This window comes from Listeria sp. LM90SB2 (genome assembly GCF_028867355.1).
Classification (GTDB): Bacteria; Bacillota; Bacilli; order Lactobacillales; family Listeriaceae; genus Listeria; species Listeria monocytogenes_B.
This window is the reverse complement of the sequence record NZ_CP046449.1, coordinates 1-57,671: the sequence shown is the minus strand read 5'-3', so window position 1 is coordinate 57,671 and position 57,671 is coordinate 1. Positions and strand designations below refer to the sequence as shown.

The window sequence follows — 57,671 nt, the reverse complement described above, 5'->3', positions numbered from 1 at the left end:
ACAAAGGGACTTTTGCAGTAAAATTACTCAACTAATTCACCTCCACTAATATTTTACAACGAATTTACCCATAATAACCAAAAATGTAATGAAATGTCCGATTCTTGTCATGAACGACCAAAAAAGAGCAAAATTGCCGATTTTTTGGATACATTTCAGAATATTCAATCGTGTAAAAAGGACTGTATGATAGGTTTAAAAACCCATATTAATATTTTATTTAAGTAAGTTTATTCATTAAAAAAGCCAACTGTAAAAGAATGTTCACAGTTGGCTTTTCCATTTTATTAATCGTCTTGTTCCGTTTGAAGAATTTCTAAAGTTTTTGCATTTAGTTTGATTTCGTATTTGTTATTATCTTGTTTTACTGTCACTTCATAATAAGTTGTATCTAATTCTCTTTCTATTTTCCAACTTGTTACGTCACCAGCTTGTTCAGAAACAGCCTTATCCATGGCTTCTTTTGGTGATTTAATTCCATCTAAGCTAAGTTTTTCGTTTTCTTTTTCAACTCCACCTGCATCTTCTCGGTCAAGTCGATCTGTTTCATCACTTAGTTGTTCTTTTGTTTCAGCATTGAATTTCATTTCGTATTCATTATCATTTGAAATCCCATCAACTTTATAGACATATTTTCCCAAGCTTTTCTCTAATTCAACGCTAGATATTTCTGCATCACTATGTTTGTCTTTGAATGCGTTAATCGCGTCTTCATAACTCATATCGAAGCTTTTGTTTTGCAAGCTATCTGATGAACTTTCATTATTACTGCTTTTGCTACTAGTAGTTTCATTGCTGCTATTATTTGATGATGTATCCTTATCATCATTAAAACTACATGCTGATAATGCTCCTACTAATAATACCGTCATCCCTACTGTTGCTAATTTTCTATACATAATTGTTTCCCCCTGTGCATTTTTTTACTTCTATATAAGAATAACATGAATAAATAGCATTAACTTCCTTCTTAGGTCCTAGGTTCACATGATCCAAGGTCTAATTTATGAAAAAACAGTCTAGAAATGAATTCTAGACTGTTAAAATTAATTTATTTTTCTTCAGCAACAAATGGTAGTAATGCCATTTGGCGTGAGCGTTTGATAGCAACAGTAAGTTTACGTTGATATTTAGCGCTTGTTCCAGTTACACGACGAGGTAAAATTTTACCACGTTCGGAAACGAATTTTTTAAGAAGTTCTACATCTTTATAGTCGATATGCGTAATACCATTGGAAGTAAAGTAACATACTTTTTTCCGACGGCGTCCGCCTCTGCGTCCTCCAGCCATTGAAAGTTCCTCCTATCTTAAAGTTCAAACCGCTAAAATGAATTTAGAATGGCAAATCGTCATCAGAAATGTCGATTGGCTTACCATCACTTGCAAAAGGATCATTATTAGTGGATTGATAATTTTGATTTTGAGATTGTTGCTGGTCCTGTCCGAATCCACCGTTATTTGTAGGTGCTTGTCCGAAGTTATTTCCACCGCTATTATAATTATTGTTGTTATTGCCACTTTGATAGTTATTTCCGCCACCGCCATTAGAATTACGCGGTTCAAGGAATTGAACACTCTCTGCTACAATTTCAGTCACATAAACACGTTTACCGTCGTTCCCCTCGTAATTACGAGTTTGAACACGGCCATCAACGCCCGCCATGCTTCCTTTCTTCAGGAAATTAGCAACGTTTTCTGCCGGTTTACGCCAAACAACACAATTAATAAAGTCAGCTTCTCGTTCTCCTTGTTGGTTAGTGAAAGTGCGATTTACAGCTAATGTAAAAGTCGCAACAGCCACACCAGCTGGAGTGTAACGTAATTCAGGATCTTTTGTTAAGCGTCCTACAAGTACTACACGATTCATCATGCAAAACCAACCTCCTCTCGTTTAGTAAATCAAGGTCCTAGCCTTGAATGAATTCTTATGCTTCTTCTTTAATTACCATATGACGAATGATATCATCAGAAATTTTAGCTAAACGGTCAAATTCGTTGATAGAATCTGCTTTATCAGCGTTTAATTTCACGATGTGGTAAAAACCATCACGATAGTCATTGATTTCGTATGCTAAGCGACGTTTACCCCATTCTTTTGATTCGATGATCTCCGCACCATTTTCAGTTAAGATTCCGTCAAAGCGTTCTACAACAGCTTTTTTCTCATCTTCTTCAATGTTTGGGCGAATGATGTACATAATTTCGTACTTTCTAGCCATCTACTCTACACCTCCTTGTGGTCTTAAGCGGCTCTGATATAGCATGAAACCATACCATATCCCTGAAATTCAGACTGCCTTTAGCAAGCCTTAAAATCAAGAGCGAGCAAGGAATAATTTATAATTACTCACAATAAAATATTATATCATAGCGCTAACTAACCAGCAAGATATTTCTCGAAAATTCTGGTTTGAAAACACTATAGCACATCTCAAAATAGCCGGCAATACTTTTTACGAAAGTCTTGTTTTGCAGGGGAATTCTCGTTTTTAAAGACTTATTTTAGATTTTCTCTAACAAGCGGCATCGTCATACATCTTGGCCCCCCGCGGCCTCTAGAAAGCTCCGAACTAATCACTTCATGAACCTTAATACCCGCACTTCTTAACAGATCGTTTGATACTTGATTTCGATCATATGTAATTACTTCTCCAGGAGCAATTGCTAACGTGTTTGCCCCATCATTCCACTGCTCTCGCGCCGAAACAATTACATCTTCTCCGCCACAAGGAATAAAATCAATTTCTGGCTCATCCAAAACCTCCGCAATCACGCGCTGAAAATCTCTTCGCGGAGTAATTTCTAATCCATTCTCACTTTTTTCTAAAATGTATATATTAAGTTCTCCTTGTTGATTTTGAATTGCTGGATGAATCGTGAACTGTGCAAAATTAACCATGGTGAAAACCGTGTCCAAATGCATAAATGACCTTGTTTCAGGAATTTCAACAGCTAAAACTCGTTTAATTTTTGGAGAACGACTAAATAAACTTTCTGCAAGCCGTTCGACTGCTCGTGCATCCGTTCGCTCAGATACACCGACAAGAACAGTCTCTTCATTAAGAACTAACTCATCTCCACCTTCTAAAGAAAACGGCTCTCCGCGCCCTGACCATACCGGAATTTCTTGATTACTAAAACGAGGATGATGTTTCAAAATCAGCTCGATAAACATCGACTCTCGCCTTCTAGCTGGCTGGAACATTCTATTAATCGTCACACCGTTACCAATAACAGCTGCTGGATCTCGAGTGAAATACAAATTTGGTAATGGATCTAGGAAAAATGGATATTGTTCGTCCATCATTTCATTTAAGTGTTTCTTTTTGCGTTCGGGGATTTCTGATTTTTTTAAACCGGACATAAGTTTTCTAATCATTTCTTCCTCGTCAAAAGACATCAAATAATCTCGTACATATAGCGCACTTTCGTCCATTTGATTGGATTCTTTAATCATTTTCGTTAAAAAAGACTCTTTATTATTAGCTTCTCGTAATGCTTCAGCAGCTAGTTTTTCTAAGTAGAGTACTTCGATGTTTGAATCTTTCATTGTTTTAGCAAAAAAATCATGTTCCTTCTGCATCATTTTTAAATACGGTATATCATCAAATAATAAAGATTCTAGGTATTCTGGTGTGATATTTTCGAGTTCAGAACCCGGCCTCTTTACAAGAACTGTTTGGAGTTTGCCAATTTCAGATGTAATATTCAATGCTTGTTCCATTTTCATCACCTCTTCCTAACTAATTACCCCAAAAGTTTGTCATGTATGCGAGAGATTTCCCGGGAAATAAAAAAAGCACAGAGATTATTCTGCGCTTTTTTTGTCCATTTTACTTTTAATGAACGAAACTACCATTGGGATAACGGAAACTACGATAATTCCGATTACTACTAACGAGAAGTTGTCTTTAACGATTGGGAAGTTCCCGAAGAAGTAACCCGCGAGCGTACAAAGTAATACCCAAACAGTTGCCCCTAAAATATTATAATTTAAGAAATAACGATAATTCATACGGCTTGCTCCAGCTACAAATGGCGCGAACGTGCGAATAAAAGGCATGAACCTAGCAATAAAAATTGTTTTTCCACCATGTTTATTGAAGAACGCCTCCGCTTTTTCCATTTTTTCTTTATTTATTAGTTTCCCAAACCAGCTATCTTCTGGTATGGATGTTCCAATCTTTTTACCGATATGATAGTTCACTGTATCGCCTAGAACTGCTGCTAACCATAAAGTAATAATTAGCGGAACAATATGTAAAATCGAACCATCTAATACAGATAATGCACCGGCTGCGAATAGTAATGAATCTCCTGGTAAAAATGGAAATACTACCAATCCAGTCTCTATAAAAACAATCAGGAACAAAATAATGTAAGTCCAAATTCCAAAATTATTTATAATCTCCACTAAATGTTGGTCAATGTGCAAAATAAAATCAATGATATAGGTAATAAAATCCACCAGGCACTCACTTCCTTTTCTTTTTTTAAAAGTCAAAGTTCATTTTACCACAAGTCAAGTCTCCTTGTATCAGACTTGTGACTTATTTATCAATTCTTAACAATTAAAAACTACTAGTTTCATCTTCCATAAACTGGTATAAGATTAGCTCCATAATTGCAATTGTAGAGATGCGAGAAGTAATATCTAAATTATTCATTTCAATTTCATCTGTAAAAATATATAAATTAATATCACTCATATTTTGAATAATATTATTATCAGCCCCAGTAATCGAAATCAACATGGGCGTTTCATTTCTGCTTTTTAGTTTTTGGGCAGTTTGGATTAATTCAATGTCATGTCCACCGTACGTAAGGATAAAAACTAAATCATCTTTACCAATATGCGGCAATACAGCTTGGCGATACTGATAATCTTCAGGAAACTCTACCAAAAATCCGCTCATTGTATAGAGATATTTGATGTATTTCGCAGCATGTTTACTCAGCCCTTTAGCAAAAAAATAAATTCGCGGTTTGCTTACTAGTTTTTTGGTGATTTTCTTGATTTTACTTGGTTCTAAAACTCGGACAGATTCAATAATGTTTTTCAAATATTCTTCACGATAATCCGACTGTTCTACGACAAATGGGGACGGTTTTAGCTCTGTATGCCCAAGTAAAGTGAACTTTAAGACTGTTGTAAACTCGCTATAACCAGTAAATCCAAGCTTTCTTACAAAACGCAAAAAAGTTGTTGTTGAAACAAAGCATTCTGCAGAAACTTCTCGAATACTTTGATTTTTAATTAAATTCATATTCTTAACGACATAGTCAAATAAAATCCGCTCATTCCGAGTTAGGGAAGCTACAGTCTTACTGGAAATTTCGAAAAAGTCCATACTTCAAGTCTCCTTTTTATTCACGTATCGTACTTTTATCAGGGAGATGTTGCGTGATACAGTGAATATTTCCGCCGCCTAGCAAAATCTCACGTGCTTTAATCCCCACAATTTTTCTATCAGGATATAACTGTTCAAGTAATTCCTGCGCATCTTTATCTTTTGGATCATCAAACAATGGGAAAATAATAGCACCATTCGCTGTATAGTAATTTACATAACTAGCAGCTAATCGATCTCCAGCCTGTCTAGGGAAAGTTCCATTAATCGCCTCCACACCTTCGCTCTCTGTTTGCGTAATAAGTACTGGATCCGGACAATGTAGTTTATGTATTATAAAAGTTCTTCCCTTAGCATCTGTTTGGTTAGCTAAAATATCATAGCATTCTCTTGAAATTTCATACTGCGGATCACTTTTGTTATCCGTCCACGATAAAACAACTTCGCCAGGTGCCACAAAGTTAAAAATGTTATCTACATGTCCGTTTGTTTCGTCAAGATAGAAGCCATGCTTAAGCCAAATTACCTTTTGTACATGGAAATATTTTTTTAAAGTTTGTTCGATTTCTATTTTGGTTAAATTCGGATTCCTTCCTTCTGATAACAGACACTCTTCTGTCGTAACCAGCGTCCCTTCACCGTCTACATGAATGGAACAACCTTCTAAAATAAAATCTTTCTGTGAGTAGTAATCAAGTCGCTCTAAATCACAAACTTTTTTTGCAATTTGATTATCTTTATCCCACGGAAAATATAGACCATCAAGAAGACCACCCCAAGCATTAAATCCCCAGTCAACACCACGCATTTCTCCCTTATCATTCACCAAAAAACTTGGTCCATAATCGCGTATCCACGCATCATCATTACTCATTTCGATAACACGAATGGTATCCGGAAGTTCTTTACGAGCATTTTTATATTGATTTGGTGATACAAACATAGTGACTGGCTCAAAATTTGAAATAGCGACTGCAACTTCTTTATAGTTTTGTTGCGCTGGCTTTCCACCAAGCCGCCAGTTATCAGGTCTTTCTGGCCAAATCATGAAACAGCCAATATGAGGTTCGTATTCTCCTGGCATTCTGAATCCGTCCTCTACCGGCAACCCTTTCAGTTGTCCCATCCTCATTCTCCTCCTATTACTTCATAACCACATTATACATGAAATACTGTTTTACAAGACAAAAACCGAGTAACAAGTACCCGGATTTCGCCCTATTCTACTAGCCCGCAATAATCACTGTCCCTGCCCCATGTTCTAGCATGGCGCCAATATTTTCAAGCGAGGTGATTATTGCTTTGGCATTTGGTCTTTCTTTGACAAAAGCTGTTGCTGCTTCGATTTTGGGCAACATACTTCCTGCTGCAAATTGTTTCTCATCAATATATTTTTCTAATTCTGAAACGGTAACTCTTTCAAGTTTCTTTTGATTTGGCTGATTATAATTGATATAAACATTTTCCACCCCTGTTAAAATAACCAACAAATCCGCACTAATTAGTTCTGCAAGTTTTTCAGAAGCAAAATCTTTATCGATTACGGTCTCTACCCCAGATAAATCAAGGCCATTTTCAACGACCGAAACTCCGCCTCCACCAGCAGAAATAGTCACAACACCACTATCAACCAATTGTTTAATAATTTGATGTTCTTTGATACTAAGCGGGCGAGGAGATGGTACAACTTTACGGTAACCTCGACCAGCGTCCTCAAGAAATATTGCACCAGTTTCTGCCATTTCCTTTTCAGCCTCTTCTTTAGTAAGAAAAGGCCCAATTGGTTTGGTTGGTTTTTTAAAAGCAGGATCATCTTTATCCACAACAACTTGTGTAATTAATGAAACCGCTACTTTATCTAGCCCGTGTTTTAAAAATGCTTTATCTAACGCATTTTGCATCCAGTAGCCAATACTCCCTTGCGTCATTGCGACACACGTATCAAGCGGCATTGCTGGATTCTTTTCAGAAGCTCCCGCATGTTGTTGCAGCATCAGGTTGCCTACTTGCGGTCCATTTCCATGCGAAATAATTAAATCATCCCCGTTTTCGATAAATTGCACCAAATATTCGGCTGTTTTTTCAAGTGCACTTTGTTGCGCTTCAGCACTGGCATCACTCGATAAAATTGCATTTCCACCTAGTGCCACGACTATTTTTTGATTCATGCTGTTCACTCCTTATCCTCTTGGCACCTGTTGAGTAATACAGTGAATATTTCCGCCACCAAGTAAAATTTCTCTTGCTTTCACACCAACCACTTCACAGTTTGGATAAAGTTGACGTAATTTTTCGCGGGCAAGTTCATCATTTGGATCCCCAAATAGCGGGAAAACCACTCCACCATTCGCTGTGTAGTAATTAATATAGCTTGCTGCCAGTCGGTCGCCTTCTTCCCGTGGTAGCGTTCCTTCCACAGCATCTACACCTTTACTTTCTTCATCGGTAATTAAAATTGGTTTTGGTACATTTATTTTATGCACTTCTAATTTGCGCCCTTTTGCATCGGTTTCATTCGATAAAATATCAAAGCATTCTTTAGAAATTTCATACTGCGGATCAGTTTCATCATCTGTCCACGCGAGCGCTACTACACCTGGGCGTACATAATTGAAAATATTATCTACATGACCATTCGTTTCATCTAAATAAATTCCTCGTTTTAACCAAATAATTTTTTCTAAATTTAAATACTCTTTTAAAACCATTTCGATTTGCTGTTTTGAAAGTTGTGGATTGCGACCTTCTGATAATAAGCATTCTTCTGTCGTTACAAGCGTGCCTTCACCGTCGACATGAATGGAACCTCCTTCTAACACAAAATCAGCTAAGCGATAACGATCTTTTCGCTCTAATTCGCATATTTTTTGAGCGACTTGATCATCTTTATCCCACGGGAAGTACAAACCATCGACCAATCCACCCCAAGAGTTAAATGACCAATCCACACCACGTACGTCACCAGAATCATTGACCACAAAAGTTGGTCCAGAATCGCGCACCCAAGCATCGTCGTTATCCATTTCCACTACGCGAATTTCATCAGGCAACATATATCTCGCATTTACATATTGACTTGAACTTGCAACAACTGTAACTGGTTCAAAACGGGAAATCGCTGTCGCCACATCAACAAAAGCTTTTTGCGCAGGTTTGGCTCCTAAGCGCCAATTATCTGGTCGTTCTGGCCAAATAATATAGCAACCAGCGTGTTTTTCAAATTCCCCAGGCATTCTAAATCCATCTTTTTTAGAAGAACTATCAATCGTTCTCATTTCCTATCTCTCCTTTGTCTTTTCTTTTCCCAGCAAGCCAAATACATATTTCACCAACAATCACCGCTACAACGGTTCCAATTAAGATTGGGATTTTTTCATTTAATTCTGCACTTGAACCATTTAATGGTACTGCAGAGAAAATCAAAGTAATAATGAGTAAAATCATTGGTACGAAAGTCATTAAGTAAAGCAAGATTTTGCCACCTGGCACTTTAAATGGACGTTCTCGGTCCGGATCCACCTTACGTAATTTCAAAAATGCTGGAAACATTAGGATATATGAACCTAGTAAAGCAACTACATTTAATGCAAAGAATGCCCAGAAAATATTTTCATTTGGAATAAGTGGTGCCGCAACGATTAATACAGAAGCTACAATCCCATTTAAAATACTAGTACCCGTTGGCATATCATTTTTCGGATTTGTTTTTCCAAAAACAGCTGGTAAATCTTTGTTTTTCGCTGCATACATTGCTACATAATTCACGCCTAGTGCCCAAGAGACTAAATTTGCTACTAATGTATACATAAACATAATCCCAATAATAATAACAAATGGGTTAACTCCGCCAATCAGCATAATAAAGCTATCAATAAGACCACCGGATGTTGAAAGTTCAGAAGTCGGAATTGCTGCCCCCATTCCGAAAGCTGCTAGTAAATAGAAGAATGCAATCAAAACCCCACCATAAATGATTGCTTGAGGAATTTGTTTTTTAGGATTTTCCATGTCACTCGCAAGCGTTGTTACCACTTCAAAACCTAAGAAATTAAATAAAATGACTGAAATAAATGACAAACTCTCTAAATCAAAAGTTGGAAGTAATGCTTTTCCAGAGAAATCATTCGCCAATCCCTTCGTCAACGCAAAATAAATTCCAAGTACACCAAGGCAAAGCATAATTGCCACTTTACAGAAAGCTGCGATATTAAGAATCCATTTGCTATCACTCACTGGATAACAACTAATAATAACAACAATCCACACAAAAATGAGCTGAATCAAAATCGAAACCGGCGTCCCAAATGAAACCGGGAAAATTTGCGTAATAACTTCTACAAACAATACCGCTAAACTCGCCATCCAAATCGGATAATTAATCCAGTATAACCAAGCGACACGCGCACCCCATTTTCGGCCAAATGCCCGTTTTACCCAATCATAGATTCCGCCTTCATCATCATAGGTTGTCCCAAGTTCTGCCGAAACAAGTCCATATGGTAAGAAAAATAAAATAAGTAACGCAATCCACCAGAAAAATTGAGATGATCCTATCGCCGCTGCTGGCGCGGCAGATTCCACAACTAAAACGACACATACAGCCATAAGAACCGCATCAAATAATCTGAATTTCTTCTTTTTTTCCAAAATGCCCACTCCTCTTTTTAAGTGGGGGGAAGAAAACGGCCAGCGCTCTCTTCTCCTCCTTATTTTGGTATCTTATAAGCCAGCGCCATTTCTAAGTAATAACTCTAGTTCTGCATCATATTTTTCCGCAACTGCAAAACCCGCTTCTCTCACATACGGATTCATAAAGTATACAAGCAGTGCTCTCATCGCTGTTAAACGATTTTCAGCTTCGTCAATAACAACTGAGTATGGAGCATCAAGCACTTCGTCCGTAACCTCTTCCCCACGAGTTGCGGGTAAACAGTGCATAAACTTCACATGTGGAGCCGCTTTACTGATCAATTCTTTATTCACTTGATATTTAGGATAAAAAGTTTTCATTCGCTCTTCTTCGGAAAGTTCCGCTTCGTATAGGCCATACCAAACATCTGTATAAATGAAATCTGCGTCTTTTAACGCAATGTCCACATCTTCTGTAATTAAATAGCTCCCGCCAGATACTTTGCAATTTTCTTCAGCGATTTTCAAATGTTCTTCACGTAATTGAAATCCTTTTGGTCCAAATTGAACGAAATCCATTCCAAGTTTTGTTGCCATAAACATTGTAGATGCACATACTTGAGTAGCATCTCCTACAAAGACAATTTTGCAGTCTTCAATCTTTTTTCCTTTTGGAAGGTGTTCGAACATAGTAATTGCATCACCTAATTCTTGTGTAGGATGGTTGTAATCACTCATCCCATTAATAACCGGAATAGCAGCTGTGTTTGCAAGTTCTACTACCGTTTGATGACGTTCAACACGCGCCATCAAAATATCTACAAGCCTAGAAAGAACTTTGGCTGTATCGCCTACTGATTCATGTCCGCCGAGCTGAATTTGTCCAGGAGCTAAATATTGCGCATGACCACCAAGCTGTGTCATTGCTGTTTCAAAAGATACACGAGTTCTTGTTGATGATTGTTCAAAAATCATCCCAAGCGTCTTATGTTTTAAAAGTTGTGGGTAATGACCGTTTTTAATAGATTCTTTCATTTTGCGACCGATTTCTATCATAAATAGTATTTCTTCTTTAGAAAAATCTTTAGTGTCGATAAAATCTCTTTTTTTGTTCATTTCTATCACCTCAACCATTTATTTTCTAAACCTTTTCTGAGGCATACTCGAGTATTTCCTTGCCACATGCTCATCATAGTACAAAAGAGATTGTTTTTGAATACGTTTTCTTTTTTTAAGAACAGACGGAATCACCCTGTAACTCGTTACATTCTGCGTAACATGTGACCCAAATACAAAAAGAAGACTGGAAAAACCCTCCTTATAAGGATTTTTCCAGTCTATTAGCCTCTCTTATGCATAGTCACCTGGTTTTGTTTTACTCTTCATCGCTACGCCAAAGTCTGTGTAGATACGTTCTGTTAATTTATTGCCTTTCAACTCCGCAATATGATGCGCTAAAATTTGGAAAGGAAGAATCATTAGGAAAGGCGCTTGGTGTTCATCTAAATCTGTTGGTATAACTAGCGTTCGGTCATCTTCACCTTTACCAAATTTAACTGTATACGTAAACGGGGTGTATTTAGATTCATAATCCCGTAACAATACTAATCGCTCGGTAACTGCACTCGCCGTCTCCAAGAAGAAGATTCTATGTTGTGGATTTACTTCTAAATACGGCCCATGCATAAACGCTTCTAAATCAAGACCTTGTGATGGCACGCGGACAGTTTCTGAGAATTTTGTTTCAAATTCTTTGCATGTTCCAACAGTAGGACCATATCCAATTGCTGTGAATTTCGGTGCAGTAGCGAATTCCTCTTGCCATCTTTCATAAAATGCTTCTGTTTCGGCAATTGTTGCTGGAATTGCATCGATTGCTCGGCTAAATGCACTGATTTCATTATTGAACCTAGTTTCATCAATTTGTACTGTTTTGTATGCAAAATGAAGTCCTGTCAGCATTAATGTTAGAACTGTTGCTGTAAAACCTTTTGTTACGTAGCCAACTCGTTCTTTTCCGGAGCCGATATCAAGCGTAATATCCGCAAATTCAGCAATTTCACTCGTTACATCACTAGTTAGAGCGACTACTGGAACGGAAGCTTCTTTTTTCACTCGTTCTAGCGCAGAAATGGTCGACGTGCTTTGACCGCTTTGCGAAATCCCGATAACCAAATCTAGATGGCTTGATAATTTTTCATAATATAAATGGTTGAAGGGTTCTTCAATCGTAATGCGGACATCGGCTAGATTTTCAATGTAATATTTGGCGCTTTGAGCTGCATTTAAGCTTGATCCAGTTGCTAAAATTAACCATTCTTTTGCGCCATTTTTTACGAGTGATTCTAGTTTTTCTGCATTTGTTTGGAAATCTGCTAAAATTACTCGACACATTTCCTCTTCTTCATTAATATACGTCATCATTGTTGGTTTCATTTTAAACTTCTCCATTCGTTACTGTTTCTGCTTCTACTTTCCCAGCAGCTTTTTGTTCTAAAACATACGCGCGGTTTGCTACGAGTACAAATGGTAGGTAAATCAGCGTTCCAACGATAATAATTGCGATTTGAAGGATGGACGCGCGAATGTCTCCGCCTGTCGCAAGGTAACCCGAAAGCACTGGTGGCGTCACCCACGGAATCAAAATATAAGTTTGGCTAATCCAGCCCCATGAAGTTGCGAAGTATGCCATTGCAGTCGAAGCTAGAGGTGCAATAACTAATGGAATACCATAAATCGGGTTGAATACAACTGGCAGTCCGAACATTAGTGGTTCGCTGACGTTGAAAATACTCGGAATTAAGCCGAATTTTGTGACCATGCGATGATCCGGTCGTTTAGAAGCAATGAAAATCGCGATAACTAAACAGATGATGGTTCCGCCGCCACCCATGTATACAAAAGCATCTAAAAACGGTTGTGTAACGATGTTCGGTAAAGCTGTCCCTGCATTCACTGCATCAATATTTTGTTGTAAAGAAGTTAAAAGAACTGGTCCAGAAATCGCGCCTAATACGAATGCGCCGTGAATACCAAAGACCCATAAGAATCCCGCTAAAAATACATAAAGTAGAATACCTGGTAACGTTTGGAACCCGCCAACTAATGGAATTTGTAGTACTTTTACGATAATTTCTGGAATACTCATTGATACAAAACTAACTACAAGCACTTCAATAATTGCTAAAATACTTAGAACTAAGAATGATGGAATTAAAATGTTAAATGATTTTGCAATTGCCGGTGGAACACTTTCAGGCATAGAGATTTTTAATTTTTTACTTTTCGAGAATTTCGCAAGCATGGTAACACTGACTAAAGCAGCGATGATTGCAAGGAACATTCCTGTCGAACTTGTCATTTCTTGGGTTAAAACGCCGCCAGCCTCAAAAGCTTTACCGTCAACCGACATTAAATGTGAAGATGCCGGTATTAAAACAACATAAGCAGCTACAGCGATAACCCCTTCCGTACGCCCTTCCATTCCGTATGATTTAGCTAAAAAGTTACCAATTAAGAATGCTGCTAAAATCGCCATAATACCGAGTGTCGCGTTATAGACTTGAATACCTACACCCAAATAATTTTCTACATTTGGAATGAATTTAAGCAGACCATTTTCTGGTTGAAGTAACACGTTATTTACAAGCAAGAAAAATGCGGCAATAATCGTAATCGGAATCATCGCTGCAAAGCCATCACGAATTGCCATGATATGCTTTTGCGATGAAATTTTTTGGGCAAAAATTGATAATCCTTCAATAAATCGGCTAGATAAACTTCTCTCTGAACTCATTTTTTTGTCCTCCTATGACTTTCCTGTTATTTTGTTTAAATCTGCTACAATTGACATCCATTTGCCGGCATTACCGACCCAAACTTCCTTATAAGTTGCATTATTAAACTCCGGCCAGTATGGTTCATCTTCATTTCTAAAAGTTTCCATTCCGACTGGTATTTCTCCTGTGATTTCGCCATTTAGTACACTGTATTGCTGTGCGTAGCGATAACCTTCGCCATGCATCATTGATTGTCCAAACGGGTTCATTCCAATTACCCACTGTAACTGACCTTCCGCAATATCTAAAAGCGACTTATCTTTCAAAATTTTTCCAGCAATCGATGCGGCTTTTCCTGCCGAAAGTAAAATAGCGTTATTTCCTCTAAACGAGAACCAAATTGGGAATTTTCGCAACGCTATCTCGTCGTTTATTTGGATACCTTGCTCGAATTGTAATTGGTATTCTTCTATCGCCCGTTCATCTATGAGTAAATGTTGTAAGTGGAAACTTGCTTCGTCTAAATACTCATCTTTTTTATAAAGTCCTGCTGGAATAAGCGGATATGGTTTAGTGAAACGTGTTACTTTTTTCAAATAGTCGCCGTACATTTCGACCGCTTGTAGCCAAGTTTGTTTTTCAGCGTTACTCGGTTGCGTTTCAAGCGCCGCCTCAAGTGCCAGTAAATAAAGATGTTCGCGTGCTTGATGATTAAAATGCTGAATGACCTTGTGCGTTTTATCGCGGTAGAAAAATCCTTTGTAAAGTTCGCTAGTTTCGCTGTCTCTAATTCCAGCTTTTTCTTGCGCTTCTAGCATCAAATATAACCATTCGGCCGCTTTTTCTGCATATATTTCTTTGTTTGTTAGTTGATAAACCATCGAAGCTGCCCAAGAAGCAGTCGCATAATATAGACTTTCTGAGGTTTGATACGTATGCTCCCAGAAAATCGGCTTTTGGCTCGTTCCGTGTTTTTCCAGTTCCTTTATCGCAAAAAGCAAATCCTCTTCCGCGATTCTCAGCAAATGATTCTGCATAGTAGCATTATCCGCAATTTGGCTGCCAATATACGCTTCAATCCCAGCACAATAAAAGTTCTCATAAGCTTGGTTATGAACGCGCGCAATTGCATCATCCATCCCACCAACAAGCCCATCCGTCCATCTCGTCATACCTGCGCTAGTCGCTCTAAAACCGTCTCCGAAGCGCGTTTTCAAAATAAAATCTAGTCCCCACTCGCCTTCTTCTAAAAGGCGCATCCGCAACATTTCCTCTTTTTCAGGTAAACTCGAAGCCATTTCATATAAAGCCATCGTTACTTCCGCCGTTTGAATGAGCTGCTGCGAAACATCGCCCGCATCGTGCCATCCACCATTAAATGACAACTGTTTCCCATCGTGTTCAGCGATAATATCTGCGTGACAAGTCGTATGTTTCCCAAAAACCGGGCAACCGCATCGTTCGCAGAAAATAAAGTTAAGCGATTTCCAGATAGAAGATTCCCAGATCACTTCGGAAGTCCCAATTTGAAAAATTTCCGTTTGCATATCCGCAAATTTTAAATAGTATTCACCCACAGTTTGTAAATCAGAAAAATCAAGAATAATGAAATCGCCAGTTTCTGTTGCGTTTTGGTAACTTTTTCCAGTAAAAACAACTTTGTCTGTTTCTTTGTCGTGAATTGTAAAGGAAGTCGCTGCAAACTTGTTGGCGCAAAACGCTACTTTGGGCATGCCCTTAGAGTAACCGTTATGCGAATAAACTAGCGTATTATCTTGCGGAATCCAACCCTTGGAGATTTCCGGCTCACTGATTTGTTCTAATTTAATTTCATTAATGAATAATTCCATCGTTCCAGCAGTCAATCGCTCTGGGCCATTCAAGTAATAACTAAAACTCATTTCGGTCATTCGGTCACGCGGCAAACCTTCAATTTCAAAAATGACATCATTCCATTCATGGTTGATTAAATTCACACCGTGAACACCTTCTCGCCCATATATATCAGGCACTTTCACGCTCCCGTCGTTTTTAAAACTAATCATTAAATAGGGATTTGTTACTCCAGGAAAATCAGGGAAAACTTGGATTCGCACACGATTAAAGCCGCTCCAGTCCTCATTTTCAATCGGGGCCGATATGGTAACGTTACCAAAATTAGTATAATCACCGTCATCCGGAGCACCAGCGGGCCAATGCGGCATAACCACAGGCGAAGAAAGCTTGATTTCATCTTGGTCAGAAATAGTAAAATCTCCTGCTCCTTGATGTGCAAACTCTAAAGAAACATGTTGTTTAGAGCTAAATAAAGTCCTACTTGATAAAACTTGTTTCTTTTTCGCTAAAGTTTCTAACGCATGCTTGGTTTCAATAGGGAGTGGTCGATGAATAATACCAGTTTGCGCAATTTGTCGTTTCATACTTGGCTTCATTCTTTTCCTCCTTCATTTCCTAGTCTCATTCCAATAACGGCTGCACCAATTAAGCCAACCTTATCCTTCTCAAGCTTAGAGCGGACAACACCTTTTGTAACAAAACGAATTGTATTGCTTTGAAGATTATCTAGTATCTTTTGGAAAAAATGCTCATTTTGCGTCACGCCTCCGCCAAGAATTACGCATTCAGGGTCGGTTGTACGGACTAAATTCATAATCAAATTAGCTAGCTGAAACGTTGCATTATCAATAATTTCCTCTGCAAGCTCATCTTTTTGCTCCGCTGCATGAAGAACCATTTTTCCAGTTAGTTCTGTTTCGGCTTCAGCAAGTATGGATGTCGGGTAGTTATTTAAACGTCTCAGTGCCTCTTCTTTAATCCCAAGACCGGAAGCAAGTCGTTCCACACAACCACGTCTACCGCAACCACAGAGTACATCACTATGAATATCTACTACAGCATGACCGATTTCACCCGCGTTAAAGTGCCCGCCTTGTGTAATTCGTCCATCCACCACAAACCCAGCAGCAAGACCAGTACCAACATTTAAATAAATAAAATCGTTTGTTTCTTGTCCCCAACCAAATTGCTTTTCGGCCATTGTGGCACAAACAACATCATTGCCCAGACTTACAGGTAATCCTGTTTTTGCTTCTAAAATGTCTGCGAGCGGGGTTGGATTGCTTTTTCCAGGTTCAATCTCTAACCAAACACCTGACTTGTGATTCACACGACCAACTAATCCTACACCAATACCCGTTTGTTTTGGTGCTATAAAACCAATATTTTGCGTGTAATCATCTAAAACCTTTAACAATGTTTCGGTAGCTTTGGTCTGATTCTCCGTATTACTTGGGTAACTCTTGGAATTTAGCACCTCACCATCTTTTGTTACTTCGCCAATTAAAATTTTAGTGCCACCTAGATCAATTCCGATGACAGATTCTTGTATGTCCAACTATTCCACCTCATTTTTGGTAACGTTACCAAATTAAAACGTTTGTTGATAGCGCTTTCTACCATAGAATAACCGGATATTTTTAATATGTCAACCCTTTTTATTATATTTTTGATAACGTTACCAAATTTCACTTGTTATTTCCCCCTAAGTACGCTACACTTAAAATAGTTAAAAATGCTTACGAGGTGAACATTTCGAATGAAAAAAATAACCATACAAGAAATAGCTAAACTTAGCGGTGTCTCCGTTTCAACTGTTTCGCGGGTTCTTAATAACAGTCCTTCTGTGTCAGCTGCGAAACGCAAAAAAATCCAAGCAATCATTGATGAACATAATTACACACCTAGCGTGTTTGCTCGTGGGATGGTCAATAAGCAGACGAAGAATATAGGCGTTATTTTACCAGATATTTCCAATCCCTATTTCATTTCACTTATAACGCAAATTCAAAAATTCGCGCTAGATTATATGTTTTCGACGATTTTGTTCAATACAATGCTTGCGGAGCCAAATAATAAGAATAATCAACATCCCCTAACGGAAGAAGATTACTTGAAAATCATTTTAGAAAAGCAAGTGGATGGTTTACTTATTTTAGGTGGAGAAATCGATAAAGAAATCGTTCCAAAAGAGTATATAACTGCTCTAAATCAGTTAAATAATGAAATTCCAGTTGTTGTTATCGGGTCGAAAATTCCTGAGCTCAACTGTTTATTTATTGAACGTAATTTAAAAAAAGGGGTAACAACCTTAGTTAGTCATCTAACTGCACTTGGACACAAAAATATTGGTTTTATTGGCGGAGAAGCTGGTGTAAAAATCACCACCTACCGTCTAGAATCTTTTAAAGAAGCAATGACTAGCTATCAACATCCGGTAAATGACGACTGGGTGGTTCTGTCTGATTATTATACGGCTGATGGCTACGCAGCAATGACTCAACTTTTAGAAAATAGCGCTACTTTGCCGACAGCACTTGTAGCTATCAATGACAATGTGGCTATCGGGGCAATTCGAGCGATTAATGATGCCAAACTTTCTTGCCCTGAAGACATCGCTATTGTCAGCTGCGATCAATTTATGAATGGCGATTACCAAACTCCGCGTTTAACCTCCATGGATCAACACAATGAATATCTTGGTAAAATGGCTATTTTACAACTAATTAGCGCAATTAACGGTCAAGTCGAGCCAATGATTATCAACCATAATCCAGAACTAATTATCCGCGAATCTTGCGGCTCTAAGCTATAACGAAAGGAAGGTCCACTTGGAAAAATACTTAATTTGTTCTGATTTAGACGGGACATTACTACTTAAAAACCAAACTATCTCACCAAAAACACTAAATTTATTGCAACAACTAATAGAAGAAGGTCATCATTTTGCCGTTTCTACCGGTCGAATGTATAATTCCGCAACAGACTTCGCCAACCTCGTTCATCCAAAAGCAGATGTCATTGCTTCAAACGGCGGTGTAGTTGCAGTATCAGGCGAAATTATCCTACAAGAAAAAATGAAACAATCTGCGTTACTCGAGACATTTTTATTGTGCCAAAATCATGATTTACCTGTGTTTTTCTTTTCAACAGATACTGTTTACTACACTAAAAATCCCCCATATTATTTTACGGATGAAGAAGATAAAGGCCGCGTAAATGCTACAAAACTCGTTCCTATCAAAACAAAAGAAAGCTTCCTTGAGCATGCGGACCAGTTCATTAATGGGATTGTAATCGAGGAAGAAGATTTCGACAAACTCGCAGCCCTTCGAAGTGAGCTAGAAAAACTATCCGATGTTTCTATCCTTTCTTCCCATGCCAATAATATCGAGATCTTACCAAAAGATATGGATAAAAAATACGCCGTGAAAAATCTCGCTGCACATTTAAATATCAAGCCAGAAAATGTAATTACTTTTGGTGATGGTGAAAATGATATTGGGATGCTTGAAGTTGCTGGCGCAGGGGTTGCGATGGAAAATGCAAGTGAACTAGTGAAAAAAAGTGCTGATTTTGTTACTACTGCAAATGATGCCGATGGAATTTACTACTTTTTGAAAAAATATCTTAATCGTTAATAAAAAAAGCTGCCCACGCGGACAGCTTTTTTTCATTTATTCTTCTACGGAAGCAGCTTCTTCATAGTTAATTAATGCAATTAATCCGCCAACAGCAAGTAGTACGATTGGCAGTAAGAACATAATCGAAATTGACATTGTACAGCCAATTGCAGCTGCCACCATCATTGCCCCACCAAGACGCGGCTTATGCGAAACAATAAACGATCCCGCAAGTCCCACTCCAGAAAGCACAAGTGAACCAATCGTTAACATATAGAAGAAAAATGACTCCTCTTCTAATGCCTGTGAAATATCAGGAATAACTAGAACCATCAAACTAAATCCAATACCCAGTGCCGCCCCTAAAAAGCCAAGTAATCCTTCAACTTTCATGATAAAAACTCCTTTTTTATACGCATTTTCTTTTATGTTATCATTTTAACAAAAAATTGAATAGTTATCAGCTTGGACAAATGATTTTTCGTAAATTACTTCTAAATAAGCAGACGATTATGCAAACAATTTACCGTTTTCTGTAAATTCAAAAAACAAATTGACCAGCTCTTTATATTGTGATACGCTTAACAAGTGGCGTTATTCTAATAGAATAGGAGATGATTATCATAAAAAATTTCGCATCAAAAAACATTAGACTAATTATGGCACTGGTTATTGGAGTATTGGTTTTTGCACCTGTTTTTCATTCAAAAGCCGCTGATAATAACATTGGTTTCGATTTTAAACTCAAACCAAATTGCGCTAACTCAGGGTCAAGCTCAAGGTATAGAGAGACTTCTTCTGTAAATAACCCTTGGAAAGTTCGCCTCGATAACTCAACAGAAGGAAAGGGTACAATTGCTTCTTTTTGGCTAGGTACATATAATAAAAACAAGAATGCTGTACAAGGCTCAACAATAATGAATGTTAAACAAGGTGCAAAAACACGTTATTGCGGCGCTTATAAAGTAGCTAATAAAAATACAACCTATTTAGCTGCTGAAAATAATAATTATAATTCCAAAACATACTATGTCGATGGTATTTGGGATGAGGAAACTTGGTAATTATTCTAACCAGGAAAGGGATGTATTTAACTCCCTTTCCTTTTTAAAATAACGAAACGGAGTACATAAAATGAAAAATCAGTTTACCTACTTAATTAACAATAAAACTACTCAAGGGATGTTCATTTTAATCTTATTTATACCTTGTATTGAAATCGTTCAATTATACATAATGTTAAAGCCAGATGCAGTTAATATTCATCCTGCTTTTGCATTTTTTCTTGCAGGTTCAAGCCGAGGTCATATCACTCAAATATTATTACTTTGGTTCTTACCTGTTTTAAGTCTGTTACTCGGAGCAGACTCGCCCATTCAGGAATATCAGACAGGAGTTCGTAATATTATTATTAATAAAATAGGGAAAAAAGCTTATATTCTTCAAAAATTAGCTGTAAGTTTTATTCTTTGTTTTATCACCATGCTTACAACTTTATTATTAAATTTTATTTTAGTTTCTATTGTATTCTTAGGTGGCACTTATAAAATGGGGTTAAATGGATTAGGATCGCTTAATACTCTATTTGATTTTAGCATTCAAAACCCCTACTTAGCAGATTTTGGTTTTGGATTTATGGCTTGCTTAATGGCCGGAATGGCTGGACTTATCGCTACTAGCTCCAGTCTGTTCTTTTTGAATAAAAAATTTGCGTATCCAGCTGCATTTTTTATTTGGTTTCTGATGATACTTCCAAACAATTCAATTATGTTTATTTTCCAACCTTTTACAGAATATGGCTTTGAAATAATTTTGCCTATTTTTCTAGTTTTCAGTTTAATAGTTTTGATAATTGTTGGTGTCCTTTACTTATATGAGGTGAAATATGTTAAAGAGTAGATATTTTCTTCTAATTTTTTCCATGTTCCTCTTTTTTTCTGTTTTTTGGTTCACACAAAACATGGAGTACCTAAGTTTCCCTAAAAACAGAGAACTTGTTCTCATTATGAATGGTAGTTTGTATGGGTATATCTCAATCAAATCCCTTTGCTTGATGCTTGTTTTCCCGTATCTTATCTTTTTACTACTATTTTCAAAAAAAGAACAAATTGTTGCTTTAGCTAGAGAAAAAAACCGTTTACGATTCTATCATAAAATATTGAAAGATACAGTTATTGCAACAGTACTATTTGTAGGTTTATATCTTAGCGTAAATTTGCTATATTCTTTCATTTTTCTAAGTAATAAATTGCTCACTGCTACTCATTTTTATAGTGGAATTTTTTTTTACTTCTTGCTACTTGTTCTCTTTTATTTAGCTATTGGTTTTCTTTTCAGAATTATATATGACTTAACTACTTCAACTGGCCAAGCGCTTATCTTTGGAGCTTTCGTGATATGCATTGTTTATCTTATTGATTGGATAATTTTAGAAGGTATATACTGGACACCTCTTCACAATTTAAATTTCTTTGATCTTTGGTTACAAAATGGTTCTATTAGTTCTGATATACCGTTCATTCTAATTCCAAACGCCGCGGTAGCATTTATCCTATACTTGATTAGTTCTAATACCTTTATAAAAAAGGATTTTTACTAGTATGAAGAATAATAAACTTATCATTTTAGTAGTTATTTGTTTGTTTCTACAAGCAATATTATTCATGGCCTTTGACTTCCCGTTCAAAACATTACCAATACTAGATGGATTTCCAGTAGGATTAGCCACACCGGTAGTAACCAGATTATTGCTTTACTGGTATCTCCCGATTATTGCTTTTAGTTTCTATATTTCAGGTAATTTAAAAGATTTATTATCTAGTTATGGTTTTTTACAAATTTCTCGAAACTATAAAAAAGAATATTGGCTAATGAAGCAATTTTTAAAACTGTTAATAAAAGTTATTCTTTTTACCAGTTTACAACTCGCTTTAATTTTTATATTCACGCCCTATTCTATATATTCTACTGCTCCTTTTTTATACTTAATACTTGGATATTCCATTATGCTATTTACTATTTTTAGTTTGCAATACCTTTTAGAGCTATTTATAGATGCGCAAAAAGCTTTATTACTTATAAATGGATATGTAATTATTTCTATTCTTATGGCAGATTTAATCTATCAAAACACAACAGTTACTTGGCCTTATTATTTATTACTTCCTAATTATGGTATGGGCTTTAGAACTGGATTAATTCCGTTTACTAATACATCTACTTTACTAATCTCAGTACCTACCAGTTTAATTATTTTGCTAGTAGTTTTACTTTGCGTGTTTATAGTCGCTATTAAAAAATTTAAAACAACAGACATTTTATGATAACGGAGGATTTTTATGATTAAAATTGTTAATTTGCAAAAAAAATCAAGAGGACGGAAGTGCTTACTAATATTAATTATTCTTTTGAGCCTGGGAAAATCTACGGAGTTTTCGGAAAAAATGGATCTGGAAAAACAATGTTACTTAGATCGCTTGCTGGCTTAATCATACCAACAAGTGGCAAGATATTCATTGATAATAAAGAACTTCATCATGATATTTCTTTTCCGCCAAGTATGGGCATTATTATCGAAAATATGGAATTACTTCCCCAATTTGATGCGCGGACAAATTTAAAAATATTATCTAAAATTAAAAATATTGCAAGCGATGAAGATATTGATAATGCCATTGATAGAGTAGGATTATCTCCACATATTGATAAAAAAGTTAAAAAATATTCGCTTGGAATGAAGCAAAGACTTAATATTGCACAGGCCGTTTTTGAAAAACCCGCTGTCATCTTGCTTGATGAACCCACAAATGCGATAGATGATCAAGGTATTGAACTAATTAACCAATTACTTTTAGAAGAAAAGAAACGCGGAGCCACTATTATTATTGCAAGTCATCATAAAGAAGACATAGAACCACTTTGTGATATGAGTATCCGAATGGACCAAGGGAAAATTATCCATGACTAAGACCAAATTCGTTATTTTCATAGCACTGACAGTCATTACACTGCTTCTATTCCTCGTTCCTAAAGGTATTCAATATCTCAAAAGCCAAAATCCTGAGCTATTGAATACAGCTGAAAGCATTAAACTTCAAGCTGGTGAATACACTGTTGGAAAAGATATAAAAGTTGGAATATATGATATGCAAGTAACAAAGGGTTCGCTATCTTACTATAGTACAAGGCTTTCTAAAGGCGATGAAATAATTGGTATTAATTTACTAGATGCTAATAAACTGTATTTTGAAGGAAGCGGTGAAGTCGAGCTTACACCGGCAGAATTTAATCCCATTAAACCTTCTGCCAATATTTTTACAATCCAACACTCAGGGTCTTACGAAGTTGGTAAACAAATTCCAGCTGGGAAGTACAGCCTGACTTATACCATTGACAAAAGTAGTAAGAAAAAACCTTTTATTCAAATATTACCATCTTATACTGATGACGCTCGTATTGAAATACAATTTGAAACCAAACCGGCATATAATATTAATTTAAAAACAGGAGAAATCTTGACTGTTAGTAAAACAATATCAGAAGAACTTGATACTATGACCGTCTTACTTAAAAAGAACTAAAAAAAGACCGACAATCAAGTCGGTCCAAAAAGGGAGTTTAGGATTTTAAGGAATTCTACAATTAGCAAAAAGGGAGTAAAACTAATTGTATTCCTTGCTTACAAGTTCTATATTAAAGGTTAATTATGAATATTTCGCAATAAAATTATTAAAAATTTGTTAATGTTTCACGTGAAACATTAACTTTTGTGCCAATTAAACATGGTTTTGCTTCGCTGCTATGACCGATTTCCTTAGTTCGAAAAACAGGCAACTTATATTTTAATCCAATCTGTTGATATAAGATTCCTATTCTGTCGTATTCCCCGTTCTTCTCAGCCTCAGTGTGTTCCCCAACAACTATTCCTAAGCATTTCGAAAACACACCTAACTGTTCTAATTGCGCTACATAAGAAGCAATTTTCGCCTCTTTTCCACCTAAACTTTCTAACAAAATTATTTTATTCGAGACGTCAGGCATAAATTCTGTTCCTGCTAGTTTTAAAAAACAGCGGATATTTCCACCAACGATCTCACCCAGGCTCCATTCAAACTCATTAAGGGATTTCCCATTTATCGCAATTTGATTCTCGAAAAATGTTTTTTGGAATTGGACTCGTTGTATCTCGCTAGCTTCACCTACTAAATTTCGCAGTAAATAATTAAAGCCAGGCTGCTTCGTCTTCGCAAAAATTGCATTTAATATTACGGTTAAGTCGCTATAGCCGATAAAAGGTTTGGCTGCTTTTTTTATAATGTTAAAATTAAGATATGGTAATACTTGATTAGCCGCATCCCCTCCTGAAATGTCAAAAATCATTTTTACATCCATATTTTGATATAGTTTCATTAATTCGGCTGCTCGTTCCTCAGGAGTACCATTAAAAGGCGAATCATCTATTTGAAAAATAGTTTTCGCAAAAACCACCTGAAGTCCAAATTCCTTTTCTAAGACTTGTTTAAGGCGCTTCAAATCCTTCTCGTCTTCTTTTTTTCGACCATCAGAACAACAAATTATCCCTATCAAATCGCCCTTTGCTAACATCCGCTCACCGCCTATTTTTCCCTCAGTATAACATAAAAACAGCTTGAGCAGATTTACGCCCAAGCTGTTTATTAATGAATTTTAGATTACTAATGTGATTAAACGTTCTTCTAGTTTCGCTTCTTTTGCATCTGTAATCATTACGTCTAAATATTGATTGGAGTTTGTTACTACTACTGGAGTTGTAACGTCATATCCAGCAGCTTTGATGCCTTCAATATCAAATTCAGTTAGTAATTGACCTTTTTCGATTACGTCGCCTTGTTTCACGTGTGCTGTGAAGAATTTACCTTCAAGTTGAACGGTGTCCATACCGATGTGGATTAAAACTTCTGCACCGTCTTTAGTTGTAATACCGATTGCATGACCAGTTGGGAAGATAGTTGTTACTGTTCCTGCTGCTGGAGCTACTACACGTCCAACAGTTGGGATGATTGCAACACCTTTTCCAAGTGCACCGGATGAAAATGCTTCGTCTTTTACGTCTGCTAAAGTTACGATTTCGCCAACTACTGGAGCTGGAATTGTTTCACGTTCGATTAAAGTTTCGCCTTCTACTGTGTTAGATTGTTCTACTACTACATCAGCTGGATCTTTGAAACCTACTACATAAGTTAAGATGAAACCAAGGATGAAGCTGATAACGATTGCGATAACTACCCACCAGAATTCGCCTGAAATACCGCTACCTGGTTTGAAGAAGTTAGGAAGACCGAAGATTCCAAGTCCACCCATGATATATGTTTGAGACCCTGCAAAACCAATGATTCCGCCACCAATACCACCAGCGATACAGCTCATGATGAATGGTTTTTTCAGTGGTAAAGTAACACCGTAAATCGCTGGTTCAGTTACACCAAAGATACCGGAAATAAATGCTGGGATACTAAGAGATTTGATTTTTTTGTTTCTAGATTTAAAGAATACTGCTAATACTGCACCGATTTGAGCAAAAGATGCACCAAATGTCATTGCTAAAATTGGATCATGTCCAAGAACAGTTAAGTTGTTGATTGCCACTGGTACAAGACCCCAGTGAAGTCCAAAGATAACAAATACTTGCCAGAAACCACCTAAAATTAGACCCGCGATAATTGGACTTAAGTTATAAACCCAAATTGTTCCTGCTCCTAATAATTGACCAGCCCATGTAGCAATTGGGCCAATTACGATGAAAGTGATTGGAACTACGATTAATAATGTACAGAATGGAACTACGAAAGTTTTAATTACATCTGGAATGATTTTCTTGAAGCCTTTTTCTACTTTGGAACCAAAATATGTTGCTACGATAATCGGAATAACAGAAGATGCATAAGACATCAAGATAACTGGAATTCCTAAGAATGTTACGTGAATTGGAGATTCAAAAATTGTTCCTGCGAAAAGTGTATAAAGTGGGTCACCTGCTGTAATACCTGCAAGTGTTGGATAAACTAAGGCACCACCTATAGCCATCCCGATAAATATGTTTCCGCCGAATTTTTTCATTGCTGTGTAACCTAGGAAGATTGGGAAGAAGTAGAATAAACAATCCCCAATTGCATAAAGTAGTTGGTACGTACCTGAAGTAACTGTAATCCAACCAAATGCTACAAACATGGCAGTGAAACCTTTAATCATACCTGTTGCGGCTAATACACCTAGAACTGGTGTAAATACGCCAGAAATCATATCGATGAAGCGGTTGAAGATATTACCTGTTGCTGGTGCACTACTTCCTTCGTCACCTTCAGCTGAAATCCCGCCAACTTCTAATACTGCTTTAAATACGTCTGGTACGTGGTTACCGATAACTACTTGGTATTGACCACCACTTTTAATGACAGAGATTACGCCATCAAGCTTTTCAATTTCTTTTGTGTTCGCAATATTCTCATCTTTCAGTTTAAACCGAAGTCTGGTAATACAATGGAAAACACTGTTGATATTTTCTTTACCGCCGACATTTTTCAAGATGTCTTTTGCTAATTGTTCATATTTCATTTTGACGACTTCCTTCCTCTTTTTGGTTTTTTGGGCAAAAAGAAAAACCTAAGCTCATTCGAGGACTCCACGCATACACGTGTCCTACAAATCAGCTTAGGTTTTGCCCAATGAATTGGTAACAATCCTTTGTGATGAGATAAATATATCATATAAAGAAAACGGTTGCAAGCTTTTTTTTAAAATAAATTTATTTGGGGAGTTTTAGCGCTCCCCAAACAAGTCAGTGCCATGTATTTCAGCTGCTCCTGTTTCTTTTGTAATCCATTCCATATTGTGCGATTTAATTCCTCCACCTGGTAAAATAATGATTCGACCTGCTGCGTAATCAATATATTTTCGCCATTGAAGAAAAGTTTCTTCGGGAAGTTTAGCGCCGTCACCACCATGCGTGAGAATTCTTGTAACGTCTTGCTCAGCTAACCAGTCAATTGCCGGCAATTTTTCCGAGTCTACTAACTCATCAAACGCCATATGAAAAGTGACTTCCAGACCTGCTGTGGCTTTCAATAATTCAATTATGGCTGGTTTATCTAGCAATCCAGAATCCGTAATACAGCCAAAAACCACGCCATCAACCGCTATTTTCTTATACATCAAAATGTCATCAATCATAACTGAAATTTCTTCTTTTGTATAAACAAAATTGCCTTTTCGGGGACGGACCATTGCCATTACACTTACATTTTGTTCATGACAAATTTTCACCACATGTTTCGCAATCCCGTAACTTACAGAAGTTCCGCCCTCCGCTAGATTATCACAAAGCTCCACTCGATTAGCTCCAGCTTCAATAACGTTCACCAGATTAGTTGTATTTTCAATACAGGCTTCTTTTAAAATCATTTTCTATCCTCCAAAAAAGCGCGAAAATAATGTTCATTTTCGCGCTCGTTTTTATTAGAAGTGGAAAATACGATCAGCGAATTTGTCTTCAATCGCAAAATTGTATTCATAGCCACCATCAATATTTGCACTACGATAAACTGGTGGTGTATAGCCTTTTTCAAGCATAAGTTCTACTGCTTCATAGATTGTTTGTTGGAGAAGCAGAACGGCTGAGAATGAAGAGGTTCCGCAAACTTTTCCTTCTAATCCATCTAATTCAAGTGCCGCATCCCCTTGGACTGAACGATTGTCTAAAATAACATCCGCAAACTCGTACAACAATTTTCCAGAAGAGTGTCTTGAAGCTGCTGTTTGCGAGGCATCAAGTGCTGTTACAACAATTAATTTACAGCCCTGTGATTTAATCCATTCCGCAAGCTCAATTCCCATTGGATTGCGTCCTGAATTAGATATAAGGAAGAATATATCATTCGGTTTCGCTTGTAATCTATGAGTAAGCAAGGAACCAACACCCTCAATCGATTCATAATAACCGCCAGCTGGGTCCATAATAACTTTTGATGGAATTAGTCCTCCTGCTCTCCCACATACTTCAATAGCTGCCGCATATGAGTGCCCACTACCAAATGCTTGAATAATTCCGTCGTTCATGATGCTGTCTGCCACCAGTTTTGCTGCTTGATGAATACTTTCCGCCTGTGTTTTTTCTAGTTCCTCCGTTAATTCACGCGCTTTGTCAAAAAATGTTAAACCCATTTTGTCTATTCCTCCAATTTTTATATTTTAACCTAGAATTTTTAGGTTGAATAAAATAATCGCAATAACCATTACTAATAAAATAGCCTTCGTAGATGTCATTTTTTTGTGGCCTAAAAGTGCATAGATTAGCGCCACGAGTAAAACTGGAACGAGTGATGGCATGATTTGATCGAGCATGTCTTGCATTTTGAGCTCTACTTTTCCTGATTTATAAACGAATGGGACAGTTGCTTTGATTACGGTTGGTATTAATGCCCCGACGACCGTGACCCCGAGCAGAATCGCTGCATCGGTTAACGCGTTAAGCCTGTCCGCAAATTCCGTCACTAGTTTTGCACCTTGCTTATATCCTAGAGGAAGTAAGGTGAATCTTGCTCCCACAACCAAAATATTAACTAATACCCAGATAACCACACCTGTCACATTACCTTGAAGTCCCATATATGCGGCAATTGATCCAAAAATCGTCGGTAAAATAACCCCGAAAATCGTATCACCAACACCAGCAAATGGTCCCATCAAACCCGTTTTCAAACCAGTTACGACTTCTTTTGACGCTTTCTTTTCGCGCTCTTCAATCGCCATATCCATTCCTAAGATCAAACCACCAACCATAGGATTCGTATTGAAAAATTGGTTATGCATATTCATCATATCTTTTAAATCATCGTCTGTTTTATAAAGTTTCCGAAGCGTTGGCAAAATACTATAAAGATAACCAGTCGACATCATTCGCTCATAGTTCCAACATATTTGGCTGGCAAACAACCAACGAAAGTTTGCTGCTATTAAATCGCGTCTCTTGAGTACTTTTTCAAAATCCTGCTCAGTCTTCGTATTCGCCATCTTCATTCTCCTCCCCAACTAGCGCTGCGCCATTTGCTCCGGCAGCCACTGGATTTTTGAAATTTTGTTTAAAGTAAATGATTGCCAAAGCCACGCCAATTAGTGCCACGCCTAGCATCGGTACTTTTAGATAAGCTGCTGCTACAAATCCGATAATTAAATAAGCGACGAATTTGTTTGTTGGTAAGTAACGAAGGAGAATCGCAATACCAACTACCGGAAGAATTCCACCAGCTACACGAAGGCCGCCCATTAGCCACTCTGGAATTTCATTTAGAATAAAATCAACCACGCTTTGTCCGAAAGTCAACATGATAAATACGGGAACCGCGCGTGATAAAGCCCATGGTAGCGCCCCATACCAAATGTTCCTTTTAACCGCCGAAATGTTGCCCGAAGCAATATTAGAATCAATGCGGTGCAAGAAAAATGTATTCGTAAATCTTGCTAAAATGTCTAATTGAACCATTAAAAGTCCCACTGGAATTGCAAGTCCAATCGCAAATTCCGCATCTTGACCTGATAAAACGGCAAATACTGTGCCGACGATTGCTCCCGTTGTAAAGTCAGGAATCGATGCTCCGCCGTATGTACCAACACCTAGAACCATCAGCTGTAAAGTTGCCCCAATCGCAAGTCCGAGCACCATGTCACCCATAATGATTCCAGCAAGCGTTCCTGTTATTACAGGGAAATTAAGTCCTATTACTAAAGTTAAAGCATCAAGAATGGTACAAGCTGCGAGTATAACTAACAATATAATCTGCCAAACTGCTAAATCCATTGTAGTTCTCCCTTCTTATCACTTATTTTTTTAATAAACTTGCAAATTCAACCGCATCTTCACTCGGAACCATTTGGGCAGTGATTTTAATGCCTTTTTGAGACAAGTAATCGAAATCTTCCAAATTTTCATCCGTCACGCTAACTGATTTTTTGATTTGTCGGCTCCCTGCTTTAGTCGACATATTTCCAACATTGATTTGGGGAAGTTCTACCCCCGCATCTACTAAACCGCGAAGAGCATGAGGTGATTTTACGATTAAGAAAACTTGCTGCCCTGCGTATTTATCATTATTGATATTATTTGCTGCACCTTTTACGGTCAGAATGCTTAGTTTGACACCAGCCGGTACTGCGGTTTTTAAGGCAACTTTTTCCATTTCATTTTTTACAACCGCATCGTCAACAATCATGATTCGCGTTGCTTTTATAGTATTGGTCCACATTGTTGCTACTTGCCCGTGAATTAGTCTCTCATCTACGCGTACGTGTTTAATTCCGTTGCTTCCCATCAGTCCTCTTCCTCCCCATCATCACTTACTATCGTATAACTCGCTTTTTGCTCTACAAATTGAATATTTTCTTTTGCTCCAAGCATCGCCTCCTCTAAACTTTCTCCAAGGCTAAGTGGAATGAGTAATCCTAGCGACAAACCTGATACAACTTTAACTTCTGGATGTTTTGTACTAAACATTTGAGCCGCATTACACGGAGTTCCACCAACAATATCAACTATGATAGCGGTTTCATTTCCGGGTGAATAAACGGCCGTGTAGGCGTCTAATACATCCGTCACCCCCATTTCTTCGGTAAAAGTAATTGCTGAGATATTAGTTGTTTGGCCAGTAATCATCTGACAGCTATTTTTCACTTCCTGTGCGTACCGGCCATGTGCTGCGATAATAAAATTCAAGTAATTAACTCCCTTCTATTGTTTTTTCTTTTCAATTTCAATAGAGTAAAAATTATGCCGCAAGTAGCTTTCAATATATTCATAGGGTTGCCCCTCTGGCACATAGGTTATTCTTTCAATGTGGTAAAGTGGTAACTCGGAGTCAATTTCGAGTAATTTAAAATTATTTTTGTCTTTTACTGGAAATTCGACTTCAATTCGCTCCTTCATCGCTTCGTGCAGAATATTAATACCATAAAGCTCTTTAATTACTTCAGATAAAGAATTAAATCTTTCGAAATTGGTTAAATCTACGTTGATCAAATTGGATTTTGCCATATAGTTATTTTGTACGGTCCAAGGCACATCATCAATAAGGCGGATTCGTTGAAAATGAACAATCATATTTTCAGGGGGAATCTGCAATTTTTTAGCAATTCGCGCATCCTGAATTTCATTTATTGCAACTACCTTTGTATGTTCGTTAGTAATTTTTGTTTTACGATTGAATCTTCCGTTCGGCACTGTCGTATATTCATTAAAAATAACTTCTTCGTTAATAATAGACTTACTCACGTATGTGCCTTTTCCTTGATAACGAGCTAAAATCCCAGCTCGTACTAATTCATGTAATGCTCGAACAACTGTCGTATTACTAACATTGTATTTCTTTTTCAGTTCATCTTCCGAATAAATTTTTTCCCCTGGCTTAAAAGTTCCGTCACTAATTAATCGCTTGATATCATTGATAATAATAGCGTACTTTGGTTCCGCCATAACAAATTCCCCCTAAAGCATCCCGCGCGTTAACACGTTAAGTTTTAGGTTAATGGTACCATGATAATTTTTTGATTGCAAACTTGAATTAGCCTGCTATCACTGAACTTTAAATTAATAACCGGTTAACACGTTAAGTTCATTTTTATAGTACCACGGCCATTTCATTTATGCAAGCGTTTTCTTTTTATTTTTCCAAAATAGGGTATACATAAGTAATCTGTATCAAAGGGGGATATAATGGGGAATTCTTTTAGTAAATGGGGGAAATGGATACTTGTCCTTGGGTTAATGTTCAGCGTTTTTAGTGTTTCTACAGCTGGTCAGGCGGCGGCAAAAGAGACTGTGATTAACAAGCAAATGGTAACAACTGCAAGCCTTAATGTTCGTTCAACTAATTCGACTTCTGGGAAAGTTATTGGTTGGCTTAAGAGCAATACAAAGTTCAAAGCGATTGCTAAAACATCGAATAACTGGTATCGATTTAGTTTTAAAGGAAAAAATGGCTACGTATCTGGGAAATACGTCAAGGCCGCAACTGCCGCGCCGGCACCAAAACCTTCAACGCCAAAAATTGTGCAAATGAATGTGCCTTTAATCGTTCAGCGTCCACAATTGCCAACTGGCTGCGAGATTACAAACATTGCGATGATGTTGCGCTACGCTGGGAAAAATGTCGATAAAGTCAAACTTGCCAAAGAAATGAAACGTCATAAATCCAATCCGAATTATGGTTTTGTTGGAAATCCATTCTCTAAGAGTGGCTGGACGATTTATCCACCGGCTTTAGTTAATCAAGTTAAAAAATATACTGGGAGCGCGAAGAATATGACTGGAACAAATTTAGCTGGTATTAAAAATCAGTTGAATAAAAAACGTCCAGTTGTAGCTTGGGTTAGTAATTTCCATGGTTTTTCCGTTCATGCGATTACTATTACAGGTTATGATAAAAATAATTTTTACTATAACGACAGCTGGTCCGGTCAAAAAAATGCACGAATTTCGCAAAGTTATTTTAATACTTGTTGGAGCAAACAAGCAAAACGCTCGATTTCATATTAAAATAAAATCCCCACTTTCGATGATGAAAGTGGGGATTTCTGATATATTAGTCGATATCTTTACCATTTGTTTCAATTACTTTTTTGTACCAGTCGAATGATTTTTTCTTCGAGCGGTTTAGGGTTCCGTTACCTTTATTATCGCGGTCAACGTAGATGAAGCCGTAGCGTTTTTTCATTTCGCCAGAGCCAGCGCTGACAAGGTCGATGCAGCCCCATGGTGTATAACCAAGAAGTTCCACGCCATCCTCAATTGCTTCGCCCATTTCGCGAACGTGTTCACGCATGTAGTCGATTCTGTAATCATCAGTGATTGAGCCGTCTTCTGCCACAGTATCCACTGCACCTAAGCCATTTTCAACGATGAAAAGAGGTTTTTGATAACGGTCGTAAATTGTATTCATAGTAATACGTAGACCTAGTGGATCAATTTGCCAACCCCATTCGCTTGCTTTTAGGTATGGGTTTTTTAGTGTTGCGAAAACGTTGCCTTCTGTTTCTTTGTTTTTCTCTGGATCTGCGCTTGTTAGACGAGAAGAATAGTAGCTGAATGCCACGTAATCAACTGTGTGATCGCGTAATGCGTCTAAGTCGCCATCTTCCATTTTGATGTTGATGTTGTGTTCTTTGAAGAAACGCTTAGTGTAGCTTGGGTAGTATCCGCGTGCTTGAACATCAATGAAGAAGTAGCCTTCACGGTCCGCCTCGATAGACTTCCAGACATCTTTTGGATTACAAGTCATTGGATATGTGTTACCCGCTGCAAGCATACAACCGATTTGATTTTCAGGATTGATTTCATGACCAAGTTTAGTTGCAAGTGCTGATGCAACTAATTGATGATGAGCAGCTTGATATTTAACTTCCTCTGGATTGTCCTCTTTAGTAACGTCTAAACCTCCACCAATGTATGGAAGATGAAGAATCATGTTAATTTCATTAAATGTCATCCAATATTTTACTTTATCTTTATAACGCGTGAAAATTGCTTCACAGAAATTCAAGTAAAAGTCGATGCATTTACGATTTTTCCAACCACCATATTTTTTGAAAACTTCTAGCGGAGTATCAAAATGGTTGATTGTAACAACTGGTTCAATACCATATTTGTGACATTCATCAAAAACTGCATCATAAAATGCTAAACCTTTTTCATTTGGTGTCGTTTCATCACCATTCGGGAAAATACGTGGCCAACTGATGGACATACGGAAACATTTGAATCCCATTTCTGCCATTAATTTAATGTCTTCTTTATAACGATGATAAAAATCAATTGATTCGTGACTTGGGTAAAAACCATAATCTGTAGCAAGCGCTTTCGCTGGATTGAATAAAGCTTCCCAACGTCCGTCCTCTACTGTTGGAAGGATATCAACAAGTGAAAGTCCTTTACCGTCTTCAAGATAAGCTCCTTCACATTGGTTGGCAGCAACTGCTCCGCCCCATAAAAAGTCTTTAGGAAATTTTGATTCTGTCATTTTTGTATATCTCCTCTCACGAATATAATTTACTTTTCCACTATAGAATATGTAATGCATTACATAGCAAGCAATAATTTCAAATTTTTTAAATTCGTTTTCCATTTTATGATTTTAAAGTTCACAATTTAGCCATTAAAATCCAAAAAAAAGCCTATTTTTGATAAAAACCCTTTTCTCCATACTGATAGAATTAGATAACTTTTTAATTTAGGAGGAGAAAAAATGAAATCAAGAAAAAAAGGGATTATCTTGCTACTGTCTATTATTATAATTTTTTCCATCGGTTTATTAGTGAACAACATCATGACAAATAACAAAGATACCGCTAAGCCAAAAAAGAAAACCGTCGCTGCTGTTAAAAAGAAAAAAGAAACACCTCCAAAACCAAAAGAACCATTTAACATTGATTTTACAGGTGATATTATGTTTGATTGGGATTTACGCCCCGTTTTAGCAGAGAAGGGAATGGATTATCCTTTTAATAATGTTCGCGAGGAATTGAAATCAAGCGACTATACATTTGTTGATTTAGAAACAGCTATTACAACTCGAACAAAAAAAGTCCCCTACCAAGAATTTTGGATTAAAAGTGATCCTAGTTCTTTAACAGCTCTTAAAAATGCAGGGGTTGATATGGTTAATATTAGTAATAACCACATTTTAGACTATTACGAAGATGGATTACTCGACACAACGGCTGCTTTACGCGCCAATAACCTAGCCTATGTTGGCGCCGGTAAAAATGAAGATGAAGCCTATCAACTTAAAGTTGCTGACATCAAAGGTAATAAAGTTGGATTCATGTCGTTTTGCCACTTTTTCCCAAATACTGGTTGGATTGCCGATGAAGATACTCCTGGGGTTACTAATGGTTATGATATAAATTTAGTCGAAGAAAAAATCAAAGAAGAACGCGCAAAAAATAAAGATATTGATTATATGGTCGTCTATTTTCACTGGGGAGTTGAAAAGACGAATACACCTGTAGATTATCAAACCCAATACGTTAAAAAACTCGTGGATGATCATTTAGTTGACGCGATTGTTGCTAGCCATCCACACTGGCTCCAAAGTTTTGAAGTATACAAAGATGTTCCAATTGCTTATTCATTAGGTAATTTCTTGTTTCCTGACTATGTTTCTGGTCATTCAGCAGAAACAGGTATTTATAAACTGAATTTTAATCAAGGTAAAGTGACTGCGCATTTTGATCCTGGTATTATTTCAGGTAATCAAATTAATATGCTTGACGGTTCTGCCAAGACAGCACAATTAAATTATCTCCAATCCATTTCTCCAAATGCAACTATTAATAGTAATGGTGATATATTCGCAAAATAAAAAAAGCTGATGCTAGTTCGGTTTTAACCGTTCTAAGCATCAGCTTTTTTTTATAACAAATGATTCATATGGCCAATTTCCATTACCCAATAAGAACCAATAACTACGACAATCGCGATAAATGCGGCGAATAAAATATTACCGATTTGAATTTTACCATCGCGGCCTTCTGTCATGTGCATGAACATCAGAAGCTGTAAGGCTGCCTGAATGAACGCAAAGATGAAAATAATAACTACCTTAACATTTGTTGTTAGCGTCGAATAAAGAGCCACCCAGACTGCTAGAAGCGTCAAAATAACTGATAACGCAAAGCCAACAATATGTTTCCAAGGAATGCCACCTTCAGCATGAGCTGCATTTGATTTATTATTTTGTGTCATATTAGTTCACCATCCCTAGCAAATAGACACCGGTGAAAATGAAAATCCACACAACATCCAAGAAATGCCAGTATAAACTGGAAATAAATACTTTTGATGCTGTTTTTGGCGTCAAACCATGCATTTTAATTTGAATCAGAATAAAACTAATCCAGAAAATCCCGACCGTTACGTGAAGTCCATGTGTTCCTAGTAGAACGAAGAATGCCGACCAGTAAGAACCGATTTGCATTGTAACGCCTTCTGTCACATAGTGTGCAAATTCATAAAGCTCAAAGCCAACAAATCCCGCACCAAGAATTAATGTGATAATCGAGTAAATCGTCAACATTTTCACATTGCCCTTACGCATCTCACCAATTGCTAAACCACACGTAAAACTACTTGTTAAAAGTAAAAATGTCATTATTAGCACTAGCCAAAGTTCGAACATTTCTGCTGGCGGATGACCCGCATTCGAGCCAGCCTTTCTCATAACAAAGTAAGTCGCAAAAAGCGTTGCAAACAATGCAATTTCGGCGCCAAGGAAAATCCAGAATCCAAGAATATTTAATCGACCTTGTTCTGATCTATATTCAATTGGCAGATTTTTATTTGTTTCTACAGATTCCATGGGTTACCCTCCTTCACACCAGTCGCAAGTTCGCGCGCATTATGTTCTTCTGTTGCTTTAATTTCGTCCACTTCAACGTGGTAACCATCGTTATTTTGGAATGAACGATAAATCATACATCCTAAAATACCAACTAGGCCAATAATTCCCATCCAGTACCAGTAGAAGACTAGTCCGAAACCTGCAATGAAGAAGAAGACAGACATTACAAACCCAACCATGGTATTACTTGGCATATGGATTGGTTTATAATTTTTATCATTTACATATGGATCGCCTTTTTGTTTTCTATTCCAGAAATCATCCAAGTCATTCCATTCAGGTAAAACAGCAAAGTTATATTTTGGAGGAACAGCGGAACTTGTAGCCCATTCAAGCGTACGAGCATCCCACGGGTCACCAGTAACTTCACGTTTAGAGTTTTTGTAGCTGTAGTAGATGTTGTAGCAAAGAACTAAGAATGCTACACCCATCAAGAATCCGCCCACAGTAGAGATAAAGTTAAGCGTTGTCCAGCCATCACCTTGTACGTAAGTGTAAATACGACGCGGCATACCATCTAGTCCTAGGAAATATTGCGGGAAGAAACAAACGTTAAATCCAACAACGAAAATCCAGAAGAACCATTTACCAATTTTTTCATTTAGTCTGTAACCGACCATTTTTGGATACCAGTATGTAAGCCCGGCAAAGCAGGAGAACACAGTTCCAGCAATTAATACGTAGTGGAAATGGGATACTAAGAAGTACGTATTGTGATATTGATAATCGGCTGCAGCCATCGCAAGCATAACCCCAGTTACCCCACCAACAACAAAGTTAGGGATAAAGGCAAGCGACCAAAGCATTGGCGTTGTAAAGGTTATTCGCCCTTTGTACATCGTAAAGAGCCAGTTGAATATCTTAATCCCGGTCGGTATCGCAATCATCATCGTTGTAATGGAGAAGAAGGAGTTAACAAGCGCCCCTGATCCCATTGTAAAGAAGTGATGGACCCAAACTAGGAAACTTAGTAAAGAAATAACTGCCATCGCGGCAACCATCGCCGGATAACCGAATAATTTTTTCCTCGAGAAAGTAGAAATAATCTCTGAGAAAATACCGAAAGCTGGCAAAATAACAATATATACTTCCGGATGACCCCAAACCCAGAACAAGTTGGCCCACATCATTGGGAGCCCGCCATTCGTGAGTGTGAAGAATGCTGTCCCAAACAGTCGGTCAAATGACATCAAAGCAAGTGCCACTGTTAAAACTGGGAAAGCGAAAATAATGATCAAACTTGTAATTAATGAAGACCAAGTAAACATTGGCATTTTCATTAACGTCATACCTTTTGTACGCATTCTTAAAATCGTGACGAAAAAGTTAATCCCCGTCATCAGCGTACCAATACCAGCGATTTGAACACCTAGAAGATAGAAGTTAATTCCATATCCAGCGCTAAAATCTGTCGCAAGTGGCGCATAGTTTGTCCAACCAGCATCTGGCGAACCACCAATTACGAATGATAAGTTAAATAGCATCGCTCCCATAAAGAACGTCCAAAAACTTAAGTTGTTTAAAAATGGAAATGCTACATCACGCGCACCAATTTGAAGTGGTACGGCAATGTTCATCAATCCGATGATAAACGGCATCGCCATAAATAAAATCATAATCGTTCCATGTGTAGAAAAAACTTCATTGTAATGCTGTGCGTCTAAAAATTTCATATCCGGTAAAGCGAGCTGGGTACGCATCATTAGCGCATCCACACCACCACGGAAAAACATTAAGACAGCAGCAAGCAAGTACATAATACCAATTTTTTTATGATCAACGGAAGAAATCCACTCTTTCATGAGCCACTTCCATTTTTTTGTATAAGTTAGTAACGCAACAACACCAATACTTACAAGTACGATAGAAATCTGCGCGCCTAAAATCATTGGGTCGCCAGTTACGATAAACTCATTCCATTTCATGCCTTATGTCCCCCCTTTTTACTTCCCTGCGTCATCCGATTCTTTTTTATTGAATTCATTTGTTTGGATGTCTTCTTCCATTTTCTTCATTTCATCTTCGCGGTGTTTATCCTCGTGGTAACCTTCGCCGTTTTTAATAATTTGTGGCTTCATATCATGACGCTCAAATTGCGGATTAGTTACTGTCACAGGACGAACCGGAAGCATTGGTTCATCAGAAATGGTTGATTTTGTGTTTGGATTATGCGGATTTGTCATCTCATAACCAAAACGTTTGTAGGCATAGAAAACATACTCTGGATCAGCTGCTACATCAACAAATGCTAAATGCGTACCAGAATAAGTCTTTTTCTTGGAGCTTCCAGGAATTAAAAGACGATCATATATGTCTTGTGTAATAACTGGCGAGCTTGCTTTTGTTTCTTTCGCCCATTTTTTGAAATCTTTTTCAGATTGAGCTACTACATCAAAGCGTTGATCCGCAAAACCTTCGCCGTTGAAGTTTGCGTTACGGCCTTTATATGTACCAACTTCATCTGCTTGTAAATATAAATTCATCGTCATGCCAGACATCGCATATTTTTGTCCACCTAATTGCGGAACCCAAAAGCTTGTCATCGTATCTGCAGAAGTTAATTTGAATAGTACAGGACGGTCGGTTGGAATATTTACATAGTTGACTGTTTCAATTGACTCATCTGGATAACTAAAAATCCATTTCCAGTCTGCACTTGTTGCGTAAATAACAATTGGATCTTTATGCGAAGTCACTTTTGGTGCTTCTTCCCCTGCATAAATTGTTTTTACAGTCGGAATAGCTAGAGCAATAACGATTGCAACTGGAATCAATGTCCAAAAAATTTCCAGTTTTTTACTACCGTGCATATCCGGCTCATAGTTTGAAATGTCTTTCCGTTCGCGGTATTTAACCAACATAATCGTAAACAATACAAAAATCGTCAAAACAATAACCAGCATAAATATAATCGAATAAATAATTAAGTCCGACTGACCTTTTGCAACTGGCCCTTTTGGATTAAGTACCGTCAAGTCACCACAACCACTTATAAGGCCGGTAACCCCAAGTAGTGCCGTAAGCAGCAAAGATTTAAGTACCTTTGACACCCGAATCCCCTCTTTTCCTTTTGATGTTTTCTAATGTGTATTTTTGCGCAAAAATACCATTACCGGAGTGCTGAAAGAAGCTTGTTAGAACTCCTATGTAACTGAAAAAATGCTTTTACTATTTAGTTCTTTTAAAAAAACTCACAAACTTTTTTAAAAATTAATCAGCATTTTTAGAATCACTATGTTCATACTCTAACTCATTATATCTGATTTGATATCTTAGTTCAAAAACCTGATATATTAAATATTTCACAAACTTTTATTCTGTTCACTATTCCCTAGTTTGTGAAATTTAAAACAAAAAAGCAAATGATATTCAAGAATATCAAAATTCTAACCTTTTATATTATTTTTTAAATTTAAAAAATAATATTGTATTACATTAATATTTCATGCTATATTAATTTTGTAATATAATACATATAAATGAAAGAGGGAACAAAATCATGTTAAAGAGAAATGTACAAAAAGGGATGATTAGTTTAATTGCAATTATGATGTTTTTATCAATGTTCAGTTTTACAAATTTAAATTCTATTAAAACTGTAGAGGCTGCAACAACTGCGTACAATACAATTGAGTACAATAAATCAGTTAATTTAGATGCTAATATTGCATATCCAGAAACAAATGCATTTTGGTCTGCACCATATTATTCAGAAGGATCAACATTTATATCAAGTGCAACTGCACCTTCTTATGCAAAAAAAGATGTTAAATTAATAAGAGAGGCAAAAACTGAAAGAGGAATTTACTATCAAGTAAAATTGGGAGACAAAATTATTGGTTGGCTTGATAAATGAGCTTTTAAATTTTATGAAATGCCTTCTACGGATATTGCTTACTCAAGGACCGGGAAAATCACTAACACTTCTGGACATGCAGTATGGACTCAACCTTGCGGACAAATAAACTCTACTTTAAAAGGACCAGCAAGTGATTATCTTAACAAAGAAATAACTATTTGGAGAAAAGTAGAAAACAAAAGAGGTACTTATTATCAATTTAGTGAAACCAAAACTCCTAATATAAAAGCTTGGTTAGATGCAAGAGCCATAACACTCTATGACCAAGTACATTTTAATGAAGAGTACAATCAGATGGCAGTTATATCTACAGTTATTGGACATGCAGTATGGTCAACACCTTATCTTCAGTCCGATAGTAAATTAATTGCGCCTGCTTCTAATTATGAAGGAAAAAGAGTTGAAATAATCAGAAGAGCCAAAACAACAAGGTCAATATATTATCAATTTAGTTATGATAATAAAGTAATTGGTTGGTTAGACACTAGGGCTTTCTCATTAATACCTTCAAACACTGCTATGGTGATAAGTAATAGTACAAACGACATTTTTTCAAATATAACTGATGCATATAATAAAAATAACCCTATAAATAATTCTCAAAATTATTCTCAACAATTTGTTAATATTGATGAAAGTAATTCTGATGATAATTTGGGTAACTACGTTAAAATAAGCCAAGATAACAAACCTATTGGTTGGATAGACTCTGAAAATGTAATTGATGAAAAAACTATGGATTCTATAGAAAATGATGAAGAATCAATTATTCCGGAAGAATTAATTGATAAAGTAAATGATTATGTAACAATAGAAAACAATGAATTTGTATTGTCTAACAAAGCGGAAGATGTTCTTACTTCGGAAGAGTTTGTTGAAGTTGAAGGGCAGATAGATCAAACTAATGCTGAAATCGAAGCTGATGAAACACTATCAGAAACACATATTGAGGGAAACATAATAGTTCAAGAAATCTATGAAGATGAACCAAATCAACTTCTTAAGGCATCTAAAAAAGCTTATATAAAAGCTAAATATACATGGTGGGGTATGCAAATCCAATTTTCTCATAAAGCTGTTGTTGATTTTAACGATTTTTATTGGGGGGCAGGTACGATAGGTGGATTAGGTGCAAATAAACGAATGGGGAAATTTTTAGCAAAAAAAGGAATAAAAATCGCATCACGTTATGCTGTTTGTTTGAGTTTATTTGGTGGTGGTTTAGCATGGGGAATGGGTAAAAAAGATAAAGGAAAAGGTGTAAATTTAAATTGTGTATTATATGTCCCTGCGACAATAACTACAGCTAAATAAAAGAAAAGAGTGTATACATGAAAAGAAATAAACTAAAGATAATATTTCGAATAATAGAGTTGGTATTGGGAATTTTAATTATTATCGCAACATCTGTATTATATTTTATGGATATTATTTCTGGTGGAGCCTCTGGCGTTATATCAGCTGTTGGAATGGGTATTTTTATACACGCGAATAATTTATCTAAAAAAGATAATACGACTGAATAAAAGATTCAGTTTGTTACTTTATTTTAAATGATTAAAACAAAAGCCGAACAACTTTTACTTAAAAGTTGTTCGGCTTTTATTATATATCCCCATTATTCAGTAATTTGAACTCTCCCTGTATGGAAAGGTAAATGCTTAATACCAAGCTTTTCCCACTCATTAACGAGTTTTTCGGCTAGTTCTTTCGTTTTCGAGAAAGCTATTCCGCAGTCTCCGCCACCAGAGCCAGATGATTTTCCTGCGCCACCCATGTTTTCAGCTGAGTCCGCTAGTTCTTTTAGTAAGCTTGTTTCAATATTTACGCCAGCTTTTGTTCCAAGTTCTTGAAGAATGCGACGATTTTCTTTAATAGATGAATAAAGCAATTCCTCATCTTTCGTATGGAAAGCTTGAATTATTTGCTTCATAATCTCGTTATTTCTAGTTAAAAAATGTTGGTAATTCTTGCTATCTTCTTGTTTAAAAGCATGAATTTGCGAAACTAGTTTTCCGGTACTTACAGGTGTGCCCGTCCAACCGACAGAAAAAGTCGGCACTGGTTCTTCCAATGTTTCGATTTGAAGCATTGGCCACGGCTCTTTCATAAACCATTCGAGTGATTTATAAGCCAAACGATGCTTCACCCATTCTTGATCAAACGTTGTATACGCAATCCAGCCGCCATACATACAAGAAGCAATGTCGCCACAAGAGCCATTTCCTTGTACTACTAAATGCGAAAGTGCAGCAAGTTTGAATTTTTTAAGCATTGATATTTCTGGATAAAATTTCGTCATTAGCGCGTTGATTACAGCAACTGTAGCCGCTGCACTGGAACCGAGTCCATATTTTGCGCCAGATTGGTCGATTAATTCTGTTTCAATGACCATTTTCACAGGCGTTAGCTCGATTCCTTCTGATTTCAGGAAAGTTGTCGCGATATTAATTGCTTCAGCTGTAAACGTCCAATGTTCCCCGTCTGGTTTAAGTTCTCCGCCAATTGGCCATGAAACTGGATTTTCATAATGTGGAATCCATAATTCATTGCGTTCACTATCTTCAAGAGTTAGCGTTATATAACGATTAACTGCAGTTAGAATAGCCGTATGACCTGATTCTACAACTGCATATTCACCAGCTACATATAATTTTCCGGGTATTTTAACCTGTAGTTTATTTTTCATCTGATACAACACTCGCTTCCTTACCAGCGTGGCAAATTAGAACGTTTTTAGCCAAACCTGACAACTTATCTGCTACGATATTTTCATTTTCACGCTCACAAATAACTTTAACATTTGGACCAGCATCCATTGTAAAATAGGCCGGTATACCATTTTCTCGTAATTCTCTAACAGCATCCATTATTTCAAGGGACTTCGGTTGAAAATAAGTAAATGGAGGCTCGGCACCAAGCGTTGTCGCATGCATTTTCATTCCGTTTCGTTCTGTGATTTCGCCCACTTTGATGAAATCTTCATCCAAAATAGCTTGTTTCATTTCTTCCAAGTCTGTTTCAGCAGCAGAAACCCATTTTTCGAAAAACGGTGATGTTTCAACAGTTAGGCGCATTCCATCCCGACTAGAAACTTTCTTTTCTTTATCCGAAACGACTGCGACTACAAGAGACATTTTGTCACATAATTTGTTGGTGAAAGGTACTGCAAATGAATCACTACCGTCCGCGAGTTCGCCTTTTTCCCAAATGACAAAATCTCCGAAAACGGAACGAGAAGCAGAACCAGACCCGAAACGAGCCAGTCTGGAAATATATTCTTTTGTGTCTTTTCTGCCAGCAGCGCTAGATCCAGCAAGTGCAAGAGCTGCAAATGCAGAAGCCGATGAAGCAAGCCCGGCCGCAGTTGGAACGTGATTTTCGGAAGTAATTTTTGCTTTTGCTGAAATACCGAATTCTTCACGCATTTTATCTATAAAACGAGCTACTTTTGCATCCGTTTTTTGTTCATTATTTAGAATAAATGTATCCTGGGCTAAGTTTTCGTCCCATTCTACCGTTGTTTTTGTATAAAATTTATCTACCGTGAAGGATAAACTACTGTTTGCAGGTAGAATCAAGTGTTCATCGCGTTTTCCCCAGTATTTAATTAGCGCCACATTCGTGTGTGCGATGGCTGTCGCTCTCATAACTACCTTCTCCAATCGTAAAAATCCATTCTTGTGCAGCTCCAGCATTATGAAGCTCCTTCGTTATTTGTTCAGCGATTTCTTGATTTTTTGCTACAGCGATAATACATCCACCTCTACCGCCACCTGTAAGTTTTGCCCCGTCTGCACCACTACTTCTAGCTACTTCTATTAATTTCTCTAAACTACTATCACTTACTGTCAAAGTTTCTAAATAAGATTGTGCCTTATTCATTGCAGCACCTATTTTCACAGTATCTGCATCGCCTTCTAAATGAGTCTTTATTTCCCGGGAAATATCGCCGAGTTGATGAATTATTTTACCAATTTCTGTTTGATTTTCTTTATATAAAGCTTGAACATCCTTCACCGCGTCTCTGGTTTCACTTGGAACTCCAGTATCTGCTACTACGAACGTGATTTTTTTTGAAAAATGCATAATTTCTAGTTTTCGATCTCGCTCATACCATACTGGTTTTTCACTCACAACCGTGATAGCATCAACACCACTAGCATTTCCATGAGCAATTTTTTCTGCCGCATTCACAATGGCTAATAATTTTTTCGAGTCTAATTCTTGATTAAAATATTTATATAAGCCACGCGCAATACTTGTTGCTACAGCGGCACTTGAACCTAATCCACGACCAATTGGAACACCTGAAACTACATGGATAGCAACGCATTCGCCTTTTCCAATCTCATTTAAAACATCTACAACTAATGCTTTGATTCCTGCTAAGAAATCAGGCATATCATCTAAATCACCTGAAAAAAATGCCGAAGAAAATTTGGTTTTTGTAGAATTTTCTACATTTGTCGTTACAACTGCTTGTGTAAATGGGACTGAAATTGCCGGTTCTCCGTATACAACTGCATGTTCTCCGCATAATATCATTTTAGCTGTCCCAATGCCTGTAGCCAATGTACGCCAATCCTTTCTCCATCAAAATAGTACAAACTTTAATACTTCATGATACCATAATTTTTTCACTAAAACCTTATTATAGAACTTTTTTTGACCCAAAACAATGATTGGCGCAACTTTTCCCGCGCCAATCACCTTTTAAATATCCATTTCTTGATATTGATGTTGGAAAATACACATTCTAATAGCATCATGATAAGTTCCATCAACGAAAAACTCATCAATTAGTTCGCCTTCACGAATAAAACCAACTTTTTCATAGACATGAATAGCTTTTTCATTTACTTTATCAACAACTAAATATAGTTTATGCAGATTTAGTACGTGAAAAGCATATTTCATTGCGAGTTTTGTGGCAGAAACAGCGTAACCGTGTCCCTGAAACTTAGGATCAATAATAATTTGAAATTCGGCTCTTCTGTGAATATAATCAATTTCCATTAACTCAACTAATCCAACCATTTGGCCATCTAATTCTAAAATAAAACGGCGTTCTGACTGATCGTGAATGTGCTTATCATATAGCTCCTGAAGCTCGACGAACGCCTCATATGGCTCTTCAAACCAATAAGACATTATTTTCGCGTCATTATTTAACCGGTGAACAAATTTTAAATCTTCTCGTTCAAGCGGTCTAAGTTTTAAATCTCCACTCATTTTTCCACTCCTAAATTATAAAATTGGTGATAGTAAACTAGATAGAACTTCTTTTATACGAGTCAATAATGGTTTGTTTTCCATATCTTTCATCGTAAACAGTCGGCTATCTTCAAAATCTTTCTCAAAATCACGTTTTAAATGATGCATAGCCTCGCTTTCATCATATAAGAATACCATTAATTCATGATTCAATCTAAAACTACGCACGTCAAAATTGGCAGTACCTATAGCTGCACGCGTCCCGTCCACTAGCATTGCCTTCGCATGAACAAAAGAATCATCGGCATAAGCATACATTTTCGCGCCTGCTTCAATCATTGTTTTCACATACGCATTACTTCCGTGGAATGAAATCCCGCGATCACCTTTGCCTGGAATAATAACTCGCACGTCAACACCGCTCATCGCAACCCGGCGAATAACTGCAAGCGACTCCTCATCTGGAACAAAGTAAGGCGACACAATCCAAACAGATTCTTTAGCGGAATCAATTAAATCAAGCATCGAATCGCGAACCCATTTTTCTTTATCATATGGTCCGCCGTAAATCACTTGCGCCCATTCGTCACCCACATCAACTGGTGAAAAATATTGTTGTAATCCAGCTTCACTAATAAATTGATCTGCAGCACCTGCTTGGTTTTCCATATAGACCCAATCATTTAGAAAAGATTCTTGAAGTTCGATAACAGCTTGGCCTGTGATTTTAATATGTGTATCGCGCCAAACACGGAAATCTGGTGTATTAGAACGATATTCTTCACCTATATTAAGCCCACCTGTAAAGCCAATTTGGCCATCAATCACGACTATTTTACGGTGATTTCGCAAGTTGGCAGTCCTTACAATCCATGGGGATGTGATTGGATCAAACGCATGAATACTAACTCCAGCTTCTTTTAGAGGCGCTAAAAATGCCTTATGAAGTTTGCTTGAACCAAGTCCATCAAACATAAATCTAACTTCAACGCCGGATTTCGCCTTTTCTACCAAAATATCACGAATCTTTGTAGAAATTTCATCCGTTTTGAAAATATAGTATTGAATATGAATGTGGTTTTCAGCCTTTCTAAGCGCGTCTAAGAGCACTGGAAAAGTTTCTTCGCCATTTGTTAATATTTCGATTTTATTCCCCTTAATTGGCTCTATGGACGTTAAATGCGCAATTCTTTTAGATAGTCGTGGTAATTTTTCATTAGTGTTGTTTGGAATTGCGTGAATCGCATTAATTAATTTAGCTTTTTCCATTACTTGAGCTGTGCTGAATTTTCTAGTTGCTGGATTTCTACCAAACACAAGGTAACTAATCGTTCCAAGTACAGGTAAAATGAAAATAACCGCAATCCAGGCGACTTTTGAGCTAGTATTCCGTTGATCAAAGAGTAGTAGCCGAATCACAATAATTAATCCGCATAATTGGATAAGTCCACTTGTTACTAAGAATAATATAGCTGCTTGATTGATTAAAAAGTATTCCACTAAAAATAAAACTACTGCTATAAACAGAAATTGAATCAGTTTGCGCATTTGTTCAACTCTTCCCTTTTTAAGACGTATTAAGGATATTATACATAAATTATAGCCAAAAAGCGCTTTTTATACTGGAAAAAAGCTGGAAAATCGTTCTAATTCGCAAATTAGAGTCATCTCCAGCTTGATTTTATTCTTCTATATCGCTTCCAGGAGCATCTTCAAAACTTTCATCAGGAACTTGTGTGATTAATGTTTCATCGATTTCTTCCTCAAGCTCAACTTCATCTTCTTCTTTTGGCACTTTTGCAACAGTAGCTACTTTTTCATCTTCATCAAGACGAATTAGTTTGACACCCATTGCGCTACGACCTGTTTGTGATACTGTATCAATTTCGAAACGAATTAATACGCCACTTACTGTCATTAGCATTAAGTCTTCTTCACCAGTCACTGTTTTCATTGCGACTAAGTTACCATTTTTCTCTGTGATTGTAACGGTTTTAACACCCATACCACCGCGATTACGAAGCGGGTACTGGGAAGCCGGTGTTTGTTTACCGTATCCTTTTTCCGTTACAACGAGAACTTTTTCATCATCCTCAAGGACTTCCATACCGATAACTTCATCGTCTTCACGAAGTCTAATACCACGAACACCAGCAGCTGTACGGCCCATTACGCGGATATTTTCTTCTGGGAAGTAGATAGATTGTCCATGTTTCGTTGCGATAATCATGTTTTTGCTACCATCTGTCATCTGAACAGAGATTAGTTCATCGTTTTCGCGAAGTTCAACTGCACGAAGACCACTTTGACGAATTTTCGCAAATTGAGAAAGGGTTGTACGCTTCACGACACCGTGTTTAGTAGTAAAGAATAGGTAGCTATCATCAGTGAATTCGGATAGATTTATCACGGCATTCACTTGTTCTTGGCTTTCGATTCCAAGTAAGTTGATGATTGGGATACCTTTGGCGGTACGACCGTATTCAGGTACTTCATAACCTTTCGAACGGTAAACTTTACCTGTGTTAGTGAAGAATAGTAACGTATCATGCGTGCTCGTTGCAACAAGATGTTCTACGAAATCATCTTCATGAGTAGACATACCTTGGATACCACGACCACCACGACGTTGGCTACGATAAGTTGATAATGGTAAACGTTTAATATAGCCACGTTTAGTTAGTGTAATCGCCACTTCTTCTTCAGGGATTAAGTCTTCATCTTCAAGGCTTACTAAATCACCAGCCAAGATTTCTGTACGACGTTTATCCGCGTATTTAACTTTGATTTCTTCTAATTCTTCACGAATAATTTCAAGAATACGCTCATCATCAGCTAAAATGGCTTTTAAATCATTAATTAATGCCACTAAGTTTTGGTATTCTTCTTCAATTTTTTCGCGTTCCAAACCTGTTAAACGTTGCAAACGCATGTCTAAAATGGCTTGCGCTTGTTTGTCCGAAAGGTTGAATTGTGTCATCAAGCCTTCTTTAGCAACATCGGAAGTTTTTGATCCACGAATTAATTTAATAATCGCGTCAATATTATCTAGTGCAATTCGTAAACCTTCTAAAATGTGAGCGCGCGCTTCTGCTTTACGAAGCTCAAATTCCGTACGGCGACGAATAACTACTTTTTGATGCTCTAAATAATGATAAAGAATTTCTTTTAAATTAAGTACTTTTGGATGATTGTCGACAAGTGCGAGCATATTAATACCAAAAGTAGTTTGAAGTGCTGTCATTTTGAATAAATTATTCACGATAACACTTGCACTAATATCACGACGAACTTCAATAACAATGCGCATTCCAGAACGGTCAGATTCATCGTTTAGGGAAGTGATACCGTCGATTTTCTTCTCACGAGCTAGTTCGGCAATACGCTCAACTAGGCGCGCTTTATTTACTTGGTAAGGAATTTCGGTAATAACGATTGTTTCTTTACCATTTTTCTTTTCTTCAATATCGACACGACCACGAACAGTAATCGAACCACGGCCACTTTCGTAAGCGCGACGGATTCCGCTACGCCCCATAATCATCCCAGCAGTAGGGAAGTCAGGGCCAGGGATATATTCCATTAAATCACGAATAGTAATATCCGGATCATGACTAAGCGCTAAAACGCCGTCGATAACTTCACCAAGATGGTGGGTAGGAATGTTTGTTGCCATACCAACCGCAATACCTGACGAACCATTGACAAGTAAGTTAGGGAAACGCGCTGGTAAAATGACTGGCTCACGTTCAGAACCATCGTAGTTATCAGCATAATCAATTGTATCTTTATTAATATCGCGAAGAAGTTCCATCGAAATTTTTGACATACGTGCTTCTGTATAACGCATCGCTGCCGCCATATCGCCATCGACCGAACCAAAGTTACCATGTCCATCAACTAGCATATTACGGTAACTAAAATCTTGCGCCATCCGAACCATTGTAAAATAAACCGCTGTATCGCCGTGGGGGTGATACTTACCGATTACTTCACCAACGATACGAGCTGATTTTTTATAGGCCTTATCAGAAGTCATACCTAAGTCATTCATCGCATATAGAATACGACGATGAACTGGTTTTAATCCGTCACGAACGTCTGGTAGGGCACGGGCAACAATTACACTCATCGCATAGTCCAGGAATGATGTCCGCATTTCTTTATTTAAGTTTATCTCTGTTATTCGTTGATTTGGTGTTTCTGCCATTGTTAGAGAAACCTCCCTTTCAAAAGTAAGGCTGAATCTAGTTCAAACCTTTTAAAAACAATTAATAACCCAATTATTACCCGGGAAATATTTATTAAACATCCAAGTTTTTAACGTATTGCGCGTTGTCTTCGATGAATTTACGACGAGGTTCCACGCGGTCACCCATCAACATTTCAAAAGTTTCATCGGCATCAATAGCGTCTTTGATATTGACTTGAAGTAGTGTACGGTGTTCCGGATTCATGGTTGTATCCCAAAGTTGTTCTGGGTTCATTTCTCCAAGACCTTTATATCGTTGAATGCTGTATTTAGTGTCTCCGTCAAGGGAAGCTAGATAGTCTTCTAACTGTCCGTCGCTATATACATATTCTATTTGTTTACCGTGCTTAATTTGATAAAGCGGTGGTTGTGCAATATAGATATAACCAGCATCAAGCAGTGGGCGCATATAACGATAAAATAGCGTAAGAAGTAGTGTACGAATATGTGCACCATCAACATCGGCATCAGTCATAATAATTAATTTGTGGTAACGAGATTTAGAAACATCGAAATCTCCACCAAAACCAGTTCCCATAGCCGTAAAAATAGTTCGAATTTCTTCGTTAGCTAAAATTCGGTCTAAACGCGCTTTCTCCACGTTCAAAATTTTACCACGAATCGGCAAAATAGCTTGGAATAGACGGTCACGACCTTGTTTAGCTGAACCACCAGCTGAGTCACCCTCAACGATGTAAAGTTCGCTGATTTCAGGGTTACGGGAAGAACAGTCAGCTAGTTTACCTGGCAAGCTAGAAATTTCTAACCCACTGCTTTTACGAGCAACTTCACGCGCGCGCTTAGCAGCCAGACGTGCACGAGAAGCTACAACGCCCTTCTCAACGATTTTTTTAGCAACATCTGGGTTTTCCATCATAAATTTATTTAAAGCCTCAGAAAACAGCTTATCCGTGATTGAACGAGCTTCTGAATTTCCAAGTTTTGTTTTTGTTTGTCCTTCAAACTGTGGATCTGGGTGTTTGATGGAAATGATTGCTGTTAAACCTTCACGAACATCTTCACCGGAAAGGTTATCATCACTATCTTTGAACAATTTATTACGACGCGCGTAGTCATTAATAACACGTGTTAACGCCGTTTTAAATCCAGATTCGTGAGTCCCGCCTTCATACGTATGAATGTTATTTGCGAATGAAATGATATTGCTTGAGAATCCAGTATTATATTGCATGGAAATCTCAACCATAATGTCATCGCGTTCACCTTCCAAATAAATTGGTGGCTCATGGATAACGTCTTTTGCTTTATTTAAATGCTCCACGTAAGAACGAATTCCGCCTTCATAGTGGAAATCTTTACGAACTTTGTGTTCTTCGCGCTTGTCTTCAATTGAAATCGTTAAACCACGATTCAAGAAAGCAAGTTCGCGCGTACGAGTACGAAGTGTATCAAAATCAAATTCCGTTGTTTCTGTGAAAATTTGTGGATCTGGCGTAAAGTGAACAATTGTTCCACGGTAATCCGTTTCGCCTTGTTCTTCCATATCCATTACTACATCACCACGTTCAAAGCGTTGGTAATATTTTTGACCTTCACGGTGAACGTATACCTCAAGAGATGTGGAAAGGGCATTAACTACCGATGCACCAACTCCGTGAAGTCCGCCAGATACTTTATATCCGCCGCCGCCAAATTTACCACCAGCATGTAGAACGGTAAAGATAACTTCTACTGTTGGACGACCAATTTTTTCGTTAATCCCAGTAGGAATTCCACGTCCGTTATCACGAACAGTAATGCTGTTATCAGCTTCGATTGTAATTTCAATTTCTGTACAAAAACCAGCAAGTGCTTCATCAATTGCGTTATCAACAATTTCCCATACCAGGTGATGGAGTCCGCGTTGACTAGTTGAACCAATGTACATACCAGGTCTTTTTCTTACTGCCTCTAGACCTTCCAGTACTTGTATTTGATCTTCGTTATAATCTGAAGCATTTTCTTGTACATTTGTAATATTTTCTTCTGACATTAATTATTCCACCGCACTTTCTTTTTCATCAAATTATATTAACCTAGATTAGGATTTTTTTACCGTACCTTTTTCTACATAGAAAGTTGTTGCTTGTTTGAGCGTTTCATGGTCGATCCCGCTCGTACTTGTTGTCGTTACAAAGGTTTGTACTTTTCCTTCAATAGCTCCGAGCAAATGCGATTGACGATAATCATCGAGTTCACTAAGCACATCATCGAGAAGAAGAACCGGATATTCGCCAGTTTCTTCATGGATTAGGTCAATTTCTGCTAATTTTATAGAAAGTGCCGTTGTCCGTTGCTGACCTTGCGAACCAAAATCTTGCACATTTTGCCCATTAATATAAAACAGAGAATCATCCCGATGTGGTCCAATAAGCGTGACACCACGGTCGATTTCTCTTTGTTTGATTGATTCCATTTTTTGGAGCAAATCTGCTTTCCACACTTCGGGATCGTCCCCATTTAGCGTGATGGAAGCTTTATACTCAATTTTCAGCGTCTCAAGTCCTCGGGAAATTTGGTGATGAATTGGCGCCGCATATGCCTCTAGTTTTTGAATGAAATCAGCTCGTCTTTTCGTCAAATTAATGGCGACATCTGCGAACTGTTCAGTCAAAATGTCGAGTAATATTGGATCTACTTTTCGTTTCATTTGCAACATCTTCAAATATTGGTTCCGTTGTTGCAATATTCGTTGGTATTCACTTAGATTATGCAAATAAATCGGCTGCATTTGTCCAATTTCCATATTCAAAAACCGACGTCTAATTCCTGGAGCGCCCTTCACAAGCGATAAATCTTCTGGGGCAAAAATAACCACATTCAAGTTACCGACATATTGGCTAAGTTTCTTTTGTTCCAAATGATTTACTTTAGCTCGCTTACCTTTTTGGGTGATAGCAAGCTCTAAAGGCACTGATTGTCCGTGCTTTGCTATTCGCCCTTCCATCTTGGCTTCTTCTTTTTCCCACATAATAAAATCTTTATCATTCGTTGTCCGATGTGACTTTGCAAGTGCAAGCATCAATACGGCTTCTAAAAGGTTGGTTTTACCTTGTGCATTCTCACCAAGAAAAACATTAACAGATGGGGAAAATTCTAGTTCTAAGTTTTCGTAATTCCGGAAATTTCTTAAAACAATACTTTCTAAATGCATCTGTTATTTTCCTTGCTCAATTTTCACTTTTCCAACACCGGGAACCAAGATAACATCGCCATTACGAAGCTTTTTCCCCCGGCGATTGTCTTGCTCTCCGTTGATGTAAATCGTATTTTCACTAAGGTACGCTTTCGCCATTCCACCAGTTGAAACTACATCAATCATTTGTAAAAGTTGACCAAGCGTTACGAACTCGCTATTAATCTTTACTGTTTCAGCCAAAAATTTCACGCCCAATCTTTTTTTATCACTACCTTCTATTTTACTAAAGTTTTGCCAATAATACAAAGAATATTTTCATATATTCGTTTTTCAGCTTTTTTTAGCAAAACTAATGGGGGGATATTATTTATTAAAAAAAAGAAAATATGAGCTTCTCTGGCGTTTTTTTACTAAAATGGTTATTTTCGCCTAATAACTGCCTTTTTTTGCCATGCTCCTGATTTATATCTCCAAACGCCGAGCATCGTAGCTGTAATCCACGCAACTGGTGTAGCCCACCAAAGCCCTATGTAACCAATATAAAGCGATAAAACAAATCCGATAACCAGTCTCGAAACTAACTCAAAAATCCCCATAGCTAAAGGAACCATCGCATCTCCGGTGCCTCTGAGTGTTTCTCGAACAACAAATAAAACTCCCACTACGACATAAAATAAAGAGACAATAAGTAAATAACTTACACCGATATTAATAACTTCCGTCTCACTAGAATCAACAAATAGTAATAAAAACTCCCGAGCGAAAAGTTGAACTAAAATCGTTATTCCAATGCTGATAGCTGTAACTACTTTAATTCCCGACCAAAAACCTTCGCGAACGCGGTCAATTTTCCCAGCACCGATGTTCTGACCAGCAAACATCGAAGAAGCTGCTCCAAAAGCAATTCCTGGTTGATATGTAAGTGAATCAATTCGACTCGCCGCCGTATATGCCGCAACGACCGATGAACCAAATCCATTTATTAAACTTTGAAGAGCCATGTTTCCGATAGAAATAAAGGATCCTTGTAATCCAGAAGGTAGTCCAATGCGCACCATTTCTTTAAGTAGTGGGGTGGAAAGCTTGAATTTTGCGCGCTCTATCCGCATAAATGGTACGTGGCGATAAGCATAGTAAATAACGGCAATTGCTGCAGCTGTTTGAGAAAGAACTGTCGCAATAGCAGCCCCGCGAACGCCCATATCCATATATACGACAAATAAAAAATCAAGTGCAATATTCATTAAGGACGATAAAATTAAAAAAATCAGCGGTGTAATCGAATTTCCAAGCGCCCGAAGTATCGCGGCCATTCCGTTATACAGACTCATCGGTAAAATCCCAATAAAAAGAGTGGTTAAAAAGATAGTAGAATCATCCAAAATATTCGCTGGAGTTCTAAGTAAAATTAGCAATGGCTTTGCTAGCAAAACTCCTGCAACAGTTAAAATAATCGCCGAAAAAACCACCGCATAAGTCGCCGTTGCAATAACATCTTTCAAACGATCAAAATCTTTAAACCCAAAATACTGCGCTACTACGACAGAAATCCCGCTCATAAGTCCAATAATCAAAGAAATCATAAAAAAATTGACCGAATTTGTCGCTCCAACAGCAGCCAGCGCATCTACACTGACAAATTTCCCAACAATAACAGCATCAATCATCGTATAAAATTGCTGAAACAAGTTTCCAATCAACATCGGCATCGCGAATAAAAAAATTAATTTTGTCGGATTACCTGTTGTCATATCTTTCATCATGCTAAGAATTACCTCCGTTTGCATAAATATACATTTCTATCCAAAAACTGTACTATAACAAAAAAAGAATCCGCCTTGAAACCAAGACGGATGTGCTTTTTGCGAGATTAGTAAGTTCTAACCGGCGTGATTAATTGTAAAATTTCATTTGGATTGGCTGCATCTTTTGGTCGAAGTACGAATGGTCTCATTGTACCGGAGAAGGAAATTTGAATATCATCACCTTCAAAAGCACGTAGGGCATCCATCATGTATTTACCGTTAAAAGATATTTTGATCTCTTCGCCAGTAAAACTTTGGCTGAAGACATTTTCAGAAACATTCCCAACTTCTGGAGAATTGGATGATACTTCTACTTGGCCATTTTCTAGCGTCATTAATTTAATAACGTTATTACGATTTTCGCGAGCAAGTAGGGACGCACGGTCAATTGCTTGTAAAAATGCTTTGGAATTAATGACTAATTCTGATTTAGTATCAGTTGGAATTAATCGAGATGTATCTGGATAACTACCTTCAAGTAAACGAGAATAAAATAATAAATCTTTTAATTTAAAAAGAATTTGGTTGTTGGCAAGGGTCATTTCAATAGATTCGCTTGCATCATCTAAAAGTTTATTTAATTCAGATAAACTTTTTCCAGGAATAACAATGTTGTATTCTTCATCAATGTCTGTTTCAAGAGGTATTTCACGTAAAGCTAGACGATGACTATCGGTTGCAACTGCGCTTAGTTTATTTTCTTTGATAATCCAGTTTACACCAGTAAGTACTGGACGAACTTCAATCGCAGACACAGCAAAAACAGTTTGTCTAACAATATTTTTAAGTACATTAATTGGAATTTTAATTGTTTTTCCGTCTGTTACTTCAGGTAATTTAGGATATTCCATTGGATCTAAGCCATTTAATGTAAAGGATGCTTGGCCAGAACTAATGTTGGTTTGGTAGTTAGAAGTCACTTCAATTTCTACATTTTCTTCTGGTAAACGACGAACAATATCGCCAAAGTATTTTGATTGAAGTACAATTCCACCAAAACTCTCCACTTCTACAATTACTTCATCATTTTCAATTAATGGAATAAATGCTTCGATTGAAATATCGGAATCACTACCAGTTAGTGTTACACCTTCATCATTTACGACTATTTTTATCCCCGTTAAAATTGGAATCGTTGTTCTTGCAGAGATGGCACGAGTAACTTCATTGACTGCTTGGACAAGACGATCACGCTCAATAACAAATTTCATGAGTATCCCCCATTTTTTTATATTTTGTAAAACCTCAAAAACCTTTAATTAATTAATAAAAAATCGTAGTAATAGTAATAGGCGCTGTGGATTTGTGGATAAGTAGGTTATAAGCCATGCGACATAAAGTTTTCCACATGTTGATAACTTGTGGGTAAGTATGTTTCAGTTATCCACATTGTACACAGGTCTATTAAAACATATTTTGTGCTTTTCTTAAATTTTTTTCAATTTCGGCAAGGTCATTTTTCAACACTTGATCGGTTTTTAGTAGTTGCGATATTTTTTCATGTGCATGGATGACGGTTGTATGATCTCGACCACCAAATTCATCACCGATTTTTGGTAATGAGGCATCTGTAAGCTCTCTTGAAAGATACATAGCGATTTGGCGCGGGAATGCGATACTTTTCGTCCGTTTTTTTGCTTTAAAATCTTCTAAACGAACATGGAAATATTCACCGACTGCTTCTTGAATACCACTAATTGTAATAACTTGTGATTTAGAAGAGGGGATAATATCTTTTAGTGCTTCTGCTGCAAGACCAGCTGTTATATCTTTATTAACGAGGGAAGAATAAGCAACTACTCGGATGAGTGCGCCTTCTAGCTCGCGAATATTCGAATCAATTTGGTTTGCGATGTAAAGCATGACTTCATTTGGAATATCTAATCCGTCTGCTTTTGCTTTTTTACGTAAAATGGCGATCCGTGTTTCTAAGTCTGGTGGCGTAATATCAGTAATTAGGCCCCATTCAAAGCGGGATCTCAGTCGATCTTCCAATGTTGGAATTTCTTTCGGTGGTCGGTCACTGGAAATAATAATTTGCTTTTGTTCATCATAAAGTGTGTTAAATGTATGGAAAAATTCCTCTTGTGTTCCTTCTTTACCTGCTAAAAATTGAATATCATCAATAAGTAAGACATCCACATTCCGGTATTTTGTACGGAATTCTTCGGTTTTATTATCACGAATAGAGCTAATAAACTCATTGGTGAATTTTTCGCTGGAAAGGTACATTACTTTCGCATTATCTTTATGTTGTTGAACATAGTGGCCAACTGCGTGCATTAAATGTGTTTTACCGAGGCCAACTCCTCCATAAATGAAGAGTGGATTATATGCTTTCGCTGGTGCTTCGGCTACTGCAAGTGATGCTGCGTGGGCAAATCTGTTCCCTGAACCAATGACAAAAGTATCAAAAACATAACGCGGATTAAGCATATGTTTTCCAATTTCAATGCCATCTTCATCTAACGCTGGATTTGGTTTAATCACAGTGTATTCAAAGTTTTCTTCCTGCTCGCCATCAATAAAGCGGACATCAAATAAGCGACCAGTTATTTCTTGCAAAATGTTAGCGATAAATTGCGTGTAACTCTTCTCTAACCAATCGCGAACAAAATTATTGGGCGCTGAAATAATAAACGTGTTACCTTCAAGTGAATGAGCGGTTGTTGATTTCATCCATGTGTCGTAACTAGGTTTACTCATATTTTTTTTAACGATTTGCAGTGTTTCCTGCCAGATGTCTTCAATTGATTGCAC

The 57,671-nt window shown here is 37.3% G+C and carries 57 protein-coding genes (1 of these 57 running past the window's edge); 13 read left to right on the top strand and 44 right to left on the bottom strand.

All coding sequences use genetic code 11. The features are described 5' to 3' along the window. The 17 genes from GL301_RS00285 to GL301_RS00205 all read right to left on the bottom strand — a co-directional run. Positions 1-31, bottom strand: partial view of an accessory gene regulator ArgB-like protein gene (locus GL301_RS00285; RefSeq protein WP_003727551.1) — the start only. The gene continues 584 nt to the left of window position 1, outside the view; the window shows 31 of its 615 coding nt (coding positions 1-31); it begins with the start codon at positions 29-31; the stop codon falls past the left edge of the window. Between the two features lie 256 nt (positions 32-287). Then, positions 288-899: a PepSY domain-containing protein gene (locus GL301_RS00280; RefSeq protein WP_003724879.1), complete on the bottom strand. Its 612-nt coding sequence runs from the start codon at positions 897-899 to the stop codon at positions 288-290. A gap of 152 nt (positions 900-1,051) precedes the next feature. Then, a complete protein-coding gene (gene rpsR / locus GL301_RS00275) occupies positions 1,052-1,291 on the bottom strand; it encodes a 30S ribosomal protein S18 (protein ID WP_003721669.1) in 240 nt (79 codons plus the stop codon). A gap of 43 nt (positions 1,292-1,334) precedes the next feature. Further along, positions 1,335-1,871 carry a single-stranded DNA-binding protein gene (ssb, locus tag GL301_RS00270; RefSeq protein ID WP_003721668.1) on the bottom strand — a complete coding sequence of 179 codons (537 nt, stop codon included), beginning with the start codon at positions 1,869-1,871 and terminating at the stop codon, positions 1,335-1,337. A gap of 55 nt (positions 1,872-1,926) precedes the next feature. Continuing rightward, the gene (rpsF, locus tag GL301_RS00265; protein WP_003721667.1) at positions 1,927-2,220 is read right to left on the bottom strand and encodes a 30S ribosomal protein S6; all 294 of its coding nucleotides are present in this window, start codon (positions 2,218-2,220) and stop codon (positions 1,927-1,929) included. Between the two features lie 278 nt (positions 2,221-2,498). Further along, positions 2,499-3,731, bottom strand: a complete 1,233-nt coding sequence (gene arcA / locus GL301_RS00260) for an arginine deiminase (RefSeq protein WP_003743334.1) — start codon at positions 3,729-3,731, stop codon at positions 2,499-2,501. A gap of 78 nt (positions 3,732-3,809) precedes the next feature. Continuing rightward, the gene (locus tag GL301_RS00255; RefSeq protein WP_003721665.1) at positions 3,810-4,469 is read right to left on the bottom strand and encodes a DedA family protein; all 660 of its coding nucleotides are present in this window, start codon (positions 4,467-4,469) and stop codon (positions 3,810-3,812) included. 103 nt (positions 4,470-4,572) lie between these two features. Further along, positions 4,573-5,352, bottom strand: coding sequence for a MurR/RpiR family transcriptional regulator (locus GL301_RS00250; protein ID WP_003724877.1), 780 nt, complete (start codon positions 5,350-5,352; stop codon positions 4,573-4,575). A 16-nt stretch (positions 5,353-5,368) separates the two neighbouring features. After that, complete coding sequence (gene aguA, locus GL301_RS00245) at positions 5,369-6,478, bottom strand: agmatine deiminase (RefSeq protein ID WP_014929296.1); 1,110 nt, start codon at positions 6,476-6,478, stop codon at positions 5,369-5,371. Positions 6,479-6,578: 100 nt separating this feature from the next. Then, entirely contained in the window at positions 6,579-7,520 is a 942-nt protein-coding gene (gene arcC, locus GL301_RS00240) for a carbamate kinase (protein WP_003727553.1), read from the bottom strand. Positions 7,521-7,532: 12 nt separating this feature from the next. After that, positions 7,533-8,627, bottom strand: a complete 1,095-nt coding sequence (gene aguA, locus GL301_RS00235; RefSeq protein WP_003724874.1) for an agmatine deiminase — start codon at positions 8,625-8,627, stop codon at positions 7,533-7,535. Next, positions 8,614-9,999, bottom strand: a complete 1,386-nt coding sequence (locus GL301_RS00230; protein WP_003731416.1) for an APC family permease — start codon at positions 9,997-9,999, stop codon at positions 8,614-8,616. Before GL301_RS00230 ends, aguA (GL301_RS00235) begins: the two co-directional genes overlap by 14 nt. Before the next feature lie 72 nt (positions 10,000-10,071). Continuing rightward, positions 10,072-11,097 (bottom strand): putrescine carbamoyltransferase, encoded by a 1,026-nt coding sequence (gene ptcA / locus GL301_RS00225; protein ID WP_003724872.1) that lies wholly within the window; start codon positions 11,095-11,097, stop codon positions 10,072-10,074. Positions 11,098-11,331: 234 nt separating this feature from the next. Next, the gene (locus tag GL301_RS00220) at positions 11,332-12,417 is read right to left on the bottom strand and encodes a glutamine--fructose-6-phosphate aminotransferase (RefSeq protein ID WP_009928242.1); all 1,086 of its coding nucleotides are present in this window, start codon (positions 12,415-12,417) and stop codon (positions 11,332-11,334) included. 1 nt (position 12,418) lies between these two features. Continuing rightward, on the bottom strand, positions 12,419-13,777 hold the full coding sequence (locus GL301_RS00215; protein ID WP_003724870.1) for a PTS sugar transporter subunit IIC: 1,359 nt from the start codon (positions 13,775-13,777) through the stop codon (positions 12,419-12,421). A gap of 12 nt (positions 13,778-13,789) precedes the next feature. Beyond that, entirely contained in the window at positions 13,790-16,192 is a 2,403-nt protein-coding gene (locus GL301_RS00210; RefSeq protein WP_012681002.1) for a glycoside hydrolase family 9 protein, read from the bottom strand. Then, entirely contained in the window at positions 16,189-17,154 is a 966-nt protein-coding gene (locus GL301_RS00205; protein WP_003733347.1) for an ROK family protein, read from the bottom strand. Before GL301_RS00205 ends, GL301_RS00210 begins: the two co-directional genes overlap by 4 nt. A 201-nt stretch (positions 17,155-17,355) precedes the next feature. Here GL301_RS00205 and GL301_RS00200 point away from each other — a divergent pair, with 201 nt between their 5' ends. Together GL301_RS00200 and GL301_RS00195 are read left to right on the top strand one after the other, a co-directional pair. Beyond that, positions 17,356-18,411, top strand: coding sequence for a LacI family DNA-binding transcriptional regulator (locus tag GL301_RS00200; RefSeq protein WP_003730694.1), 1,056 nt, complete (start codon positions 17,356-17,358; stop codon positions 18,409-18,411). Between the two features lie 16 nt (positions 18,412-18,427). Then, on the top strand, positions 18,428-19,237 hold the full coding sequence (locus GL301_RS00195) for a Cof-type HAD-IIB family hydrolase (RefSeq protein ID WP_003724866.1): 810 nt from the start codon (positions 18,428-18,430) through the stop codon (positions 19,235-19,237). Between the two features lie 36 nt (positions 19,238-19,273). Here the strand turns inward: GL301_RS00195 and GL301_RS00190 are convergent, their stop codons facing one another. Beyond that, positions 19,274-19,612 (bottom strand): DUF4064 domain-containing protein, encoded by a 339-nt coding sequence (locus tag GL301_RS00190; protein WP_003721652.1) that lies wholly within the window; start codon positions 19,610-19,612, stop codon positions 19,274-19,276. A gap of 221 nt (positions 19,613-19,833) precedes the next feature. On the opposite strand from GL301_RS00190, the gene GL301_RS00185 reads away from it, so the two are divergent. From GL301_RS00185 to GL301_RS00160, 6 genes are all read left to right on the top strand, one after another. Then, positions 19,834-20,283, top strand: a complete 450-nt coding sequence (locus GL301_RS00185) for a DUF2712 domain-containing protein (RefSeq protein WP_003724865.1) — start codon at positions 19,834-19,836, stop codon at positions 20,281-20,283. Between the two features lie 70 nt (positions 20,284-20,353). Continuing rightward, positions 20,354-21,118: a hypothetical protein gene (locus GL301_RS00180; RefSeq protein ID WP_003724864.1), complete on the top strand. Its 765-nt coding sequence runs from the start codon at positions 20,354-20,356 to the stop codon at positions 21,116-21,118. Continuing rightward, positions 21,105-21,818 carry a WxPxxD family membrane protein gene (locus GL301_RS00175; protein WP_003727558.1) on the top strand — a complete coding sequence of 238 codons (714 nt, stop codon included), beginning with the start codon at positions 21,105-21,107 and terminating at the stop codon, positions 21,816-21,818. Before GL301_RS00180 ends, GL301_RS00175 begins: the two co-directional genes overlap by 14 nt. A gap of 1 nt (position 21,819) precedes the next feature. Beyond that, positions 21,820-22,542, top strand: coding sequence for a DUF2705 family protein (locus tag GL301_RS00170; protein WP_003725646.1), 723 nt, complete (start codon positions 21,820-21,822; stop codon positions 22,540-22,542). Between the two features lie 59 nt (positions 22,543-22,601). Next, a complete protein-coding gene (locus GL301_RS00165) occupies positions 22,602-23,186 on the top strand; it encodes an ATP-binding cassette domain-containing protein (RefSeq protein WP_003725645.1) in 585 nt (194 codons plus the stop codon). After that, positions 23,179-23,799: a hypothetical protein gene (locus tag GL301_RS00160; protein WP_003725644.1), complete on the top strand. Its 621-nt coding sequence runs from the start codon at positions 23,179-23,181 to the stop codon at positions 23,797-23,799. The genes GL301_RS00165 and GL301_RS00160 overlap by 8 nt, the downstream gene beginning before the upstream one ends. Before the next feature lie 148 nt (positions 23,800-23,947). Here the strand turns inward: GL301_RS00160 and GL301_RS00155 are convergent, their stop codons facing one another. The 9 genes from GL301_RS00155 to GL301_RS00115 form a co-directional block, all read right to left on the bottom strand. Further along, entirely contained in the window at positions 23,948-24,823 is an 876-nt protein-coding gene (locus GL301_RS00155) for a S66 family peptidase (protein WP_010958656.1), read from the bottom strand. Between the two features lie 81 nt (positions 24,824-24,904). After that, positions 24,905-26,809 (bottom strand): beta-glucoside-specific PTS transporter subunit IIABC, encoded by a 1,905-nt coding sequence (locus tag GL301_RS00150; RefSeq protein WP_003721643.1) that lies wholly within the window; start codon positions 26,807-26,809, stop codon positions 24,905-24,907. A 204-nt stretch (positions 26,810-27,013) separates the two neighbouring features. After that, positions 27,014-27,655, bottom strand: coding sequence for a copper homeostasis protein CutC (locus tag GL301_RS00145; protein WP_010958655.1), 642 nt, complete (start codon positions 27,653-27,655; stop codon positions 27,014-27,016). Between the two features lie 54 nt (positions 27,656-27,709). Then, positions 27,710-28,414 (bottom strand): SIS domain-containing protein, encoded by a 705-nt coding sequence (locus GL301_RS00140; RefSeq protein WP_003725641.1) that lies wholly within the window; start codon positions 28,412-28,414, stop codon positions 27,710-27,712. Between the two features lie 27 nt (positions 28,415-28,441). Next, positions 28,442-29,269: a PTS system mannose/fructose/sorbose family transporter subunit IID gene (locus GL301_RS00135; RefSeq protein ID WP_003728733.1), complete on the bottom strand. Its 828-nt coding sequence runs from the start codon at positions 29,267-29,269 to the stop codon at positions 28,442-28,444. Continuing rightward, a complete protein-coding gene (locus tag GL301_RS00130; protein ID WP_003725640.1) occupies positions 29,244-30,047 on the bottom strand; it encodes a PTS mannose/fructose/sorbose/N-acetylgalactosamine transporter subunit IIC in 804 nt (267 codons plus the stop codon). The genes GL301_RS00135 and GL301_RS00130 overlap by 26 nt, the downstream gene beginning before the upstream one ends. Positions 30,048-30,069: 22 nt before the next feature. After that, positions 30,070-30,558 (bottom strand): PTS sugar transporter subunit IIB, encoded by a 489-nt coding sequence (locus GL301_RS00125; protein WP_003725639.1) that lies wholly within the window; start codon positions 30,556-30,558, stop codon positions 30,070-30,072. After that, entirely contained in the window at positions 30,558-30,959 is a 402-nt protein-coding gene (locus GL301_RS00120) for a PTS sugar transporter subunit IIA (RefSeq protein ID WP_003730696.1), read from the bottom strand. The genes GL301_RS00125 and GL301_RS00120 overlap by 1 nt, the downstream gene beginning before the upstream one ends. A gap of 15 nt (positions 30,960-30,974) precedes the next feature. Next, complete coding sequence (locus tag GL301_RS00115) at positions 30,975-31,715, bottom strand: GntR family transcriptional regulator (protein ID WP_003725637.1); 741 nt, start codon at positions 31,713-31,715, stop codon at positions 30,975-30,977. A gap of 240 nt (positions 31,716-31,955) precedes the next feature. Here GL301_RS00115 and GL301_RS00110 point away from each other — a divergent pair, with 240 nt between their 5' ends. Further along, complete coding sequence (locus GL301_RS00110) at positions 31,956-32,777, top strand: C39 family peptidase (protein WP_010958654.1); 822 nt, start codon at positions 31,956-31,958, stop codon at positions 32,775-32,777. 46 nt (positions 32,778-32,823) lie between these two features. Here the strand turns inward: GL301_RS00110 and GL301_RS00105 are convergent, their stop codons facing one another. After that, complete coding sequence (locus GL301_RS00105; RefSeq protein WP_003727565.1) at positions 32,824-34,257, bottom strand: 6-phospho-beta-glucosidase; 1,434 nt, start codon at positions 34,255-34,257, stop codon at positions 32,824-32,826. Between the two features lie 225 nt (positions 34,258-34,482). Here GL301_RS00105 and GL301_RS00100 point away from each other — a divergent pair, with 225 nt between their 5' ends. Then, on the top strand, positions 34,483-35,601 hold the full coding sequence (locus GL301_RS00100) for a CapA family protein (RefSeq protein WP_274758819.1): 1,119 nt from the start codon (positions 34,483-34,485) through the stop codon (positions 35,599-35,601). Positions 35,602-35,651: 50 nt separating this feature from the next. On the opposite strand, the gene qoxD is transcribed toward GL301_RS00100, so the two are convergent. From qoxD to qoxA, 4 genes are read right to left on the bottom strand one after another with little or no spacing between them, the layout of a single operon-like run. Then, a complete protein-coding gene (gene qoxD / locus GL301_RS00095; protein ID WP_003725633.1) occupies positions 35,652-35,984 on the bottom strand; it encodes a cytochrome aa3 quinol oxidase subunit IV in 333 nt (110 codons plus the stop codon). A 1-nt stretch (position 35,985) separates the two neighbouring features. After that, positions 35,986-36,597 carry a cytochrome aa3 quinol oxidase subunit III gene (gene qoxC, locus GL301_RS00090; RefSeq protein ID WP_003725632.1) on the bottom strand — a complete coding sequence of 204 codons (612 nt, stop codon included), beginning with the start codon at positions 36,595-36,597 and terminating at the stop codon, positions 35,986-35,988. Then, entirely contained in the window at positions 36,585-38,564 is a 1,980-nt protein-coding gene (gene qoxB / locus GL301_RS00085) for a cytochrome aa3 quinol oxidase subunit I (protein WP_003725631.1), read from the bottom strand. Before qoxB ends, qoxC begins: the two co-directional genes overlap by 13 nt. Positions 38,565-38,582: 18 nt before the next feature. Continuing rightward, positions 38,583-39,689: a cytochrome aa3 quinol oxidase subunit II gene (qoxA, locus tag GL301_RS00080; RefSeq protein WP_003725630.1), complete on the bottom strand. Its 1,107-nt coding sequence runs from the start codon at positions 39,687-39,689 to the stop codon at positions 38,583-38,585. Positions 39,690-40,138: 449 nt separating this feature from the next. Between qoxA and GL301_RS00075 the strand changes: the two genes are divergently transcribed. From GL301_RS00075 to GL301_RS00065, 3 genes are read left to right on the top strand one after another with little or no spacing between them, the layout of a single operon-like run. After that, complete coding sequence (locus tag GL301_RS00075) at positions 40,139-40,495, top strand: GW domain-containing glycosaminoglycan-binding protein (protein ID WP_003734189.1); 357 nt, start codon at positions 40,139-40,141, stop codon at positions 40,493-40,495. Between the two features lie 18 nt (positions 40,496-40,513). Next, a complete protein-coding gene (locus tag GL301_RS00070) occupies positions 40,514-41,812 on the top strand; it encodes a GW domain-containing glycosaminoglycan-binding protein (protein ID WP_014929138.1) in 1,299 nt (432 codons plus the stop codon). Between the two features lie 17 nt (positions 41,813-41,829). Then, complete coding sequence (locus GL301_RS00065) at positions 41,830-42,024, top strand: hypothetical protein (RefSeq protein WP_003725626.1); 195 nt, start codon at positions 41,830-41,832, stop codon at positions 42,022-42,024. A gap of 92 nt (positions 42,025-42,116) precedes the next feature. Here GL301_RS00065 and GL301_RS00060 read toward each other — a convergent pair whose 3' ends face one another. The 12 genes from GL301_RS00060 to dnaA form a co-directional block, all read right to left on the bottom strand. Continuing rightward, the gene (locus tag GL301_RS00060) at positions 42,117-43,196 is read right to left on the bottom strand and encodes a phosphomevalonate kinase (RefSeq protein ID WP_003727569.1); all 1,080 of its coding nucleotides are present in this window, start codon (positions 43,194-43,196) and stop codon (positions 42,117-42,119) included. Further along, entirely contained in the window at positions 43,177-44,148 is a 972-nt protein-coding gene (gene mvaD, locus GL301_RS00055) for a diphosphomevalonate decarboxylase (protein ID WP_010958653.1), read from the bottom strand. Before mvaD ends, GL301_RS00060 begins: the two co-directional genes overlap by 20 nt. Further along, entirely contained in the window at positions 44,105-45,073 is a 969-nt protein-coding gene (mvk, locus tag GL301_RS00050; RefSeq protein ID WP_010958652.1) for a mevalonate kinase, read from the bottom strand. Before mvk ends, mvaD begins: the two co-directional genes overlap by 44 nt. Before the next feature lie 141 nt (positions 45,074-45,214). After that, positions 45,215-45,733, bottom strand: a complete 519-nt coding sequence (speG, locus tag GL301_RS00045; RefSeq protein WP_003725621.1) for a spermidine N1-acetyltransferase — start codon at positions 45,731-45,733, stop codon at positions 45,215-45,217. A 15-nt stretch (positions 45,734-45,748) separates the two neighbouring features. After that, positions 45,749-47,263, bottom strand: coding sequence for a cardiolipin synthase (gene cls / locus GL301_RS00040; RefSeq protein ID WP_003733350.1), 1,515 nt, complete (start codon positions 47,261-47,263; stop codon positions 45,749-45,751). A 133-nt stretch (positions 47,264-47,396) separates the two neighbouring features. Then, positions 47,397-49,925 (bottom strand): DNA gyrase subunit A, encoded by a 2,529-nt coding sequence (gyrA, locus tag GL301_RS00035; RefSeq protein WP_003725619.1) that lies wholly within the window; start codon positions 49,923-49,925, stop codon positions 47,397-47,399. 94 nt (positions 49,926-50,019) lie between these two features. Continuing rightward, positions 50,020-51,960, bottom strand: a complete 1,941-nt coding sequence (gene gyrB / locus GL301_RS00030; protein ID WP_003723769.1) for a DNA topoisomerase (ATP-hydrolyzing) subunit B — start codon at positions 51,958-51,960, stop codon at positions 50,020-50,022. A gap of 48 nt (positions 51,961-52,008) precedes the next feature. Further along, positions 52,009-53,121, bottom strand: a complete 1,113-nt coding sequence (gene recF / locus GL301_RS00025; RefSeq protein WP_003723768.1) for a DNA replication/repair protein RecF — start codon at positions 53,119-53,121, stop codon at positions 52,009-52,011. A gap of 3 nt (positions 53,122-53,124) precedes the next feature. Then, positions 53,125-53,346, bottom strand: a complete 222-nt coding sequence (gene yaaA / locus GL301_RS00020) for a S4 domain-containing protein YaaA (protein ID WP_010958651.1) — start codon at positions 53,344-53,346, stop codon at positions 53,125-53,127. Positions 53,347-53,525: 179 nt separating this feature from the next. Continuing rightward, complete coding sequence (locus tag GL301_RS00015; protein WP_003725617.1) at positions 53,526-54,869, bottom strand: MATE family efflux transporter; 1,344 nt, start codon at positions 54,867-54,869, stop codon at positions 53,526-53,528. 107 nt (positions 54,870-54,976) lie between these two features. After that, positions 54,977-56,122 carry a DNA polymerase III subunit beta gene (gene dnaN, locus GL301_RS00010; RefSeq protein WP_003725616.1) on the bottom strand — a complete coding sequence of 382 codons (1,146 nt, stop codon included), beginning with the start codon at positions 56,120-56,122 and terminating at the stop codon, positions 54,977-54,979. A 193-nt stretch (positions 56,123-56,315) separates the two neighbouring features. After that, the gene (gene dnaA / locus GL301_RS00005) at positions 56,316-57,671 is read right to left on the bottom strand and encodes a chromosomal replication initiator protein DnaA (protein ID WP_003727573.1); all 1,356 of its coding nucleotides are present in this window, start codon (positions 57,669-57,671) and stop codon (positions 56,316-56,318) included.

Excerpts from the sequence above, each read along its gene's own strand:
- GL301_RS00280 (WP_003724879.1), bottom strand. The coding sequence starts at position 899 with ATGTATAGAAAATTAGCAACAGTAGGGATGACGGTATTATTAGTAGGA.
- rpsR (WP_003721669.1), bottom strand. The coding sequence starts at position 1,291 with ATGGCTGGAGGACGCAGAGGCGGACGCCGTCGGAAAAAAGTATGTTAC.
- ssb (WP_003721668.1), bottom strand. The coding sequence starts at position 1,871 with ATGATGAATCGTGTAGTACTTGTAGGACGCTTAACAAAAGATCCTGAA.
- rpsF (WP_003721667.1), bottom strand. The coding sequence starts at position 2,220 with ATGGCTAGAAAGTACGAAATTATGTACATCATTCGCCCAAACATTGAA.
- arcA (WP_003743334.1), bottom strand. The coding sequence starts at position 3,731 with ATGAAAATGGAACAAGCATTGAATATTACATCTGAAATTGGCAAACTC.
- GL301_RS00250 (WP_003724877.1), bottom strand. The coding sequence starts at position 5,352 with ATGGACTTTTTCGAAATTTCCAGTAAGACTGTAGCTTCCCTAACTCGG.
- aguA (WP_014929296.1), bottom strand. The coding sequence starts at position 6,478 with ATGGGACAACTGAAAGGGTTGCCGGTAGAGGACGGATTCAGAATGCCA.
- arcC (WP_003727553.1), bottom strand. The coding sequence starts at position 7,520 with ATGAATCAAAAAATAGTCGTGGCACTAGGTGGAAATGCAATTTTATCG.
- aguA (WP_003724874.1), bottom strand. The coding sequence starts at position 8,627 with ATGAGAACGATTGATAGTTCTTCTAAAAAAGATGGATTTAGAATGCCT.
- ptcA (WP_003724872.1), bottom strand. The coding sequence starts at position 11,097 with ATGAACAAAAAAAGAGATTTTATCGACACTAAAGATTTTTCTAAAGAA.
- GL301_RS00220 (WP_009928242.1), bottom strand. The coding sequence starts at position 12,417 with ATGAAACCAACAATGATGACGTATATTAATGAAGAAGAGGAAATGTGT.
- GL301_RS00215 (WP_003724870.1), bottom strand. The coding sequence starts at position 13,777 with ATGAGTTCAGAGAGAAGTTTATCTAGCCGATTTATTGAAGGATTATCA.
- GL301_RS00210 (WP_012681002.1), bottom strand. The coding sequence starts at position 16,192 with ATGAAGCCAAGTATGAAACGACAAATTGCGCAAACTGGTATTATTCAT.
- GL301_RS00200 (WP_003730694.1), top strand. The coding sequence starts at position 17,356 with ATGAAAAAAATAACCATACAAGAAATAGCTAAACTTAGCGGTGTCTCC.
- GL301_RS00190 (WP_003721652.1), bottom strand. The coding sequence starts at position 19,612 with ATGAAAGTTGAAGGATTACTTGGCTTTTTAGGGGCGGCACTGGGTATT.
- GL301_RS00185 (WP_003724865.1), top strand. The coding sequence starts at position 19,834 with ATGATTATCATAAAAAATTTCGCATCAAAAAACATTAGACTAATTATG.
- GL301_RS00180 (WP_003724864.1), top strand. The coding sequence starts at position 20,354 with ATGAAAAATCAGTTTACCTACTTAATTAACAATAAAACTACTCAAGGG.
- GL301_RS00175 (WP_003727558.1), top strand. The coding sequence starts at position 21,105 with ATGTTAAAGAGTAGATATTTTCTTCTAATTTTTTCCATGTTCCTCTTT.
- GL301_RS00170 (WP_003725646.1), top strand. The coding sequence starts at position 21,820 with ATGAAGAATAATAAACTTATCATTTTAGTAGTTATTTGTTTGTTTCTA.
- GL301_RS00160 (WP_003725644.1), top strand. The coding sequence starts at position 23,179 with ATGACTAAGACCAAATTCGTTATTTTCATAGCACTGACAGTCATTACA.
- GL301_RS00155 (WP_010958656.1), bottom strand. The coding sequence starts at position 24,823 with ATGTTAGCAAAGGGCGATTTGATAGGGATAATTTGTTGTTCTGATGGT.
- GL301_RS00150 (WP_003721643.1), bottom strand. The coding sequence starts at position 26,809 with ATGAAATATGAACAATTAGCAAAAGACATCTTGAAAAATGTCGGCGGT.
- GL301_RS00145 (WP_010958655.1), bottom strand. The coding sequence starts at position 27,655 with ATGATTTTAAAAGAAGCCTGTATTGAAAATACAACTAATCTGGTGAAC.
- GL301_RS00140 (WP_003725641.1), bottom strand. The coding sequence starts at position 28,414 with ATGGGTTTAACATTTTTTGACAAAGCGCGTGAATTAACGGAGGAACTA.
- GL301_RS00135 (WP_003728733.1), bottom strand. The coding sequence starts at position 29,269 with ATGAAGATGGCGAATACGAAGACTGAGCAGGATTTTGAAAAAGTACTC.
- GL301_RS00130 (WP_003725640.1), bottom strand. The coding sequence starts at position 30,047 with ATGGATTTAGCAGTTTGGCAGATTATATTGTTAGTTATACTCGCAGCT.
- GL301_RS00125 (WP_003725639.1), bottom strand. The coding sequence starts at position 30,558 with ATGGGAAGCAACGGAATTAAACACGTACGCGTAGATGAGAGACTAATT.
- GL301_RS00115 (WP_003725637.1), bottom strand. The coding sequence starts at position 31,715 with ATGGCGGAACCAAAGTACGCTATTATTATCAATGATATCAAGCGATTA.
- GL301_RS00110 (WP_010958654.1), top strand. The coding sequence starts at position 31,956 with ATGGGGAATTCTTTTAGTAAATGGGGGAAATGGATACTTGTCCTTGGG.
- GL301_RS00105 (WP_003727565.1), bottom strand. The coding sequence starts at position 34,257 with ATGACAGAATCAAAATTTCCTAAAGACTTTTTATGGGGCGGAGCAGTT.
- GL301_RS00100 (WP_274758819.1), top strand. The coding sequence starts at position 34,483 with ATGAAATCAAGAAAAAAAGGGATTATCTTGCTACTGTCTATTATTATA.
- qoxD (WP_003725633.1), bottom strand. The coding sequence starts at position 35,984 with ATGACACAAAATAATAAATCAAATGCAGCTCATGCTGAAGGTGGCATT.
- qoxC (WP_003725632.1), bottom strand. The coding sequence starts at position 36,597 with ATGGAATCTGTAGAAACAAATAAAAATCTGCCAATTGAATATAGATCA.
- qoxB (WP_003725631.1), bottom strand. The coding sequence starts at position 38,564 with ATGAAATGGAATGAGTTTATCGTAACTGGCGACCCAATGATTTTAGGC.
- GL301_RS00075 (WP_003734189.1), top strand. The coding sequence starts at position 40,139 with ATGTTAAAGAGAAATGTACAAAAAGGGATGATTAGTTTAATTGCAATT.
- GL301_RS00070 (WP_014929138.1), top strand. The coding sequence starts at position 40,514 with ATGCCTTCTACGGATATTGCTTACTCAAGGACCGGGAAAATCACTAAC.
- GL301_RS00065 (WP_003725626.1), top strand. The coding sequence starts at position 41,830 with ATGAAAAGAAATAAACTAAAGATAATATTTCGAATAATAGAGTTGGTA.
- mvaD (WP_010958653.1), bottom strand. The coding sequence starts at position 44,148 with ATGAGAGCGACAGCCATCGCACACACGAATGTGGCGCTAATTAAATAC.
- speG (WP_003725621.1), bottom strand. The coding sequence starts at position 45,733 with ATGAGTGGAGATTTAAAACTTAGACCGCTTGAACGAGAAGATTTAAAA.
- cls (WP_003733350.1), bottom strand. The coding sequence starts at position 47,263 with ATGCGCAAACTGATTCAATTTCTGTTTATAGCAGTAGTTTTATTTTTA.
- gyrA (WP_003725619.1), bottom strand. The coding sequence starts at position 49,925 with ATGGCAGAAACACCAAATCAACGAATAACAGAGATAAACTTAAATAAA.
- gyrB (WP_003723769.1), bottom strand. The coding sequence starts at position 51,960 with ATGTCAGAAGAAAATATTACAAATGTACAAGAAAATGCTTCAGATTAT.
- recF (WP_003723768.1), bottom strand. The coding sequence starts at position 53,121 with ATGCATTTAGAAAGTATTGTTTTAAGAAATTTCCGGAATTACGAAAAC.
- GL301_RS00015 (WP_003725617.1), bottom strand. The coding sequence starts at position 54,869 with ATGATGAAAGATATGACAACAGGTAATCCGACAAAATTAATTTTTTTA.
- dnaN (WP_003725616.1), bottom strand. The coding sequence starts at position 56,122 with ATGAAATTTGTTATTGAGCGTGATCGTCTTGTCCAAGCAGTCAATGAA.